This window comes from Pantoea sp. SoEX, assembly GCF_009829945.1.
Classification (GTDB): Bacteria; Pseudomonadota; Gammaproteobacteria; order Enterobacterales; family Enterobacteriaceae; genus Pantoea_C.
The window spans coordinates 1-57,671 of record NZ_SZZT01000004.1 but is presented as its reverse complement, the minus strand read 5'-3'; the positions used below and the strand labels follow the sequence as shown (position 1 = coordinate 57,671).

Sequence of the window (57,671 nt, the reverse complement as noted above, 5' to 3'; positions counted from 1 at the left end):
GATTATCATTTGCTGATATTTCAATAATTACATAAATATCTTCTGGTATTTGCAAACCTGATGGTACAAGATTAATGTTCATTATATACCTTTACTAAATCTAAATATATTAATATTATACTCATAATAACATAATTATTAAAAATATTTAACAAATATCATATCATCATAATTTATGATAAATTTTTATAAAATATCAATTAATTAATGTAATATTAAGGATAATATGTGTTATAATTATATCATAAAAGTCAACTAGACAGTCGCCGCTTTTTTGTCAAAAGTATAACAAGACAAATTAAGGGGAGGAAAGTCCGGGCTCTTAGGGTAGGGTGCCAGGTAACACCTGGGAAGTGAAAGCTTACGAACAGTGCAACAGAAAAAAACCGCTATCTATAAAGAATATTAGTTAGTAAGGGTGAAAAGGTACGGTAAGAGCGTACCGCTCAACTGGTAACAGTTGTTGGCAGTGTAAACTCCACCTAGAGTAAGGCCAAATAGGGGAATATCTTTAAAAAAAGAAAAGTACAACCCGTGCTAATAACCCCGGGTAGGCTGCTTGAATCAATAAGTAATTATTGATCTAGATGAATGACTGTCCATGACAGAACCCGGCTTATAGGTTGACTTTAAAAAAGTAAAAAACAAATATAGTTATTAAATAAACTTAATTAAGTTCACAAGGTATCTTATAACCTTTAAGCTATTTAAAAATCCTAAATATCCATATTTAATGCATTTTAATAGATAATTAAATCTACGAAATTTTCTAAAAAATAATGCTAAAATACCACTACTAATAAACAAGTATTTACTTACATTCATAATAATTAACCAATAATTATCATATTTTGTCATTCCCATAATCCAGTCATTTTTCAATGTTGATAAATTTATACGCTGGTTGTGTATTTCATTGCATATTAAACTTATTGATTCACTTTTTTTGTTTTTCATTCATTTTTATCCTCAAGTATGTTACAGTCAGTTTTTAATTCTTTACGAGTATATTGTAACAAAGTAGATTGACGGATTTTTTTAAAAGTATACAATCCAACCAAAAAAGATAATAAAAATAAGATAATACTTATAATAATCATAGTTAAAATTCGATATTTCGCGTTTACAGACCATACTATTATCATTAATAAACAAAGCATTCCTAAAAAAATAAACATAAACATTATTGTTATCATCAATAATATCTTTAAAATTTTAGATTTTTCTTCTTCTATTTCCAATGTTGCTAAACGTAATCTAGTTTCAATTATACTAATAACTTTAGCAATGATATTTTGAGTAATGTTTATGATATTTTTGCTGGGTTTCTGTTTATTTTTTGAAGTATCCATGATCATATCTTGAGTTAACATATAAATAACAGAAGACTATTTTTATTTTAATAGAATAAATGTGCAATCTCATATCAAATTATAATATCAGATTAATGATAGATATTTATATCTTATCGTAATACTTAATCATGTACATGTATTATTACTTTTTTAAATATATTAACAATATAATAACAAATTATAGACATTAACAATCAAAAATTCAAAATAAATTAATATGTATAATAATGCTACATAAAATTGATATTATATAAATTTATAGAATAACATATTATTTAATTTTATTTTTATTAGACTTATATTTTTTGTAAAACATTACAATTAAACTTATCATTCCAAATGATAACAAAATTAATGGTAATAACACCAATAAAAACATTAATTTGTCTTCATAATGAATAAAAATTTTTGTTTTACTTAATACAAATCCCATGGTAACAAGTATTATAACCCATAATAATCCACTAATCCAGCTGAAAAATTGAAAACGTATATTATTTAATCCTGACATTCCAGCAATTGTTGGCAGTAAAGTGCGTATAAAAGCTATAAATCTTCCTATTAATAATGCAGCAAGACCATGACGATAAAAAAGATTATGTGCTCTTTTATGATATTTATCAGGCAGTTGTGCTAGCCATTTTTGTACTACTATAGTATTTCCTAACCATTTTCCTTGTATATAACTTATCCAATAACCTAAACCAGCACTGATAGTAAGTATAATAACTATAAGTGGGAAACTAACTATTCCTTTTCCTACGAGAACTCCAACCAAAATCAGTAAACTATCTCCTGGTAAGAAAGCAGCTGGTAATAATCCATTTTCTAAAAATACAATGATGAATAAAATTCCATAAATTAACCACATTACTGTGGGATCTGATAAAGTATTATAATCTTTCTGCCATAAAGCATGTAATAAAGTTTGTAAAATATTCATTCATAATTCCCAAATTATTCATCAAATAATTTTCCATATAAAATGATTTTTCATATCCATAGGATTATTCTGTAATATAGTACATTATTGATAAAATAGCAGAAAGGTATATCAAAATAAAATTTTAAAGAACTAATATTTTTATTACTAAGTTTTTAAATAAAATATTTAGTAATAAATATTTTTATTATAGAAAAAAACTAATTGAATTACTAATATTTACAATGATTTTTAAAATATTATAAATTATATTTATCTATGATTTTTGATCACAAAAAATATTAATATAATTTATTACTGAATATTATTACCTTTAACTGCTTGTTGGTTTTTTAATGGCCCCTGCTGGATTCGAACCAGCGACCAAGCGATTATGAGTCGCCTGCTCTAACCACTGAGCTAAGAGGCCTTAGTCTAAATAGTCTATTAAATTCATAAAAGATATAAAGATATATAGTAGCTATGACGATCAAATTTTATTCTTATTTAGAATAAATTATGTTATCTTCTCAACAAGTAATGATAACATAAAAAGGAAAATATTACAGTTAATTTTCTAAAAATTTAATCATCTAAAAAACTTCGCAAAATTTCACATCTACTAGGATGACGTAATTTGCGCAGAGCTTTAGCTTCAATTTGTCTAATTCGCTCCCTAGTAACATCAAATTGTTTTCCAACTTCTTCTAATGTATGATCAGTATTCATATCTATACCAAAACGCATTCTTAATACTTTAGCCTCACGTGCAGTAAGACCTGCAAGTATATCATTAGTTGCTGATCTTAAATTTTCAGAAGTAGCAGATTCTAAAGGTAATTCTAAAGTAGTATCTTCAATAAAATCACCTAAATGTGAATCTTCATCATCTCCTATCGGAGTTTCCATAGAAATTGGCTCTTTAGCTATCTTTAAAACTTTTCTAATTTTATCTTCAGAGATAAACATACGTTCAGATAATTCTTCTGGTGTTGGTTCACGACCTATCTCCTGTAACATTTTACGTGAAATACGATTTAATTTATTGATAGTTTCTATCATGTGAACAGGAATTCTAATTGTGCGTGCTTGATCAGCAATAGATCTAGTAATTGCTTGTCTGATCCACCATGTAGCATAAGTGGAAAATTTATAACCTCTTCTATATTCAAATTTATCCACTGCTTTCATTAAACCTATATTACCTTCTTGAATTAAATCTAGAAATTGTAAACCTCGATTAGTATATTTTTTTGCAATTGAAATAACTAGACGAAGATTAGCTTCTATCATTTCTTTTTTAGCTCTTCTAGCTTTAGCTTCGCCAATAGACATACGCTTACTTATATTTTTTATTTGTTCTACAGTTAATCCAGTTTCTCCTTCTATTTCAATTAATTTTTGTATACAATTTAAAATATCATTTTCATATTTTAAAAATTTTTCAGACCATGGTTTATTCATCAATATAATATCTTTAATCCACATTTCATTTGTTTCATTACCAGAAAATAATCTAATAAAATTCTGCTTAGGCATTTTGCATAAATCAACACAAAATTTCATGATTATTCTTTCTTGAAAACGTATGCGTTCTATCATATTGCGCATATTATTTACTAGATGATCGAATTGTTTTGGTACTAAACGAAATTCTTTAAATATCTCTGATAGTTTTTTGATTTTATTAATAGCATCTATATGGTTACGGCTTTTAATTTTAATAGCAGTTTTAGTTATTTCATATTGTTCTCTAAGAGCTAAAAATTTTTCACGAGCTAATTCTGGATCTATATTTTCATCATGTTCGTCATCTTCATCACTATTATTGCAATCTTTTTCACATAATTCAGATTCAATATGATCAGGTATAGGCGTTAAATTTTCTTTTGCATTAGGATCAATAAAATTTATTATTAAATCAGATAATTTAGATTCTCCTAACTGAACTTTATCGTATTGATCTAATAAATAAGTAATTGCTTCTGGATATTCAGCTACTGAACACTGAACTTGATTAATTCCTTCTTCTATTCTTTTTGCGATATCAATTTCTCCCTCACGAGTAAGTAATCCTACTGTACCCATTTCACGCATGTACATGCGTACTGGGTCGTTAGTACGCCCAATTTCAGATTCAACACTTGATAATACTTGAGCAGCAACTTCTTCTAAAGTATCATCATAAGTACTAGAATTGCTTTCATTCAATATTAAATCGTCAGCATCTGGAGCTTTTTCTACCACCTGAATTCCCATATCATTTATTGTTTGAATAATATCTGCTATCTGATCAGAGTCAGTGATATCTTCTGGTAGATGATCATTAACTTCAGCATAGGTTAAATATCCTTGCTCCTTGCCTCGAGTAATAAGAAGTTTAAGCTGTGACTGTGAATTTTGTTCCATAAGACGGTATCTAAACTCCTGTGAATTAAATTGATATCTATTGGCTACGAGCTAATTTTTGCTCATAAATGAAGCAAGAGTACTGCCTCTAGCAGAACAATATTTTAAATAAGACATGGCTTAAACGTTAATAAATTGATTCTTAATCTTTTACCAGGTTAGTAAATTTATTAACATGAATTATTATTTTAAAAAATATAAATGCTTACTAAATAAGCTATTTTTTTGCGAATATCTTACTCAGAACCCAAAATTGGTTACGTTCTTCACTATTCAATTTTCTTATACGATCACGAGTAATTAAAAATTCAAGTTGTTGTTCACGTAAGTTATTACGGATTTTATTTAACGAATCTTGAAATACTGCTTTGATTTGTTCATCTACTATCATGTGGTTCCACAATGCTAATGTTTCAAGCTTAGTAATAAAATTTGTTCCTCGATATAACTCTAATAATTGTGCTGTATTTGATATGACATTTTTATTACATTGGTTTACTATTTCTATAAATATAGACAAACCAGATATTTTATATCCTGAAAAATCACTAAAAGATGGAACTAAAATTGCTAGTTTCGGATTTTGTATTAACAATGCTAATAAAATTCTCATAGTAGTAAATTTAAAAGATGGTAGTGCAGGAGTAGTTTTTTCGGTTTTTATTTTAGGTATTAATTGTTCAATACAGTGTTCATCAAGAATACCTAATTTAATTCCAAGTTGTTTACGCATGTAGATACGCAATGTTTTACCTGGAATTTGAGAAATTAATGGTAATGCTAATGCACTTAGTTTAGTTTTACTATCATATGAATGAAGATCCACTTTCATTAATAGTGTGTCGAATAGAAAATGAGAAAGTGGTATACTTTTTTTTATTCTATTTTCGAAATTAATTTTACCTTCCTTACGGATCAATGTATCTGGATCCTCATTTTCTGGTAAAAAAACGAAATTAATTTGATAACCATCATTCATGTAAGGTAATGCTATTTTTAATGTTTTCCAAGCAGTTTCACGTCCTATTTTATCTCCATCAAAACAAAAAATTATATTTGCTGTTAGGTAAAATAATTGTCTAATATGTTCAACAGTTATTGCAGTTCCTAATAAACCGACAGCGTAATTAATATTATATTGAGATAACATAATTACATCTATATATCCTTCAACTATTATTAAAGAATCCGGTTTTGGATTACACTGCAGTGCTTCATATAAACCATATAGTTGATTTCTTTTACGAAAAACATCTGTTTCAGGCGAATTTAGATACTTAGGTAGTCGATTATAGATTGAACGACCGCCGAAACCCACTACATGGCCTATTCTATTTCTAATTGGAAATATAATCCTTTCACGAAATCTATCATATAAATAGTCTTTTTCCTTATTAACTAACATACCAGCTTTAATTAATAATTCACGATCTTTATCATTTTTTCCAAATTTATTAAGAATATTTTTCCATCCTTTAGGGGCAAACCCAATCCCAAAACGATTTATAGTATTTATATTTAAACCTCTATGATTAAGATAATTTAGAGCATATTTTGCACTAACTTTATTAAGTTCTTTTCTATAAAAATTATAGATTTCATCAATTAGAACATATAATTTTTTTCTAAAAAATGTAATTTTTTTGTTTGAATACTGATGGTTTTCAAATATTACTTCAACATTATTTATATTAGCTAACTCTTCTATAGCTGTTATAAAATTAAGGTTTTCATATTTCATTAAAAAATCTATAGCATTACCATGAACACCACAACCAAAACAGTAATAAAATTGTTTTTCGCTATTAACTACAAAAGAAGGATTTGTTTCTTTATGAAAAGGACAATATGCATAGAAGTTATTTCCGTGTTTTTTTAAATTAATACGATTATTAATTAAATGGATAATATCTGTTTTATAAATTAGTTCAATGATGAATTTACGTGAAATTATTTCAGTCATAAGCCCAATTAAATATTAATATAAAATCATAAAAAGAAATGAGTAGTAAAAAATAATTAATTGCATTTCGATATTTAAACTATAAGTAAATTAAAGTATAGGTAATTTATTATAATAATATATTCAATATAAACGAACATGACGTGCGTTTTCACGTGCTATTTTTTTTGAATGACGTTTAATAGCTGATGCTTTAGCACGTTTACGTTCTGCTGTGGGTTTTTCGTAAAACTCACGACGACGAACTTCAGTTAATATTCCAGCCTTTTCACAAGATCGTTTAAAACGACGCAAAGCTACATCAAATGGTTCATTTTCACGAACATTAATTATTGGCATTACATTATTCCTTCATTTATATTATGGATAGTATCTTATTGCGCTGTTAATTTTAATATATTATAATTAAGTTCTTAACGTCCAAAATATTTTAGTATATTATAAATTGATTTGCAAAATATTAATTTTTTAATTAATAAAAATACAATAATTAATAATAATTATTTAGATATATCATATAAAGAATAATATTCTTTCATATTGAAGTTTACCGATAAAAATAAAAAGTATCTTTATGGAATAAAGGATTATATGCGCGTATTGGGGATTGAAACTTCTTGCGATGATACTGGCATTGCAATTTATGATAAAAAACTTGGAGTAGTAAGTAACAAGATATATAGTCAGGGAAAATTTCATGCTTGTTATGGGGGTATAGTCCCAGAATTGGCATCACGGAATCATATTCAAAAAGTTGCATCAATGATTTTGTCGGCTCTAAAACATGCTAATTTGAAATTAAACCAAATTAATGCTATAGCGTACACTGCAGGACCTGGGTTAGTTGGTTCTTTATTGGTTGGGGTATCAATTGGTCATGCTTTAGCATTTTCATGGAATATACCTGCTATACCAGTAAATCATATGGAAGGTCATATTATGGCTCCAATGTTAGAAAGTAATAATAAACCAAAATTTCCTTTTTTAGCATTATTAGTTTCAGGTGGTCATACACAATTAGTTAGTGTAATCGGAACTGGATTATATACAATATTAGGTGAATCAGTTGATGATGCTGCAGGTGAAGCTTTTGATAAAGTAGCTAGATTATTGGGTATTAGTTATCCAGGAGGAGCTATTTTGTCAAAAATAGCTAGAAACGGAAAATCAAAAAGGTTTATTTTCCCCAGACCTATGACTTGTAGTAATAATTTGAATTTTAGCTTTTCTGGATTAAAGACATTTGCTGCAAATACTATTAATGAAAATAATATTGATGATCAAACTCGTTCTGATATTGCATTAGCTTTTGAAGATGCAATTATAGAAACTTTATTAATCAAATGTAAAAATGCTTTAGAACAAACTGGATTTAAACGTTTAGTATTATCTGGAGGAGTTAGTGCTAATTTTATTTTACGTAAAAGAATGTCTGTAATGATTAAGAAATTTAATGCAGAATTATTTTGTGCTCGTCCAGAATTTTGTACAGATAATGGTGCTATGATTGCATATGTCGGTATGTTACGTATTAAAAGTGATATACGTAAGGATTTATCTATTAAGGTATATCCTCGTTGGTCATTAACAGAACTTTCAGATCCAAACTTATAATATACCATGAAAATCAAATATGTTTTTATTAAAATAATTTAATAAATAATCAGTTACTATAGTATTTACTCTAATATTTAGAATAATAATGATTTTTAGATAATGAATTCAACAAAAAATTGATATTTAAAATCACGATAATTAAGATTATGGATATTATATTTATAGAACAATTAGTTATATTTACTAAAATTGGTATTTATGACTGGGAAAGAAATATAAAACAAAAATTAATTTTAGATGTTGAAATAATGTGGGATAATAAATTGTTAGGAAAAAAAGAAGAAGGTTACGATAAATATTTAAATTACTCTGATGTATCTGAAACTATTTTAGTATATTTAGAAAAAAATCATTTTTTATTAATTGAAAAAGTTGCTGAAGAAATAGCAAATTTAATAATGAAACGTTTTAATTCACCTGGTGTATGTGTAAAAGTAAGCAAACCCAATGCAATAGCTCAAGCAAAACAAGTGGGAATTAAAATTAAACGCGGTATAATGACTTAATATAAAACTTTAATTAAAATAGATGAATAACAATTATAGTATCGTTATTTTAGGTAAATTAGGTTAAAAATACTAATAATATATTGTATGTATTTAAATTATCATTTAATAAGTTTTACCTAAACCATTTTTAATAGCTTCAATTCTTTGTTTAGTTAATTCTTCAAAGATTTTAATACCTGTAAATCCTTGTTGAATTATATTTTTAGTAGAAACAGTTTGAGCTAACTTAAAAGCTAAACGTAAATAATTGCTTTGATTATATGAATGACTTTTTCTGGTATGACCTCTCGCATTTGATTCGCTAACAATAGCTATTTGTTCTACTCGGAATGGTTTACGCCATGCATCAATGCGATTGAAAATGTCTACTATATATTCTGCAGTTTTAGTTTCAATATTATTTATCTGATCTTGTAGTTGAATTACTATAATAGCTAAATCACGAACGGAATTTGGTACAGACCAACGTTTACATAATGACTTAACTAATGGTAGTCCCAATTGACTATGATTTTGATGTTTAGGCAATTGATCTACTGGAGTTAATGATTTACCTATATCATGGAATAATGTAGCAAATCTAACATCTATAGAATCAGATAGAGCAGTAGATATTGCTAATGACATTAATGAATGTATGCCAGTATCTATTTTTTCATGCCACTTCAATAGAGAAGGAATTCCAAATAAATCATTTAATTCTGGGACTAATATATCTAGTGCACCACATTCTTTTAGAATATAAAAATATACTTGGGGATTTATTGATATAAGAGCTTTACTAGTTTCGCGCCATATACGTTCTGTTGTTAAATTAGATAATTCTCCACTTTTAACCATTTGATACATTAGTTTTTTTGTTTTTTTAGCTATTCGAAAATGCAAATGAGCGAATGTTGCTGCAAATCTTGCTACACGTAAAACGCGTAGAGGATCTTCATTAAATGCTGAAGATACATGACGTAATTTACGATTGATAATATCTTTTCGACCATTATAGGGATCAATTAATATACCTTGATCATCACATGCTATAGCATTTATGGTTAGATCTCTTCTTTTTAGATCTTGTTCTAATGTAACATTTGGAGCAGACCAGGTAGTAAATCCATTATAACCTTTTCCTGTTTTACGTTCAGTTCTAGCTAAAGAATATTCTTCTCCATTTTTTGGATTAATAAAAACAGGAAAATTATTACCTACTTGATTATAGCCATTTTCTAACATCATTGCAGGAGTAGCACCAACTACAACCCAATCTTTATCTTGAGTAGGTATATTAAGCAATGCATCACGTACTGCACCTCCAACAAGAAAGACCTTCATTAATTAATCTCCATAAATTAATAAAATAATCTAGAATAATTTTTATTTTCAGTAATTCTGATTTCAATATAACATGATGTTAAAAACAGATAAATTTACTTTTAAATTAACACTACTATTTATTAATTATTATATATTTACAGTTTTATTTTCATTTAACATTAAAAGTTAATTTTATAATTTATTGTATTTCATATTCATCAAATACAACATAATATAGAATTTTTATCTATACAGTGATTGTTTATCATTAATTAAAAAATAATAACAGATTAATACTTGATAAAATAAATCAATATTATAAATAATCCATTTATAATAGAATATTATTAATATTTATTTCATAATAAATAATACAAATCATATATTAAATTTTTTATTTTTTAATAAAATAAAATGTTATTCTTAATAATTAGAACACATAATCGATTTAAGGACCTTATCATAAGATAATTATTAACACTTTATTTTTTTAAGTACAACGAAATTTTAAAAATAAATTTTATGTTGAATATTAATAAATTGAATAATTAATTTTAGTTACTTGATTATTAATATTTAAATAGTAATATTGTTATCAAAACCATCAGTTGTTACTTAGAATATAAATTAAAATCATATCAGATATAATAATATATTTCAGATATAATAATATATTTTTATTTTAAAAATAAAAACTACTCTTTTTTTAGTAATTCAATATAATTATCAAAAGGCTTATCAATATGAATCAGAAGTCGCTTTCTGAATTTGGAACACTAGAAGAACGTGTGCAACGTTCTATTTCTGCTATACGTAGTGGAAATGGTGTGATAGTGGTTGACGATGAAAATCGTGAAAATGAAGGTGATATTGTTTTTGCTGCTGAAACCATGACAGTAGCGCAAATGGCATTAACAATTCGTTATGGTAGTGGAATTGTTTGTCTCTGTTTAACTGAAGCATTACGTAAACAATTAGATTTGCCAATGATGGTAGAAAATAATACAAGTTTTTACGGAACTAGATTTACTGTTACTATTGAAGCAGCTAAGGGAGTTACTACAGGAGTATCAGCTAAGGATAGAATTACTACTATTCGTGCTGCAATAGCAGAAAATGCAAAACCTGAAGATCTTAACCGACCTGGTCACATATTTCCTGTATGTGCTCGCACAGGAGGAGTTTTAGTTAGAGCAGGACATACTGAAGCAACAATAGATTTAGTTAAACTAGCTGGATTTAAACCAGCTGGAGTTATATGTGAACTAACTAATGATGATGGTTCAATGGCTCATATGCAAGAAGCTATTGCATTCGCAAATATTCATGGTATGCCTATAGTAACAGTGGAAGATTTGATATTATTCAGAAAAATAAAAAAAATATTTAAGATATAAAGATATATTTAATTTTTATGTAGTAAAGCGATAATGACAATTTTATAAAAAGTTAAAATATATTATAATATTTTTGAATAATTAAAAATTTATTTTCTTTGTTTATAATAATGCAAGCAACTTTAATATATTGATCACTATAAGATATTGATTTATTATAATTAGCACATTTTTATATGTTATATTATTATAAAAAATAAAATATATTAATTGAAAACATTTCCAAAATATAATAAGGAGATGTATATGTTGTTAATATTACGTATGATTTTTTTTATGATTTATTCTTTTACAATTTGTATTATCGGTGTTATTTGGTGTTCTTTTTCTCCTAGACGTCCAAATCATGTATCTATATTTGGACGCATGATAGGAATACTATCAACATTATTAGGCATAAAAATAGAATTAAGGAAATCACAATTTACTGAGAAGTATTTAGGTAATGCCATTTATATAGCAAATCATCAAAACAATTATGATATGATAATTTTATCCAAAATAATTCCAGCTAACACAGTTACTATTGGTAAAAAAAGTTTGTTTTGGATTCCTTTTTTTGGATTATTTTACTGGATTACTGGAAATATACTAATTGATCGTGATAATAAAATTAAAGCTTATGCTACTATTATGAAAATAGTTAATCAACTTAAACAAAAAAGTATTTCATTCTGGATTTTTCCAGAAGGTACTAGAAGTAATGGAAAAGGATTATTACCTTTTAAATCTGGAGCATTTCAAGCTGCAATATTAGCTGGAGTTCCAATTATTCCAGTTGTTTTTTCAAATACTCATGGTAAGATTAATCTTAATAGATTAAGAAATGGTTTAGTAATTATCGAAATGCTTTCTCCTATAGATTTAAAAACTTATAAATATTCATCTGTTCGTGAATTAGCAACACTATGTCATGAATTAATGCAAGAAAAATTGAAAAAGTTAAATGCTGAAGTAGAATTAAGGGAAAAACATGGAGACATTTAGAATATTATTATTTTTCTATAAAAAATGCTGAATGAAAATTTATTAGATGTTAAAACTTAAAACTACAAAATAACTTTTACTATTATTAATATAATAATATCCTAATGATATTGGCAATCTTGGAATTAATAGATATTAATTATATGCATTCTGTAAAAATTATAAATGTAAACTTAAAAATCTTAATAAAATTAATATTTAATAGCTAATAAAAAAGTTTTTAATTTAATTAAATAAATTTGTTCACAAGTAAGGGAAAACCGAACAGTGAGTATATTTACAAGCAACGATAAATGTAATCTTTACTATAAAGATTGGGGACAAGGAATACCTATTATATTTAGCCACGGTTGGCCATTAAATTCCGATATGTGGGATTACCAAATGTATTTCTTTGCAAATCAAGGTTATCGATCGATTGCTTTTGACCGTAGAGGTTTTGGTCGTTCGGAACAACCCTGGTTTGGTTACGATTATAATACTTTTTCTGATGACATTTATTGTTTGATAGAACATTTAAAATTATCTAAAGTCATGTTAGTAGGTTTTTCTATGGGTACAGGAGATGTATTGCGTTATATTAGTAGATACGGAACAAATAAAGTAGAAAAACTTGTACTATTGGGAACAATAACACCAATGGTTATTAAAAATAAAAATAATCCAAATGGTATTGATAAGTCAGTATTTGATATTATAAAATTAGAACTATTAAAGGATAGACCTCAATTTATCAAAGAATTTGCAAAAAATTTTTATGGTAATATAGTATCGGATGGTATAATTATTCAAACTTTAAATATTGCTTTATTAGCATCTTTAAAAGCAACTATTGATTGTGTTACTTCATTTTCTGAAACTAATTTTTACTATGATTTAAGTACAATCAATATTCCTACTTTAATTATTCACGGAAGTAATGATAAAATTTTGCCCTATGAATTTACGAGTAAATTAACTCATAAATTGATATATAATTCAAAATTAAAATTATATGAACATGGTCCTCATGGTTTTGTATTTACGCATCAAGATCAATTAAAAGAGGACATAATTTCTTTTTTAAGAGAATAAGGTTACATTACTAATAATTAAACTAATAACTAATTATTTACATATTACTAAAAATTTTAAATTTATATTTACTATTATATTTTATGACATTTATCCAAAATAATTTCAAAGAACTACTAAAAAAAATTGACGATATAGCATCATTATATAATCGCAACTCCAAAAATATTAAATTAATTGCAGTAAGTAAAAACAAATCTGTAAGTGATATTATGGAGATTGCATCTTTAGGACAAAAAAGTTTTGGAGAAAATTATGTACAAGAAGGTATAAAAAAAATTAAGTATATAAAATATTTTTATCCTAATTTAGAATGGCATTTTATAGGACCTTTACAGTCTAATAAGAGCCGTTTAGTAGCGGAATATTTTTCTTGGTGTCAAACAATTGACCGAATTCATATTGCACATAGATTAAATGATCAAAGGCCTACAGGTTTACTGCCTCTTAATGTACTAATTCAAGTTAATATTAGTAAGGAAGACAAAAAATCTGGAATAATAACAGATAATGTTTTTAAGATAGCGAAACAAGTCATATCTTTACCTAAATTAAGATTACGCGGATTGATGGCTATTCCAAAATTAGAAAATGATTACACTAAACAAGTAAATGAATACCAAAAAATGGTAATAATATTCAATAAACTTAAAAAAGAATTTGTAAATATTGATACTCTTTCATTAGGAATGAGTAATGATATGCAAGCAGCTATTGTTACAGGAAGCACAATGTTACGTATTGGCACCAAAATTTTTGGAATTAGAAACAATTATAAAAATGTATGATATTATTCTAGATAAATGATATATCTTTATAATTTTTTATAACTGCTACTATTAACTTTAACTTATATTTATTATATTTAATTGTAAATAATATGGTTTATCTACCTCCGTTAAGTCTATATATACATATTCCTTGGTGTGTAAAAAAATGTTACTATTGCGATTTTAATTCTCACGAATTAAAAAAAAAAGTATCATATATCGATTATATAAATCATTTATTACTAGATTTAAAAAACGATCTACATTTAATTAACGATAGAGAAATATGTACTATTTTTATAGGTGGTGGAACACCTAGTTTAATTGATATAGAATCTATGAAATTATTAATAGATGGCATAAAAGAAAATTTAAATTTTGTATCAGATATAGAAATTACTATAGAAATTAATCCTGGCACTATTGATATAGATTTATTATATTTTTATAAAAATCAAGGCATTAATCGTATTTCAGTTGGTGCACAGAGTTTTAGTGATAAACATCTCAATTATTTAGGACGTATTCATAATGTTAAAGAAATAAACAACGCAATTTATTTAGTTAAAGATGCTGGATTGAACAATATTAATGTTGATTTAATGCATGGATTACCTAAGCAATCTATCCAGGAAGCTGTCAACGATTTACAGAAAACTATTTCATTCAATATTCCACATATATCTTGGTATCAATTAACTATTGAGCCCAACACATTTTTTAGTGCAAAAAATATTATCTTACCTGATGATGATGTATTATCATATATATTTAAAGAAGGTCATAATCTACTAATTAAATCTGGTTATAAACAATATGAAATATCAAATTATGCGAAGCCAAATTATTATTGTAAACATAATCTTAATTACTGGTATTTTGGTGATTATATTGGTATTGGTTGTGGAGCACATGGAAAAATTACACAATCTGACGGCAGGATATTACGAACTATCAAAACACGTCATCCGCAAAAATTTATGCAAGGATTTTATGTTGATAGAAAATATATAATTTCTGATACAGATAAACCTTTTGAATATTTTATAAACAGATTTCGCTTAATAGAAATATTACCTCGAGAAGATTTTGAAATATCTACTGGATTAAAAGAAAAATTTATTCGTTCTAATATAGATAAAGCAATATCACATGGTTATATTATTGAATCAAAGAAATATTGGCAAATAAGTAAAAAAGGAAGATTGTTTCTAAATGATTTATTAGAATTATTTTTAATAGATAAATAAGTTTACATATTAACTAATTATTTATAATACATTTAATTTATTTTTTTAAAAATTAATTCATGTATTTTATTTCCTAAAAGATTTCCACGTTGTTCAAATTTAGTAACAGGACGGCTGAAGTTAGAGATAATGGTATTGCTTTGTCTTATAAATTGGCTTTTAGAATTACTAGTATTATTTACTATTTGCATTATATAAGATGCATAATTTTTACAATCTGTTAATATATGAAATAAAGAATCGTACTTATTAAGTTTTTGACCTACTAAATTAGTAAATGATGTATTTATAATTCTGCGCTTATGGTGGCAAATTTTTGGCCAGGGATCAGGAAAAAACAGTTGTATTTTATTCAGTGAATGATCAGGAATCATTTTTTCTAATACATCATGAACATCATAGTATACAAGACGTAAATTTTTTATTTGTACTTTTTTTGCTTCTATCAGACAATTTGCAATACCTGGTAAATATACTTCAACACCTAAGAAATTTTGATGTGAGTTATGCTGTGCCATACTAATTAGAGATTTTCCATTACCAAATCCAATATCCATAATAACTGGTTTATCTGATCTAAATAACTTAGAAAAATTTATTAATTTTGGTGTAAACTCAATAACCATTTCTGCCCAGTTATTTTTTATTGCATTTAATTGATGTTGAGTTAATTTTCTTTGTCGTGATACAAAACTACGAATCCTGTTATGAGATTTATTTATACTAATTTTAATGTTATTGTTATATTTTGAAGAAATAAAGTTACTAGTCATATGTATTATATAATTTATAATTTGATTTAAAAATCAGCAAAATTAATATTAATATTTTATATTATTAAGTTCAACTAATTATTTAAAATACTTTTAAAACGTAATTTTTTTATTAAAATTAATTATATGTTTCTTTGCTTCAATATTATAAGGATTTCATAATGAATCGTATTATTTTTTGTAATTTTCTAAGGCGCAAAGCTGAAGGCATGGATTTTCAAATTTATCCAGGTAAAATTGGTAAACGTATTTATAATGAAATTTCTCAAGAAGCTTGGGAACACTGGACTAAAAAACAAACAATATTAATAAATGAAAAGAAACTCAAATTAATTAATCTAGAAGATCGAAAAATATTAGAAAATGAAATGATTAAATTTTTATTTAAATAGAAAAATTTTGCTATTATTAAAAGTAAATTTAATAATTTAAATTAAATAACTGTTATTATACTAAATTTATTAAAAACATATTTTATTTAATTTATTACTGTAAGATAGGATCTTATCCAATCTTGTAAAATAATTGCAGCAGATTTTGAATCAATTGAATCTTTATTCAGTGATCTGAATCCACCAAATTCAAACAATTCAGATCTTGCCTCTTTAGTGCTTAATCGTTCATCTTGCATATAAATACTGATGCCGAATCTATTATGTAAATAATTGGCAAAATTTTTAGCACAGGAAGTAGTATGTTGCTCGCTACCATCCATATTTAGTGGAAGACCGACTATAATTATACTAGGATTCCATTGTTTTATTAATTTTTCAATTTGTACCCAGTTTGGTATGCCATTTTTAACTTTTAAAGAATTCATAGGACTTGCTATACCAGTAATCAATTGTCCTATTGCAACACCAATATTTTTATTACCAAAATCAAATGCTAATATAATTTTTATTGACATTTCTGTATATTTCCTTTAGTAATAATATTATTTGATTTTAATCTGAAATTTAAAATAATATTACTTAAATATTCTTATGCTAGATATTTGAAGCGTTGTGCTACTAATCGTTGTAATTAACAAATTAATTGATATTACTTAAAATAAATATCATAGCATAATCAGAAATGTAAATTAAATATATAAAATTTCATATAATTTTAATCAACAATGCTATAACAGTATTATATATTAAATATTATATATTAAATAATCATATATATATAAAATATTTAAAAAATGTTTTATGTGATGAAATCATAATAATTAAGAAATTATATTTTAAATAAGTTGATCTATAATAGATCAAAACAATAAATTATAATTTAAATATATTCATGTTTAACGCAAAATTTTTTCAATTGCATCCATTAACATAGAAGTGATAGAAATTGGAAATGCTGATTCTATTTGACAAACACCAGTAGGACTAGTTACATTAATTTCTGTAATTTTATTACCAATAATATCTAATCCCACAAAAATTAAACCTTTATTTTTTAGAATCGGACCAATCTTTTTAGCAATTTTTAAATCATTTGCATTTAAAGTTCTTACTTCTCCATGACCACCAGCACTAAGATTAGCTCTATGTTCACCTTCTTTAGGCATTCTAACTAAACAATAAGGAACAGGTTCTCCGTCTACTAACAAAACTCTTTTATCACCATATTTTATATCTGGAATATATTCTTGAGCTGTACAAAAAACATTACCGTTTTCAGTTATTGATTCTATAGTAACTGAAAAATTAGAATCTTTATTTTTTAAACGAAAAACAGATTTACCACCCATATTATCTAAAGGTTTTACTATTATATCATCATATTTAATCCAAAAATTTTCTAGTTTTTTTTTATCGCAAGTTACTAATGTATTGGGAGTAAATTCATTAAACCATGATATATATAATTTTTCATTACAATCTCTTAAGCTCTGTGGTTTATTTACAATAATAGTACCTAATTTTTCAGCATGTTCTAAAATATACGTTGTATAAATATACTGCATATCAAATGGTGGATCTTTCCGCATTAATATTATGTCAAGATCAGAAAGTTTTATATCTCTTCTTGTATCAAGCTGATACCAATTTTTATAGTTTTTTTGTACATTTAGTAAACTTGTATTTGCATAAGCCAAATTTTTATACATAAAAATATCTTTTATTTCCATGTAATGAATTTCATAACAACGTTTTTTTGCTTCCAATAACATAGCAAATGTCGTATCTTTTTCTATATTAATAGAAGAAATTGGATCCATTATTACACCTAACTTAACCATTATTATACCTTATTAGAATAATTTACGAATAATTGGTTTATTACAATAAGTTAATATTTAGTTTTATAAATTTTTAATTAATAAAATACCAATAATATTTTATTTATTGTCAATAGTAATACCATTTTATGTAAAATAATTCATATTTTATTTTTAGTAATATTAACTATATTGATTAAATAAAAACTAATAATTAATAAAAACATTGTAAACAGTGATATATTTATATGTAAACATTATTGATATTGAAAAATTAATTTTAAATAGCTAAAAATATTTATATTAAGATTGATTATGATACTGAACAAAAATTAAATAATTTTTTGTTCAGCTAGATCAAGAGTAAAATAACTAAAAATGATATCTGCACCAGCTCTTTTGATTGAACCTAAACTTTCTAAAATCATTTTATATTCATCTATTGCTCCAGCTTTTGCAGCAAATTTTATCATCGAGTACTCTCCACTTACTTGATATGCAGCTATAGGTATTTGTGTTTTTTCTCGTATATCACGTAATATATCTAGATACAAACCTGCCGGTTTTACCATTAACACATCTGCTCCTTCTGTTTCATCAATTAAAGATTCTCTAATAGCTTCTCTACGATTCAATGGATTTATTTGATAAGTATTACGACCTTCATTAACATTAATATTAGCAGCATGACGAAAAGGACCATATAATGAGGAAGCAAATTTAGTTGAATAAGAAATTATAGAAGTTTGAGTAAAACCAGACAAATCTAGTGCTTTTCTTATGTTACATACCTGGCCATCCATAGAAGCAGAAGGTGCAACAAAATCAGCACCAGATGCTGCTGCCACCACTGCTTGTTTACACATGTTACCTAAGGTTTTATCATTATCAACATCATTATTATATATTACACCACAATGCCCATGATTAGTGTATTGACAAAAACAAATATCAGATATTAATACAATTTCTGGTACTGTATTTTTACATATACGAATCATTCTAGATACTAAACCATTTTCATTCCATGTATCACTGCCTGTAGAATCATTGTGATGCGAAATTCCAAATACCAATACTGTATTGATACCTGCATTAGCTATGCGTTCTATTTCATATGGTAATTTTTTTTCAGGAATTCGCATTATACCTGGCATAGTTTCTATTTCTTTATAAGAATCTAAGTTTTCTTCAACAAATATTGGAAAAGCTAATTTATTTAAACTAATATTGCTTTCTTGGAATATTTGACGTATTAAAGTATTAACACGTAATCTTCTTGGACGTTGTGCCAAATTAATTATTTTCATGATTATTAACTATGTTATCAATATATTTTAATTAACCAAAGAAAATCATAACAAATAAATTTCATTTTACTTATTTTTAAATAAAAATAATTTTGGTTGATTTTCTTTTTTTGTTTTATTTAATTATATAATATTTTTGTAAACGATTTTTTGATTTGTGTTATATCTGTTATTTAAAATCATTTTGTTGTTAAAAAAATTAATTTTTTATATTTATAAAATAAGGTATCTAAAAAACAAATGTACTCGTATATTTAAACTTATCTTAATATTAATAATGATCTTATTTTCTTATTTTGTATAATGAATAACTTACTTTTCCAGCAATTTTATTATTGTGTAATATCCAATTATTTGGGATAGTAACTGGTTTAATATTTATGTGATTTTCAATATATACGAGTGAATCATTTTTTGTCCAACCATTATTATCTAACAAATATATAGTTTCACTTATAAGACCATTATTAAATGGAGGATCGATAAATACTATATCAAATGGTTTACCTTTTTGTTTTAGCCAACACAAAGTGTTTGTTTGTATAATTTCACTGTTAAAAACTTTGAATTTTTTTAAGTTTTTTTGCAATTGTTTTACCACAGAAATTCTTAATTCTAGCATTGTTACAAAATGTGCATATCTTGATAAAGCTTCAAATCCAAGAGCTCCACTACCTGTAAAGCAATCAAGACAATTAGATTTCTGAATTATAGGACTGAGCCAATTAAATAAAGTTTCTCTGACACGATCGGTAGTAGGATGTAATCCGTCAATATTTATTACTGGTAATCTATGTCTTTTCCATTGACCTCCTATTATGCGCACATATCCAGAAAGATAATTTTTAGATTTTTTTTTCATAATTTAATTTATATTGTAATATGTAAATAAGAATAATATTTAATAAATATCAAAGTTTTTAACTAATTTTGCGATAAAAATATGTTAACATCAATCCAGAAGGATCCAAAATAAAATGGTAAAAAAGGAAATTAATAATTTTTTTTCTTGGTTAAAATTTAAAAAACATAATAAAATAATAGAAAAGAAAAATAATATTAGCAATAGTACAGATAAATATTATTGTTGTAATCAAAATGATAACAAAAATAATGACAAGAGCAATATAAAACTTAAAGATTCTATATCAATTATAAATAATATAGACATAAAATTGAAAAATAATTCGGTTAATAATGATTTACAATCACAATATGATAATTTTGTTGATACAAACACACAAAGAAGTGATTTTAAGGAAAAACATAATTTTCTAACACGTTTAAAAAATAGTTTAATAAAAACACATCAAAACTTAACTATAAATTTAAATAAGATATTTCAGGTAACTTTAATAAGTGATGAAATATTTGAAAAATTAGAAGAACAATTAATACTATCTGATATAGGTATAGAAACTACTAAAAAAATAATTAAAAAACTTTCACAACAAGTAAGAAATAAAAATATCACAGAAGTAGAAGATCTATACAAATTATTAAAAATTGAATTAGCAAATATACTCATTAAAGTAGATATTCCAATTGAAATAAATCAAACTAAACCTTTTGTTATTTTAGTAGTAGGTGTTAATGGTGTTGGAAAGACAACCACTATTGGTAAATTAGCGCATTATTATAAGAAATTAGGAAAGTCAGTTATACTATCTGCAGGTGATACCTTTCGTGTAGCTGCAGTTGAACAATTACAATTTTGGGGAAAACAAAATCAAATTCCGGTAATTGCACAATTTACTGGATCAGATTCTGCTTCAGTTATCTTTGATTCAATACAAGCCGCTAAATCACGTAATATTGATATAGTAATTGCAGATACTGCAGGACGTCTGCATAATAAATCACAATTAATGGAAGAACTCAAAAAAACTATTCGCGTAGTAAAAAAAATAGATCATCATGCTCCCCATGAAATAATGTTAACTATAGATGCTAATACTGGACAAAATGCAGTTGTTCAAGCAAAATTATTCCATGAATGCATCAAATTAACAGGCATTACCATTACTAAGTTGGATGGAACAGCTAAGGGTGGAGTAATATTTTCCATAGCTAGTCAATTAGAAGTACCTATTAGATATATTTGTACAGGAGAAACCTTAAATGATATAAGATCTTTTAAATCTAAAGATTTTATTGATGCTATATTTCCAAAATATAAATAAAGAATTAAATATTTATATTTAATATTGTTTTTTAAAATGTTATAATTCTACAATATGTAAATATAATTACTTTTCTTAATAAGAATTTACGTTGAAATATAATATCTTATTTATTAAATCCACAGATTTTATGTTTATCGTAAAAATTAATATATCATGGTGAGTAATAGTCCTATTATCTACTATAATTTATTGTATATTATCATTATTATTATAAATATAAGTTAATTGTTTTCGTGATCTCATTGTAAAATAATCAAAAATATTACTAACAATAATTAATTATCGTATTTAAAAATTGTTTCTTTGTTTCTCATGAAAAGATTTACATTAACTAAAATGTATAATTATTTATATTAATTCCATGAAGGAGTCGTAATGATAAAACAGACACAAGATTTAACTATAGCTCCATTAGGTAATTTAGAATCTTATATTAGAGCTGCAAATATATTACCTATGTTGTCAGCAGAAGAAGAAAAACATTTAGCTACACAATTACATTATCATGGAGATCTAGAATCAGCTAAGGTATTAATCTTATCTCATTTACGTTTTGTAGTTCATATAGCTCGTAATTATTCTGGATACGGATTACCTCAAGCTGATTTAATTCAAGAAGGTAATATTGGATTAATGAAAGCAGTAAGAAGATTTAATCCAGAAGTTGGTGTAAGACTTGTTTCTTTTGCTGTTCATTGGATTAAAGCTGAAATTCATGAATATGTATTACGGAATTGGCGAATCGTAAAAGTAGCTACTACTAAAGCTCAACGTAAACTTTTTTTTAATTTAAGAAAAACAAAAAAACATCTGGGATGGTTTAACCAAGATGAAGTAGAAATGGTAGCTCGTGAATTAGGGGTAAGTAGTAGAGATGTACGTGAAATGGAATCTCGTATGGCTGCTCAAGATATGACTTTTGATCTATTTAATAATGATGAAAGCAGTGATGATAAATCTATGGCTCCAGTACTTTATCTACAAGATAAGACTTCTGATTTTGCAAATGGGATAGAAGAAAATAATTGGGGAATACATGCAGCTGATAAATTAAATTATGCCTTAAAAAGTTTAGATGAACGTAGTAGAAATATTATACGCACACGTTGGCTTGAAGAAGATAACAAAACCACTCTTCAAGAATTAGCTAATAAATATGGTGTTTCAGCAGAACGTGTGCGTCAACTAGAAAAAAATGCAATGAAAAAATTAAGAATAGCAATTGAATCTTAAAAATAATCATATCTATAATATATAGATTTATGTTTTTCTGGTTATCAGAAAAATTCAATACATTTTATATTATATTCATATAATAATTACATTAAGAAATTATATATTTTCCGAATTATTCCTTAAAAAATTTATTTAAAACAAAATATTATTAATATTTTTAAGATCATCATAAAAAATAACTTAAAATAATTTAAATACAAAGTTTTATATCTATATATGAAAAATAATTAAATTATAATTTTAGATAAACTCTAATACCATCTAAGAACATTTGTGTTGCTAACATAACTAGAACTAATCCCATAAGCCTTTCTAGTGCATTAACACCTCTTTCTCCTAGTATGTGTAGAAATAGTTCTGAAAGTAATAAAATAATTAACGTTAGCACCCATGCAATTAATATTGAAATTATAATAATGTGCATTTGATTAGAATATTGATGAGCTAACATCATTAAGGTTGCTAATAAAGATGGTCCGGCAACTAATGGAATTGCTAAAGGAACTAAAAATGGCTCTTCACCTGCCTGTAACACTGTATTATTATCTTCAGATGAAGGAAAAATCATTTTAATCGCTATTAAGAATAAAATAATACCTCCAGAAATTGATACTGATTCTGTACGTAAATTTAAAAAATTTAGTATTGGTTCTCCTGAAAACAAAAATATTAGCATTATGATTAAAGCAATAATCATTTCTCTGACTAAAATTATTTTCCTTCTTTTAGGTTCAATATATTTTAAAATTGACATAAAAATAGGTAAGTTACCTAATGGATCCATAATTAATAACAATAGTATCGTTCCAGAAATTATCTCGTTCATTTATTTAATACCTTGGTTATAATGTAAATACATTTTTATTAGTTAATTTGTAAATTATTTATCAATAATCCATATGCTTTTAAATAAAAGCTATGTGTATTTAATTATTACACATAGCTTAGTAAAATTAATACATCTAGTTTTTCCTTTAAAAAAAATTAAACATTTGAACAATTCAAAATGGACATAATATGAAAAATGTTGGTTTTATTGGTTGGCGTGGTATGGTTGGTTCAGTATTAATGTCTAGAATGGTAGAAGAAAATAATTTTGATGTCATTAATTCAGTTTTTTTTTCTACTTCACAACAAGGAGAGTTATCACCAAATTTTGGAGGTAATCAACATGATATCCTTTACGATGCTTTTGATATAAAACACTTAAAAAATTTAGACATAATTATTACTTGTCAAGGAAGCGAATATACTAAACATATATATCCTACACTAAGAGATTTAGGTTGGAAAGGATACTGGATAGATGCTGCTTCTATATTACGTATGCAAAAAGATACAATTATTGTTTTAGATCCAGTTAATTATAAAGTAATTTATAGAGGAATAAATAGCGGTATTAAAACTTTTGTAGGAGGTAATTGCACTGTAAGTTTAATGTTAATGGCATTAGGTGGCTTATTTTCCAATAATTTAATCGATTGGGTGTCAGTTGCTACTTACCAAGCAGCTTCTGGTAGCGGTTCTCGTCATATGAAAGAATTATTAATACAAATGGGCGCTATTTATAACCATGTAGCTAAAGATTTAAATAATCCTACATCTATTATTTTAGATATTGAACGTAATATTAGTAATTTTATTAACTCTGGGGCTTTACCTACAGATAACTTTGGCGTACCTCTAGCAAATAGTTTAATTCCTTGGATAGATAAAAAATTAATAAATGGTCAAAGTAAGGAAGAGTGGAAAGGTCAATCAGAAACCAACAAAATTCTGGATAGCAAAAAAATTATTCCAATTGACGGATTATGTGTACGTATCGGTACATTAAGATGTCACAGTCAAGCTTTTACTATAAAATTAAATAAAAATATACCATTAGAGCAAATTGAGGAAATAATAGATTCACATAATCAATGGGTAAAAATAATTCCTAACGATCCTGATGTAACTATGGTTGAATTATCTCCAGCTAAAGTTACTGGAACATTATTCACACCAATTGGTCGTTTAAGAAAACTTAATATTGGTCCTAAATATATTTCTGCTTTTACAGTTGGAGATCAACTATTATGGGGTGCAGCTGAACCTATAAGACGTATGTTATGTTTATTAGTTAATAATAATATTTAAAAAAAGATAACTATGATAACTGTTCTTAATTATATTTATGTATCAAATAATTATACTATTTAAAAAACAAAATAATCACAAAACATTACATATTAATTTTATAAGTAATATTGGCATGACAGATCATTGCTATAATATTGTAGAAAATCTTATTTCAAAATAATATTAACTAAATGTTGTTATTTAATTATTTTTAATAATTATATTAAAAATAAGAATGTTTTCCACGTAGGTGTTCAGTGTTATCAATCACTCCTTTTAAAATAGGAAAAGCTAACAATATCTCTTTTTCTACACTATCTTTTAAGGTAACATTGATCATCGAGCACCCGTTACATCCTCCCCCAAATTTTAGAATAACGTAATTTTCATCAGTAATTTCCACTAATGATACATATCCGCCATGTACTGCTAATCTAGGATTAATTTGTGTGTTTAATAAGGATTCTATTTGTGTATAAATTGAAGTATTTTTAGATGTTTTATAATTTTTAGTAGCATTAGGTGCTTTTAGTGTAAGTTGGGATCCAAATTCATCTACTACTAAATCAATTTCTGCTGAATTTAAATAGGGAAGACTTATAGGATCAATATAAACAGATAATTTTTTAAAGTTTAATTTAGTATCTGTATAATTAATATTATTTTTCTGACAATACGAGACAGTACAATCAGCATTGGGTGTACCTGGATTATTTACAAAAATTCTTATTTGTGTACCATCTTCTTGTTTATTTAGTAATTTTAAAAAATATTTTATAGCAGAATCACTAATTGTCATCATTGTAAATTACTCAATTATTATTTAATAGATTAAAAATATTTTATATTGTATGATTGATATTTAATAAATATACAATATATTGATATTTATTTTATAATGATTATTATATTTTATCTAAATCATAAAGCTATTTATTTAATATAGATAAAGTATAAAAATATTTTCAACTTAATGTAAACTTAATCAAATATCTTACATGTACTATAAAATTTATGGAAAAGGTAATATAAATCTTGTTTTCCTGCATGGTTGGGCAATTAACTCAGAAATTTGGAATTTTATCATTCCTTTTTTTGAAAAAGAGTTTCGCTTATATCTAATTGATTTACCCGGTTATGGACTAAATAAAGTATTTAATGATGTAACCTTGAATGAATTAGCAAAACAATTAATTAATTTTTTACCATATAAATCAGTAGTTATTGGTTGGTCATTAGGTGGATTAATAGCAATGAAACTAGCTTTAATGGAACCTAGAAACTTAAGTGGTATTATTACTATATCATCATCTCCAAAGTTTGTATCTACAGAATATTGGCCGGGTATCAAACCAAAAATATTATATAATTTTCAACATTATGTACAGAATAATTTACAACAAGCAATAGAACGGTTTTTAATATTACAAACACTAGGAGCAAAAGATGTTAATATTAACATTACAAAATTAAAAAAAATAATATTTTCTCAACATATTCCATCAATACATGTATTGAATCATGGTTTAAAAATTTTAGCTACCACAGATCTTAGAAAAGAATTGACTTCAATTAAAATTCCTTTTTTACGCATTTATGGTGCTTTAGATAATTTAGTTCCACGTCAAATTATTCCAATATTAGATAATATAGTTCCGCAATCATCTTCTATTACATTTGACAAAGCGGCTCATATTCCTTTTATTTCTCATGCTGATATTTTTTATAAACATATTGTTAATTTTTTAAATAAAATTAATTATCAATAGTATTTAAATTTGTTAATAAACGTAATAAGTTGTATCATAAAAATTTAAATATCATAAAATATCTATTTATTTTTAATCTAAAAATTACATGACAATTAATAATAATTTCTTCTTGACTAAGAAATACACAATATATAAAAGATCATATGGTTTAATTTTTGATTAATTAAATTATATAATTCAGTTCTACTAAATTAGAATGTATTTAATAAGATTAATAATACAACAATGGATATTTTCGCAGTATAAATAATTTTTTATTTAAAATAAAGTACTTATGAAAAAATATTTTAGGAAAATAAATCAGATATCCTTAAATACATATCAATTGTCTGTAAATAATATGATCTTTTTGCTAAAACAATCAAACTTTTAAATTATTTATATATTAATATTATCTTGTTTTCATATTAATAATAGTTCTTAAAACATAATCATTAAAAAATTAATATAAAATAAATATGCTTGAAAATTAAGAATAAAAATTTTATTGCATAAATAATGCTATGAATATAGTCTGTATTATGTGATAATAGTTGGTTATCGTTATATAAACAAAATTAAAAATTATTCGATAGATAATTTTAATTGATTATCAGCTTGGTATTATTCATAATAGAAAAACTAATCTTAACAATCATACATGATATGTCAATTATTTTATCTGGCCAGCTTAGTAAAATGCTGGATATCATTCACAAATCTTATAAATACCAACAAAAAAATGGCAGAAAAACGTAATATCTTTCTAGTTGGCCCTATGGGTGCTGGGAAAAGTACCATTGGCCGTCATTTAGCACAACAGCTAAAAATGGAATTTTTTGACTCAGATCAAGAAATTGAACGACGTACTGGAGCAGATATAAGCTGGGTTTTCGACGTTGAAGGAGAGAAAGGTTTTCGCGATCGTGAAGAAAAAATCATAAATGAAATAACTACAAAACAAGGTATTGTACTTGCTACTGGAGGAGGATCAGTAAAATCACAAAACACTCGTAACTGTCTTTCTGCTCGTGGAATTGTAGTTTACTTAGAAACAACTATAGAAAAACAATTATCACGTACAAAACGTGATAAAAAAAGACCTTTGTTACAAGTTAATTTATCACCTGTTAAAATACTCAAAAATCTAGCTAAAGAAAGAAATCCTTTATACAGAGAAATAGCTGATATTACAATTAGCACTGATGATAGAAATACAAAAATTGTCGCTAATCAGATTATATATATGTTAGAAAAGGAAATCCTTTAAAAATTTAGTAGTAAAATATTAAATACTAGAGGTAATAACGTCTATGGAAAAAGTTACTGTTTCATTAGGAAATAGAAGTTATAAAATCATTATATCTTCTGGATTATGTAATGATATTTCTTTTTGGTCTTTAATGTCTAGTGATAAAGTTATGATAGTAACTAATGAAACTTTATCACATATATATTTAAATAAAATATTGACATTAATGGAAAAATCAAAAATAAAAGTAGAATATGTAATTTTACCAGATGGTGAGCAATATAAGAATATGAAATCAGTTGATAAAATAATTAGTGCTTTACTGAAATCATCTTATGGTCGTGATACAAAATTAATCGCTCTTGGAGGAGGTGTAATAGGAGATATTACTGGGTTTGCTGCAGCTATCTATCAGCGCGGTATTAGTTTTATTCAGGTACCAACAACTTTACTTTCTCAGGTAGATTCCTCAGTAGGCGGTAAAACAGGTGTCAATCATATATTAGGTAAAAATATGATAGGTGCGTTTCATCAACCTTTATTAGTAATTATTGATACAGATTTTTTATCTTCTTTACCTGCAAGAGAATTCAGTTCAGGATTAGCAGAAGTAATTAAATATGGCATTATTTTAGATAATGATTTTTTTCAATGGGTTGAACAAAATATTGACTTATTAATGTCATTAGATAAAAATGCACTTACTTATTGTATCCGTAAATGTTGTGAATTAAAAGCTAATATCGTTTCTGATGATGAATGTGATACTGGATGTCGTGCATTATTAAATCTTGGTCATACTTTTGGCCATGCTATTGAAGCATGTATGGGTTATGGAAAATGGTTACATGGAGAAGCTGTTTCAGCTGGTATAGTAATGGCTATACGTACTGCAGAACGTTTAATACAATTTAATAAAAAAAATGCTAATAAAATAATTAATTTGTTACAAAGAGCTAATTTACCGATATATGGTCCAATAGAAATGATTGCACAAGATTATCTAAATTATATGATGCGTGATAAGAAGATAATATCAGGTAATCAATTGCGATTAGTAATACCTATATCTATTGGAATATCAGAATTGCGTAATGATATACCTGATAAATTAGTAATAGAATCAATTAATGACTGCTGTCAACTTCGTCATATTTAATATACAATTCAATAAATAATTATATTATGTATAAACATGTTTTATGTTTATATTCAAAATTATAAATTGTTATTATATACTAACAACTAGTAATAACAGGTATTAAAATAACCATAAAACATATTTTTTAAAATATAATATGAATACTATCTTAAATTAAATAATTATGTATGTATTTTATTAAATTTCATTTCTTGAAAAATAAAATTTTAATATTATTTATTTTCTATAAAATATAAATTTTAAACAAGTATATTGTAAGTAAAATTAATCATTAATATTGTGTTAAAAATTTAATTTTATTATCAACAAAGATAGAAAGATAAATTGAATTAATCAGGAAATGTAGATGAAAAAATATTTATTAGCTCCTTCAATACTTTCAGCTAATTTTGCTATGCTAGGTGAAGATATTAAAAATGTTTTGGATTCTGGGGGAGACGTAATTCATTTTGATGTTATGGATAACCATTACGTTCCTAATCTTACTATAGGACCGATGGTTTTAAAATCTTTACGCAGTTATGGTATTACTGCACCAATTGATGTACATCTTATGACTAAACCTGTAGATGCATTAATCAAATCCTTCTCTAAAGTTGGTTCTAATTATATTACTTTTCATCCAGAGGCTAGTGAACATATTGATCGTTCAATACAAATGATTAAAGAACATGGTTGTAAAGCTGGTTTGGTTTTCAATCCAACCACTTCTCTTAGTTATCTTGATTATTTAATGGATAAATTAGATATAATTGTTCTAATGGCAGTCAATCCAGGTTTTAGTAATCAAAACTTTATTCCTAATACATTAGAAAAACTGCGTAAAGTACGTAATATGATCGATGAAAATGGATATAATATTATTATCGAAGTTGATGGTGGAATTAAAATAGATAATATTGGGAAAATAGCCACATGCGGTGCTGATATGTTTGTTATAGGTTCTGCTATTTTTGATAGTAGTAATTATAAAAAAGTTATTGATTGTATGCGTCAGGAAATAGAAAAAAGTAGTTCATTATTAAAATAAACATATTAAAAATATGATTATTTAGCTAATATAATAGTTTTTCTAAATCTATGTTTCTTAATAAAATTTTGTTATCCTAAATAATTAGGATTTAATTATGAAAAAAATTGTGGTTTTTAGCGCTGCTCAACCATCTGGCGAATTAACTATAGGTAATTATTTAGGTGCAATTCAACAATGGGTTAGAATACAAGATGATTTTGAATGTATATACTGCATCGTAGATTTGCATACTTTAACAACACATCCAAATCATGAATTATTCAATAAGTCTATTCTAGATACTCTATCTCTTTATTTAGCATGTGGTATTGATCCTAATAAAAGTATTGTTTTTGTGCAATCTCACGTAGTTGAACACACTCAACTTAATTGGATTTTAAGTTGTTTTTGTTATTTTGGAGAACTCAGTCGGATGACGCAGTTTAAAAACAAATTAATGAACAAAAATAATACAAATGTAGGAATTTTTAATTATCCAGTATTAATGGCATCTGATATTCTATTATATCAAACCAATAAAGTACCTGTCGGAGAAGATCAAAAACAACATATAGAACTATGTCGTCATATTGCTAAACGTTTCAACGATAATTATGGAGATATTTTTAAAATTCCAGATACCATGATATCTCATACTGGTAAAAAAGTAATGTCTCTTATAGAAATTAACAAAAAAATGTCTAAATCAGATTATAATCGTAATAATGTTATAGGTCTATTAGAAGATGCTCAATCCGTTAAAAGCAAGATTAGACATGCAATCACTGATTCTGAAAATCCTCCTATAATACGCTATGATATTAAGGAAAAAGCAGGTGTGTCTAATCTCCTAGAGATATTATCAGGTTTGACTGGCAAAAAAATTTTTGAATTAGAAAGAGAATTTAAAGATAAAATGTACAGTCAATTGAAATATGAAGTTTCAAATGAAATTGTTTTAATTTTATCAAATATTCAAGAGCGTTACCATTACTATCGTAATAACATACCATTTCTAAAGCAAATAATGTACGAAGGGTCTTTTAAAGCAAAGATAAAAGCTAAAGAAACTATAGAGAAAGTTTACAAAGCATTAGGATTTTATTTTTAATATAGCCATGTTATATTTAATTATAGAAATAAAGAATTGAATAATAAATTTATAAATTAAATGGTAATAACGGCATACTAAACATAATTATGCCGTTATCTCTTTAATTTTAAAAAGCTATCTAGTTCCGTAAACAACTATCGTTTTGCCATGAGCATAAATTAATTTTTTATCTTCTAATATTTTTAAAATACGACCTACTGTTTCACGTGAACAACCAACTATTTGACCAATTTCTTGTCTAGTAATTTTAATTTGCATTCCTTCAGGATGTGTCATTGCATCTGGTTGTTTTGTTAAATGTAACAGAGTTTTGGAAATACGGGTTTTTACGTCTAAAAATGCAAGATTACTAACTTTTTCTGAAGTCATTTGTAAACGATATGCTATTTGTGATGATACTTTAACAAGAATATCTGAATTTAATTGAATTAATTGACGAAACTTTATATAAGAAATTTCTGCTAATTCGCATGCAATTTTTGAACGTACCCAAGCACTACGATCCTGATCTTTTTTAAATAATCCTAATTCACCAAAAAAATCTCCAGAATTCAAATAAGAAAGTATTATTTCTTTTCCTTCTATATCTTTAATTAGTACTGAAACGGATCCTCTTATAATATAATATAGAGTTTTGGCTTTTTCCCCTTGGTAAATTAGAGTACTTTTAGATGGATACTTATGAATGTGGCAATGAGAAAGGAACCATTCAAGTATAGGGTCTATTGGTGGTTTGCCGAAAACCATTCGATATTATCCTCTGTTTTAATCATGCCCAAAAAAATACGGGTAATAACATTTTGTTTGTATTAACTTAATAATGATTTGTTTTTTTACAATATTTAATTGATTTTTAATAAAAATTATTCTTTAGTATATTCATAAGTAATATTTTTAAAAATTACTTACTTTTGTAAAATAATTTGTTTAGTTTATTATAAATAATTTCATAATTTTAAATTTCTTTATAATATTACTATTATTTTCAATAATTTAATTATAAATAAAATATTACGATGTAGATATTATAGTAACTTTATAAATAAACAGCATAGAAATAAGTTCTAAATTTTTACCAGTATATTTATAATCTTACAAAAAATACAATTATATCATTGAATCTATTTTTTTAAAATTTGTACTATTAAGTGATTTTTTATATGACCCTTTATTCTAATAATAATGCAATTTTACTATATGTTATAAAATTAATTTTATTTTGTAATATACAATTATAATTACTTACTTATTTTTTGAAAAGTTTAGTATATTTAACTTAAGATAATTATCAATTTTGTATTTATAAACAAGTCATTAATATGTTTTACAAATACTATAGTATGATAAAAAATCAATTTTATATAAAATTAGAATAATAATTTATTTTTATTAATTCAACATTTAGAAATATCATATTAATGGAATAATTATTATATTATTGAAAAATAATAGTTTATTAAATTAGTAAAATATAAAAAAACTTCTACAGTATTATTTATAATAAAATATTTTTAATATTACATTAACTAAACTAACATAATTATTAACCAAAATAAATATATCTAAAATGTAGCAAATAATTATAAATAACTAGTTTGTTTATCCAAAATTTATTGCAAACATTTTGTATATTTAGTATCATCATTAATTAATTTATTATTATCTATAACTTTTCAATCTATACAATATATACATTAATAACGCCAACTTTTATCTTATTAAATCAAATTAATTGTTTCGTTTAATCTTAATTATATAATAGTGCGGTATTTTATATACTTAGATTGAGTTTTATTATATATAAAAAAGAACTAGATTTTTGTCTGAAATTGATAAAAAGTAATTTTATATACTTAACTATATAGTGTTTTATTTATAGTGTTTTATTTAAAATTGAAATAGTTAAATGTGTTTCAATATTTATCTTCATTTTGTTAATATTACTGTTTTAGTTATTGAAATATACTGAATTACAAAAATTATGGTAAATTGCGAATAAGTGACTTATTTTAAATATTTTTTTATAATATCAATTTAAATAAAATTTATCTGTTTTAAAATGTATATATTCAGATAAAATATTAATAAAAAATAATTTAATACACATTAAACCTGTAATTAGTCAATTATATGTTCTATATTATAGAATAATAATCTAAGTATTAATTTCAATATTATTAAAAAACAGTTTAACTGTAATTCATAATCAATTTTTAATAAATTCAAAATAATGGAATTTATTAAAGTGTTTAATTAGACTTAATACTGTAATATGCTATTAATTAGCAGTATTATTTAAATAATCTCCTTACTAACAGGTATTTATACATAATATGAATTATAGTTTATTAGTAACTGGACCTCCATTTGGTACTCAAAATGCAACTAGTGCTTTATTATTTTCTAATGAGCTCTTTAAAAAAGGTCATAAGTTAAGTAGTGTGTTTTTTTATAGAGAAGGTGTGTTAAATGCAAATCAATTTATTATAATTCCTAAAAATGAATTTAATTTAGTAAAAGCATGGCAAGATCTTAATGAAAAAAATGGTGTTCTACTAAACATATGTATTTCATCAGCTTTTTATCGAGGAATATTAAATTCACAAGAAGCCGAGAAGAGATATTGCTCTTTAGGTAATCTGCAACTGGGTTTTAATTTCAGTGGGTTAAGTGCGTTAACTGAAGCTGTTATAAAAAGTGATAGAGTGGTTCAATTTTAGTGAAGAGTGTAGCTTTTGTATTTTCCCATATGCCTTATGGAACTAGTTCAGGTTTAGAAGGATTAAATGCCGCTCTAGCAGTTGGCAGATTAAACAAAAATCTAGGAATTTTTTTTATAGGCGATGGTATATTGCAATTATATCCTGATCAACACCCTGAAATAATTTTAAATCGTCACTATTATTCTACTTTTTATGTTTTAAAATTATATGGTATAAAAAAATACTATCTATGTTTTGATTCATTAGTAGAACGTGGTTTATCAGTTAAAGAATTTCATTTATTAGATGTTAATATAGTTGATTCTAAAACAATAAAAAAACAATTAGTAAGTTACGATCATGTACTTACCTTTTAGACATAATATAACAATGTTGCATACTATTATTAATTCTCCTTCTTATAGCGATATTAATACTTTATTATTACTTATAGATATTAAAGATGATATTATTTTATTACAAGATGGTGTTATAGCTGGTTTAAAAGGTAATGCAACTCTAAAGAAAATATTACAAATTAATAAAGGTATTAGAATATATGTTTTGAGGGATGATCTAATAGCAAGAGGATTACTTAAACAAATTTCATCTAAAGTATATTTGATGAATTATAATGGTTTTGTTAAGTTAACAGAAAAACATAAACAACAAATGATTTGGTAAATTAACTATATTACTTAATTGATATCTACATTATTTTAATAATAATTATTAATTTATAAATTTAATTAAATAATTTAGTTTGAAACTAATAAATTAAATTTGGGAGCTATTTTAATGGCAACAATTAATCAGCTGGTTCGTAAACCACGTATTCGTAAAATTACTAAAAGTAATGTACCAGCATTGGAATCATGTCCACAGAAAAGAGGTGTATGTACTAGAGTGTATACAACTACTCCTAAAAAACCAAATTCTGCACTTCGTAAAGTTTGTAGAGTAAAATTAACTAATAACTTCGAAGTTACTTCTTATATAGGTGGGGAAGGACATAACCTTCAAGAACATTCAGTAGTTTTAATTCGTGGTGGTAGAGTTAAAGATTTACCAGGAGTAAGATACCATACTATCAGAGGAGCTTTAGATTGCGCAGGTGTTAAAGACCGTAAACAAAGCCGTTCTAAATATGGTATGAAAAAACCAAAATCTTAATATTTGATTTTTATTATTTATTAATATTACTATTTAATAGTAATAATTAAATTAAAAATCACTAATTATAATGGAGTGTTTTTATGCCACGTCGCCGTATTATAAGTCAGCGTAAAATTTTACCCGACCCAAGATTTAAATCTGAATTATTAGGTAAGTTCATAAATATTTTAATGATAGATGGTAAAAAATCTATTTCTGAATCAATAGTATATTCTGCTCTTGAAACATTATCAAAAAGACTGAATAAAAGTGAAGTAGAAACTTTTGAAATGGCAATTGAAAATGTACGTCCAATAATTGAAGTAAAATCTCGTCGTGTAGGAGGATCTACATATCAAGTTCCTGTAGAAGTGCGACCAATTAGAAGAAATGCATTAGCAATGCGTTGGATAGTTTTAGCTGCTCGTAAAAGATCAGAAAAATCTATGATTTTTAAGTTAACAAATGAACTTTCAGATGCTATAGAAAATAAAGGTAGTGCTGTTAAAAAACGTGAAGAAATACATCGTACAGCAGAAGCAAATAAAGCATTTGCTCATTATCGTTGGTAATTAAAATATATTTAGTTTGTTATTCATAGTAAATTTTAAACATTTGCTTGTCTTAAGTTACTTTGGAAGTCTTATAATCAGAGGAATTAAATGGCTCGAACAACACCTATTACACATTACCGTAATATCGGTATTAGTGCTCATATTGATGCTGGTAAAACAACTACCACCGAACGTATTCTATTTTATACAGGAGTAAATCATAAAATAGGAGAAGTACATGATGGTGCAGCTACTATGGACTGGATGGCCCAGGAACAAGAAAGAGGAATTACTATTACTTCTGCTGCTACCACCACATTTTGGTCTGGGATGGCTAGTCAATTTGATCCTCATCGTATTAATATTATCGACACTCCCGGACATGTTGATTTCACTATAGAAGTAGAACGTTCTATGCGTATTCTTGATGGTGTAGTGATGGTTTACTGTGCTGTTGGGGGTGTTCAACCGCAATCAGAAACTGTATGGCGGCAAGCAAATAAATATAAAGTTCCTCGCATTGCATTTGTTAATAAAATGGATCGTATGGGTGCTAATTTTTTAAATGTTGTAGAACAGATTAAAACACGTTTAGGAGCTAATCCTGTTCCTATACATTTAGCAATTGGTTCAGAGGAAAAATTTAAAGGTATTGTTGATTTAATTAAAATGAAAGCTATTTATTGGAATGACTATGATCAAGGTCTTACATTTGAGTATAAAGAAGTTCCAGTTAACATGTTAAATATAGTTAGCGAATGGCGGCAAAATTTAATTGATGCAGCAGTTGAATCATCTGATCAATTAATGGAAAAATATTTTAATGGTGATCTAATAACAGAAGAAGAAATTAAACATTCTTTACGTAATAGAGTATTAAATAATGAAATAGTTCTTGTAACTTGTGGTTCTGCATTTAAAAATAAAGGTATACAATCTATGTTAGATGCAGTAATAGAATATTTACCAGCACCAACAGATATTCCTGCAGTTAAGGGTTTATTAGATAATGATCATGATGATATAGTTTTAAGACAACCGAATGATAAAGAGCCATTTTCTGCATTAGCATTTAAAATTGCTAATGATCCATTTGTAGGTAATTTGACATTTTTTCGAGTTTATTCAGGAGTGGTTAGCTCAGGTGATGCAGTATTAAATTCTGCTAAATCTAATAGAGAACGTTTTGGTCGTATTGTGCAAATGCATGCTAACAAAAGAGAAGAAATTAAAGAAGTAAGAGCAGGAGATATAGCTGCAGCTATAGGTCTAAAAGATGTGATGACTGGTGATACTTTATGTGATCTAAATTCACCGATAATTCTTGAACGTATAAAATTTCCTGAACCAGTGATATCCATTGCATTAGAACCAAAAACCAAAGCGGACCAAGAAAAGATGAGTGTAGCTTTAAATAGATTAGCTAAAGAAGATCCTTCTTTTCGTGTATGGACTGATGAAGAGTCTAATCAAACTATCGTAGCGGGAATGGGTGAATTACATCTAGATATCATTGTAGATAGAATGAAACGTGAATTTAATGTTGAAGCTAATATAGGAAAACCCCAAGTAGCTTATAGAGAAACAATTCGTGAAAAAATTACAAATGTCGAAGGTAAATATATAAAACAATCTGGTGGTCGTGGTCAATATGGTCATGTGGTAATAGATTTGTACCCTATGAAAATAAAAAACAAAGAATACGAATTTATTAATGATATTAAGAGTGGTATCATTCCTAATGAGTATATACCAGCAGTTGATAAAGGTATTCAAGAACAATTAAAAGCAGGACCATTAGCGGGTTATCCAGTAGTTGACTTAGGCGTGCGGCTACACTTTGGTTCTTATCATGATGTAGATTCTTCAGAACTGGCTTTTAAATTAGCAGCCTCTTTAGCATTTAAAGATGGATTTAAAAGAGCTAAGCCTGTTTTACTGGAGCCAATCATGAAAGTTGAAGTTGAGGCGCCAGAAGAAAATACAGGAGATGTTATTGGAGACCTAAGCAGTCGTCGTGGTATTCTGAGGGGTCAAGAATCAAACGCAATGGGTGTAGTTATTTATTCTGAAGTACCTTTATCTGAAATGTTTGGTTATGCTACTCAGTTACGTTCGTTGACTAAAGGTCGTGCTTCTTATTCAATGGAATTTTTGAGATATGATGAAGCACCTAATAATATCGCTCAAAATATTATTGAAGCTCGTGGTAAATAAAAAGCTACTTTTAAATTTAAATAAAATATTTTTCATTTTTAACTGAAAAATATTATAGTTAGGGAATCCAGTCATGGCAAAAGAGCAGTTTCAACGAAATAAATTGCACATCAATGTAGGAACTATTGGTCATGTTGATCATGGAAAAACTACTTTAACTTCAGCAATTACAACTGTTTTATCAAAAAAATATGGTGGTCAAGCTTGTGCCTTTGATCAAATTGACAATGCACCAGAAGAAAAGGCTAGAGGTATTACTATTAATACTTCACATGTTGAATATGAAACTTTAAATCGTCACTATGCACATGTTGATTGTCCTGGTCATGCTGATTATGTAAAAAATATGATTACTGGCGCTGCACAGATGGATGGAGCTATTTTAGTTGTTGCAGCTACTGACGGGCCAATGCCCCAAACTCGTGAACATATTTTATTAGGTCGACAAGTAGGTGTTCCTTACATAATTGTATTTTTAAACAAATGCGATTTAGTTGATGATGAAGAATTATTAGAATTAGTAGAAATGGAAGTTCGCGACTTATTATCACAATATGATTTTCCAGGAGATAGCACTCCTATTATTCGTGGTTCTGCTTTAAAAGCATTAGAAGGAGAACCAGAATGGGAAGCAAAAATTATGGAATTAGCTAATTATTTAGATAGTTATATTCCAGAACCCGTACGTGCAATTGATCTTCCCTTCTTATTACCTATTGAAGATGTCTTTTCGATATCTGGTCGAGGTACAGTTGTAACAGGTCGTGTTGAACGAGGTAGCATAAAAGTTGGTGATGAAGTAGAGATTATAGGAATCAAACCAACTGTAAAATCAATATGTACTGGTGTTGAAATGTTTCGCAAACTATTAGATAAAGGACAAGCTGGTGAAAATTGTGGTATATTATTACGAGGTATAAAAAGAGAAGAAATTCAGCGTGGTCAAGTATTAGCTAAACCTAGTACAATAAAACCTCATACCAAATTTGAAGCAGAAGTTTACATTTTATCTAAAGAAGAAGGAGGACGTCATACTCCATTTTTTAAAGGTTATCGTCCTCAGTTTTATTTTCGGACTACCGATGTTACCGGTTCTATAGATCTTCCAGATGGAGTGGAAATGGTTATGCCCGGTGATAATATCAAAATGTCTGTTACCTTAATTCATCCGATTGCAATGGACGAGGGTTTACGTTTTGCTATTCGAGAAGGTGGTAAAACAGTAGGGGCAGGTGTTGTTGCTAAAGTTATTAACTAATTATTTTTAGGTGGCCGTACATACGGCCGCTAAAATATAAATAAATGTTTTGAATTTATCTTCATTGAAAAATGATATATAAAATTATTTTAATAAACAGTATTATATTGATAATATAAATAACACATATATCATAATATTAAAAGTAAAACATAATATGTATTGATTATTTAATAAATATATGTATAATATTATGGAAGTGATTTTGTATCTTTAAAAAGATATAATATAAAATCGATGTTACAGCAGTTAATAGTTTTGCAGCTCCATTAGTTGTTTTAAATGGACAGCATGCATTGGATGATTCCAATCTTAAAGATTGGTAATTGATTTTAGTTTTTTCATAGAAACTTGGGAGCTCTGGTCCATGCAGAACCAAAGAATCCGTATACGTCTTAAAGCATTTGATCATCGTCTAATTGATAGATCAACTGCAGAAATAGTTGAGACAGCTAAGCGCACGGGTGCGCAGGTTCGTGGTCCAATCCCATTACCGACCCGTAAAGAGCGTTTTACTGTTATGATTTCTCCACATGTTAATAAAGATGCACGTGATCAATATGAAATACGTACACATCAACGTTTAGTGGATATTGTTGAGCCAACTGAAAAAACTGTCGACGCTCTTATGCGCCTAGACTTAGCTGCAGGTGTTGATGTGCAGATCAGTTTAGGTTGATCTGTTATATTAAGATGAGGTTGAATGTAATGATTGGATTAGTTGGTAAAAAAATAGGAATGACCCGTGTTTTTACTAAAGAAAGCATTTCTATTCCCGTAACAGTAATAGAAATTGAAGACAATTACGTTATTCAAATTAAGAAACTTATTAGTGATGGTTACCAAGCAATTCAAGTGACTACTGGCAATAAAAAAATAAGTCATATCACTAAGGCTGAAGCTGGTCATTTTAAGAAAGCAGTGGTTGAAGTCGGTCGTGGTCTTTGGGAATTTAGAGTAAATGACAGTGAAATATATTCTTTAGGGCAGAAAATTAGTATTGATTCTTTTTGCGATATTAAAAAAGTTGATGTAACTGGTATATCTAAAGGTAAAGGTTTTGCTGGTACAGTTAAAAGGTGGAATTTTAGAACCCAAGACGCTTCTCATGGCAATTCGCTATCTCATCGTGTTCCTGGTTCTATTGGTCAAAACCAAACACCTGGTAAGGTATTTAAGGGTAAGAAAATGGCAGGTCAGTTGGGTAAAGAACGTGTAACTGTACAAAGTTTAGATATAGTGAGTATTGATATCAAGCGCAATTTATTATTGGTTAAGGGTGGTGTTCCAGGTGCTATAGGCAGCAATTTAATTATTAAACAAGCTGTTAAAAATTAGGAGAATAGCAAATGGAATTGGTATTACAGGACATGCAAAGTAATATAACTGTTTCTGAAGATACTTTTGGTATTTTTTTCAATGAAGCTCTAATTCATCAAGTAGTAGTTGCGTATGCATCAAGTGCTCGTCAAGGAACTAGTTCTCAAAAAAATAGATCTGAAGTGAGCGGTTCTGGTAAAAAACCTTGGCGCCAGAAAGGTACAGGACGGGCAAGAGCTGGTTCTTTGCGTAGTCCAATTTGGCGTTCTGGTGGTGTAACTTTTGCAGCAAAACCTCGAAGTTATAGTCAAAAAATAAACAAAAAAATGTATCGAGGTGCATTAAAAAGTATATTATCTGAACTAATACGCCAGAATAGATTACTAATTTTTGAAAGTTTTAGTCTAAAATTGCCAAAAACTAAACTATTGTTAGAAAAGTTAAAAGACTTGCCAAACAGAAATATTCTTATAATCACTAGTGAACTAGATAGAAACTTGCTTTTATCATCTCGCAACCTATATAAAGTTCGCGTAAAAACTGTCGTAAATATAGATCCAATTAGTTTAATTATTTCTGATAGAGTTATTGCAACAGTTGATGCGATAAAACAAATTGAGGGTATTTTACAATGATCTGTAAAGAAAGTTTTTTTAGAATAATCCGTAAACCCCATTCTTCTGAAAAAGCATCTTCTTTGGTTAACAAAAATAATACGATAGTACTTAAAGTGGCTAAGAATGCTAATAAAAAAGATATCTTTTTAGCTATTGAAAAAATATTTGAAGTAAAAATCAAACGTATTAATACTTTAATTGTCAAAGGCAAAATCAAAAAGAAAAACAAAAATCATGGAGAAAATTGGAAAAAGGCTTATATAACTTTACAAAAAGGCCAAAATGTGAATTTTATTAATGGTTCTGAATAAAGGAAAGGAAATAGAATAATAATGGCAGTTATAAAATGTAAGCCAACATCTCCGGGTCGTAGGCATATGGTAAAAGTAATTAATCCTAATCTTTATAAAGGAAAACCATATCCTAATTTATTAGAAAAAAATAACAAATCCGGAGGACGTAATAATAATGGTAGAATTACCACACGTCATATTGGCGGTGGTCATAAACAAAACTATCGATTAATAGATTTTAAACGTAATAAAGATAATATTACTGCGTCAATTGAACGGTTAGAATACGATCCAAACCGTTCTGCAAATATTGCTTTAATTTTGTATAAAGATGGTGAGCGTCGTTATATTTTAGCTGCTAAAGGTTTGAAAATTGGTGATGAAATTCAATCAGGTATTAATGTATCAATTAAGTTAGGAAATACAATTCCAATAAAAAATATTCCCATAGGTTCTATTGTTCATAATGTAGAAATGAAACCAGGAAAAGGTGGTCAAATTGCTCGCTCTGCTGGTGCATATGCACAAATAGTTTCAAGGGAAGGTTCTTATGTTACTTTGCGTTTGCGTTCAGGAGAAATACGTAAGATTGAATCTTGCTGTCGTGCAACTTTAGGAGAAGTTGGTAATAATGAACATATGCTACAAGCTTTAGGAAAAGCCGGAGCATCTCGTTGGAGAGGAATTCGTCCTACTGTTCGCGGGACTGCAATGAATCCAGTTGATCATCCACATGGTGGTGGTGAAGGTCGTAATTTTGGTAAACACCCTGTTACTCCCTGGGGAGTTCAAACAAAGGGTAAAAAAACCCGAAAAAATAAGCGTACTGATAAGTTTATCATACGTAGACGTAATAAATAATATTATTTAAAAAGGATACACTCATAATGCCACGTTCTCTCAAAAAAGGTCCATTTATAGACCTACATTTACTTAATAAAGTAGAGAAAGCAGTGGAAAATGGTGATAGAAAACCCCTACGTACTTGGTCACGTCGTTCAACTATTTTTCCTAAGATGATTGGTCTAACAATTGCCGTCCATAATGGTCGTCAACATATTCCTATTTTTATTTCTGATGAGATGGTAGGGCATAAGTTAGGTGAATTCGCTCCAACACGTACTTATCGTGGTCATACATCTGATAAAAAAGTTAAAAAAGTAAAGTAAGGGGAAAAAGTGGAAAGTATTGCCAGGTATCGCCGTGCTCATTCTTCTGCTCAAAAAGTAAGATTAGTAGTAGATTTGATTCGTGGAAAAAAAGTATCAGAAGCTTTAAATATTCTAGTATATAGCAATAAAAAAGCATCTTTATTAGTTAAAAAAGTATTAGAATCTGCTATTGCTAATGCCGAACATAACGATGGTTCTGATATTGACGAACTAAAAATTAAGAAAATTTCAGTTGATGAAGGTCCCACTATGAAAAGGATGCGGTTACGAGCTAAAGGTCGATCAGATCGAATTATGAAGCGTACTAGCCATATCACTATAGTTGTATCTAATCGCTGACATTATGGAGAAGATATTAGTATGGGCCAAAAAGTACATCCAAATGGAATGAGATTAGGTATTATAAAACCATGGAATTCTACTTGGTTTGCAAATACAAAAGAATTTGCAAACAATTTAGAAAATGATTATAAAGTACGTAAGTTTCTTAATAAAAAATTATCTAAAGCATCTATATCTCGTATAGTAATTGAACGACCGGCAAAAAGTATGCGTGTTACTATACACACAGCTCGTCCAGGTATAGTGATTGGCAAAAAAGGTGAAGATGTAGAAAAACTTAGAATGGTTATAGCAAATATATCTGGTGTTACAACTCAAGTAAATATTTCAGAAGTAAGTAAACCTGAATTAGATGCAAAATTAGTAGCAAATAGCATTACAACACAATTAGAACGTCGTGTCATGTTTAGACGGGTTATGAAAAGAGCTGTTCAAAACGCTATGCGTTTAGGTGCTAAAGGTATAAAAGTTGAAATTAGTGGTAGACTTGGAGGATCAGAAATAGCACGTACTGAATGGTATCGTGAAGGACGTGTTCCTTTACATACTTTACGTGCAGATATTGATTATAACATTTCTGAAGCATATACGACCTACGGTGTTATTGGAGTGAAAGTATGGATTTTTAAAGGTGAAATCCTAGATAACTTGATTCCTAATATTGAAAAACCTATAGAATTAGCTACTCAAACAAAAAAACATCAGCGTAAAAGCCGTAAGTAAAAGGAGAATCGCTGTGTTACAACCAAAACGCACAAAATTTCGTAAGGTACAAAAAGGTAAAAATCGTGGTTTAGCTGCAGGAAGAGAAGTTAGTTTCGGAATGTTTGGATTAAAAGCTATTGAACGAGGAAGGTTAACTTCCAGACAAATTGAAGCAGCTCGTCGAGCAATGACTCGAGCCGTTAAACGTCAAGGTAAAATATGGATTCGTATATTTCCAGATAAACCGATTACAGAAAAACCACTAGAAGTAAGAATGGGAAAAGGAAAAGGTAACGTAGAATATTGGGTTGCTATGATCCAACCGGGAAAAATTCTATATGAAATAGATAGTAATGTAAATGAAGAACTAGCACGTGGAGCATTTAAATTGGCAGCTGCAAAGCTACCTATCAAGACAACTTTTGTGACTAAAGCGGTAATGTAATGAAAGCAGCAAAGTTGCGTATAAAAAATATCGAAGAGCTAAACACTGAATTGCTTAGTTTATTACGTGAAGAATTTAATTTGCGTATGCAAACAGCATCTGGCCAACTACAGCAAACACATATGCTGAAAAAGGTACGTCGAGATATCGCTAGAATCAAGACTTTAATTACTGAAAAGGCTTAATTTGTGATGAATAGTAAAATTCGTACTATACAAGGACGTGTTATTAGTAATAAAATGCAAAAATCTGCAGTTATTGCTATAGAAAGAATTATAAAGCATAATATATACGGTAAATTTATTAAAAGAACGACAACTTTAAATATTCATGATGAAGATAATATATGTAATATTAACGACATAGTAGAAATTCGCGAATGTCGTCCGTTATCTAAAACTAAATCATGGATATTAGTTCGAATAATAGAAAAAGCTATACCGTAATAATATATTCTATATAAATATATAAATCTATAATATAGATGAACTGCCCATTTGGATCGTTCATCATTTTTTAATTTTAATTGAAGAAATATAATATTTAAAAATAATACTTAATTTATATTAAAAAATAATTTTAATATACATCAAGATATTTATGGAGCATTACATAATGATCCAAGAGCAGACTGTTTTAAGCGTTGCTGATAATTCTGGTGCACGCAGGGTAATGTGTATTAAAGTTTTAGGTGGTTCACAACGTCGCTATGCAAAAATTGGTGATATAATCAAAATCAGTATTAAAGAAGCTATTCCGCGTAGTAAAGTAAAAAAAGGTGAAGTATTAAAAGCAGTAGTGGTCCGTAGTAGAAAAGGTGTTCGCCGTTCTGATGGCTCAATTATTCGTTTTGATAGTAATGCTTGTGTTATTTTGAATAATAATGAACAACCAGTTGGTACTCGTATTTTTGGACCAGTAACTCATGAACTTCGTACTGAAAAATTTATGAAAATTATTTCTTTAGCACCTGAAGTGCTTTAACTGAGGTTAACTATGGCAGCTAAAATTCGTCGTAATGATGAAGTTATTGTCTTAACTGGTAGTGAAAGAGGTAAAAAAGGAAAGGTTAAAAATATTTTAATATCTGATAAAGTTATTAAAGTTGTTATAGAAGGTGTTAATTTAATTAAAAAACATCAAAAACCTGTTTCATCACTTAATAAAGCTGGTAGTATTATTGAAAAAGAAAGTGCAATTCAGATTTCAAATATTGCAATTTTTAATGCGAATACCGGTAAAGCAGATCGTGTGGGTTTTAGATTTCAAGATGGTAAAAAAGTACGCTTTTTTAAATCCAATAATGAGGTTGTTAAGTAAGATTGGAGTAAAACAGATGTCAAAACTGCATGATTATTATAAAAATAAAGTAGTCAATAAATTAATGTTACAATTTGGCTATAATTCTGTCATGCGCGTACCCCAAATAAAAAAAATTACTTTAAACATGGGTGTTGGGAAAGCAGTTGCGGACAAGAAGTTTTTAGATAGTGCTGTATCTGATTTAACAGTAATTTCTGGTCAAAAACCGTTAATTACTAAAGTTAGAAAATCGGTAGCAGGATTTAAAATTCGTCAAGGATATGCTATAGGTTGCAAAGTAACACTACGTGGAGCAAGAATGTGGGAATTTTTTGAACGGTTGATTGTTGTTGTTATCCCTCGTATTCGTGATTTTCGGGGTTTTTCTGTTAAGTCATTTGATGGTTTTGGAAACTATAATATAGGTATACGTGAACAAATTATATTTCCTGAAATTAGCTATGATAAGATGAATAATATTAACGGCTTAGATATTGCTATTACTACAACTGCAATATCTAATAAAGAAGGTATAGCTTTACTTTCTGCCTTTAATTTCCCGTTTCGTAAACAATAAAATGGGGTGTATCTAACTATAATGTCTAAACAATCTATGAAAGCACGTGAGATTAAACGAGTAAAATTAGCAAATAAATTATTTACAAAAAGAAATAAACTTAAATCTATTATTTCTGATGTCAAAGTTTCAGATAAAATTCGTTGGAATGCTGTTTTAAAGTTACAAGGATTCCCTAGGGATTCTAGTCCTTCACGTCAGCGTAATCGTTGTCGTCAAACAGGTCGTCCTCGGGGCTTTCTAAGAAAATTTGGTTTAAGCCGTATAAAGGTTAGAGAAGCGGCAATGCGTGGTGAAATACCAGGGCTTAAAAAAGCTAGTTGGTAATTATTATACCAAATTTATAAATTTAGAGGAGATCAGTAATTAATGAGTATGCAAGATCCTATAGCGGATATGTTAACTAGAATACGTAATGGTCAATCTTCTCGAAAAATTACTATTATTATGCCTTCTTCTAAGTTAAAATTAGCCATTGCTAAGGTTTTTAAAGAAGAAGGTTATATTAAAGATTTTAAAGTGATTGGTGACAAAAATTTTCTATTAGAAATCTCTTTGAAATATTTTAAAAATAAGCCAGTACTAGATAAAATTGATAGAGTAAGTAGGCCTGGACTACGTATTTATAAGAAAAAAAATGACCTACCAAAAGTAATAGACGGTATGGGCATAGCTGTCATTTCTACATCTAAAGGTGTTATGTCTGATAGCATGGCTCGTAACATGAAATTAGGTGGTGAAATTATCTGCTATATAGCATAATTGGAGGATTTTAATGTCTCGTATTGCTAAAAAACCGATTATTATTCCATCAGATGTAAAAATAACAATAGATAGTGGTTTCATTTCAATACAAGGTAAGAATGGAGTCTTAAGTCGTATTATAAATAGAGCTGTCAAAATACAACATATCGGTAATACTTTAATATTCAATCCTTATAAAAATTTTGTTGATGGATGGGCACAAGCTGGTACATCCCGCTCAATAATTAATGCAATGATCATTGGGATTAGTAAAGGTTTTATCAAAAAACTACAGTTAAATGGTGTAGGTTATCGAGCATCAGTTAAAAATAATATAATAAATTTATCGTTAGGTTTTTCCCATTCTGTAAATCATGTACTTCCTGTTGGAGTGATTGCAGAGTGTCCAATCCAAACTGAAATTGTTTTAAAAAGTGCTGATAAGCAATTAATAGGTCAAGTAGCAGCTGACTTGCGTTCTTATCGTCCTCCTGAACCTTATAAAGGTAAAGGTATTTGTTACCTTGATGAAAAAGTACGTATAAAAGAATCTAAAAAGAAGTAAGGTGAATGTTATGAATAATAAAAAATTTAATCGTATTCGTCGTGGTAATAATACAAGATATAAGATTAAAGAATTAGGTGCTATTCGTTTAATTGTACATCGTACTTCACGTCATATTTATGCGCAAGTAATAAGTTCAAAATGTTCTGAAGTTTTAGTTTCTGCTTCTACTTTAGAAAAAGTTATTAATAAACAGACAAAATATACTGGAAATAAAGAAGCTGCTGTTATTGTTGGAAAAATTATAGCAGAACGAGCAATTAAAAAAGGTATTACCAGTATTTCTTTCGATCGATCTGGATTTAAATATCATGGTCGTATCCAAGCATTAGCGAATTCTGCTCGTGAAGCAGGACTTCAGTTTTAGATAGGTATTTATTAATATGGCAAATATCGAAAAACAAATGGGTGAATTACAGGAGAAATTAGTAGCTGTAAATCGTGTGTCTAAAACTGTTAAAGGTGGACGCATCTTTTCTTTCACTGCGTTAACAGTAGTAGGTGATGGAAATGGTCGTGTAGGTTTTGGATATGGAAAAGCACGTGAAGTACCGGCTGCTATTCAAAAAGCAATGGAAAAAGCTCGTCGTAATATGATTAATATTGTGTTAAATAACGGAACTTTACAACATTCTGTCAAAGGTGTACATACTGGTTCTAAAGTATTTATGAAACCAGCTTCAAAAGGTACTGGAATTATAGCTGGTGGTGCAATGAGGGCTGTACTTGAAGTTGCAGGTGTATATGATGTTCTAGCTAAAACTTATGGTTCGACGAATCCAATTAATGTTGTTCGTGCTACTATAGAAGGTTTAAAACGAATGAGTTCCCCTGAAATGATTGCTGCTAAATTGGGTAAAATTCTATAAAAAATTAAATTTATAGAAAACAATGGAGTGATATATTAATGACCAAAATGATTAAAGTAACTCAAATAAAAAGTTCTATTGGTAGATTAGCGTGTCATAAAAATACTCTTATAGGCTTAGGATTACGTCATATAGGTCATACTGTTTCTCGTAAGGATAGTCCATCTATACGTGGTATGATTAATGCTGTTTCATATATGGTTGAAGTAAAAGATGAATAACAATTTACGGTTAAACACCATATCCTATGCTATAGGATCTAAATGTACTAAAAAACGTGTAGGTCGTGGCATAGGTTCTGGTTCGGGTAAAACTTGTGGAAGAGGACATAAAGGACAAAAATCCCGATCTGGAGGAAATATCAGTAGAGGATTTGAAGGCGGTCAAATGCCAATTTACCGTCGTTTACCAAAATTTGGTTTTGTTTCTAGAAAAAAACTGTTTCATAAAGAAATTAATCTTTTTGATTTAACAAAAGTCAAAGATAATATTATAAATTTAAATACGTTAAAAGTTTTTAATATTATTAATAATAATGTTAAATCTGTTAAAATCGTTTGTTCAGGAAATATTTCTGTACCAAAAAAAATTATTGGTTTAAATGTTACTAAAGGTGCACGAAAAGCTATTGAATCTGTGGGTGGTAAAATTGAGGATTAAGTATTAAATGACAAAACAATTGGGATTAGATTTTAAAAACACCAAAGATAATTTAGGTAAATTAAAATTTAGATTGTTGTTTTTATTGATTTGTTTATTGGTATTTCGTATTGGATCTTTTATTCCGATTCCCGGTATTGATCCTACTATACTTACAAAAATATTAGAACAACAAAGTGGAACAATTATCGAGATGTTCAATATGTTTTCTGGAGGATCTCTTAGTAGAGCTTCTATTTTTGCATTAGGCATCATGCCATATGTTTCAGCTTCAATTGTAATTCAATTATTAACTACACTACATCCTTCACTATCGGAAATAAAAAAAGAGGGAGAAGCTGGTCGTCGTAAAATTAATAAATATACGCGTTATTGTACTTTAATTTTAGCTATAGTCCAATCAGCAGGCATAGCTACTAATTTACCAAATATGTTAGGTATGCATAGTTTGTTTTTTCATCCTGGTTTATCTTTTTATTTGACAGCTATTATAAGTTTAGTAACTGGAACTATTTTCTTAATGTGGTTAGGCGAACAGATTACTGAAAGGGGAATAGGTAATGGCACGTCTATTATTATTTTTGCAGGTATAGTTGCAGGTCTACCACCAGCTATAGGTCATACTATAGAACAGGCTAGACAAGGTGAATTAAACATTTTCTTACTGATACTTGTTTTGTTGCTTATATTTATAGTAACATATTGTGTTATTTTTATCGAGCGAGGCCAACGTCGTATATTAGCAAATTATGCAAAACGTCAGCAAGGTCGTCGTGTTTATGCTGTACAATCTACACATTTACCACTAAAAATAAATATGGCCGGTGTTGTCCCAGCTATTTTTGCTTCTAGTATAATTCTTTTTCCTGCAACCATGATAGCATGGTTTGGAAATGATAACTGGAAATTATTAGAAACATTTTCCTTATATTTACAGCCAGGTCAAACGCTTTATATATTAATATATTCTTGCTCTATTATTTTCTTCTGTTTTTTTTATACAGCATTAGTTTTTAATCCCAGAGAAACAGCCGATAATCTAAAAAAATCCGGAGCGTTTATTCCAGGTATTAGACCAGGAGAGCAGACAGCAAAATATATTAGTAAAGTAATGACTCGTTTAACTTTAGTTGGTGCTTTTTATATAACTTTTGTTTGTCTTATTCCTGAATTTATGCGTAATTTTATGAAAGTACCATTTTATTTTGGTGGAACTTCGTTATTGATTGTAGTTGTAGTTATTATGGATTTTATGTCTCAAATACAGACATTAATGATGTCAAATCAATACGATCTAGCATTAAAAAAAGCTAATTTTAAAGGATATAGTAAATAATTTAAAAAATGTATTTATAAAAAGGATGAAACTTAATGAAAGTACGTGCTTCTGTTAAGAAACTATGTCGTGACTGCAAAATTATTCTGCGTCATGGTGTCGTGAGAGTAATTTGTAGATCTGATTATAAACATAAACAACGTCAAGGATAAATTTATAATTTTTAAAATTTGTATAAAACATTTCTTATTAAAAATTAATAATATGATAATTAGGAGAATATAGTGATTCGCATAGCAGGAATAAATATTCCTGATAAACAACATACTGTTATGGCATTAACTTCAATATTTGGTATAGGTAAAGTTCGTTCTAAAAAAATCTGCGCCGTTACTGGTATTAGTGAAAGTATTAAAATTAGTGAATTATCTGAAAAACAAATAGATCAATTACGTGATGAAGTAGCTAAATTTGTTGTAGAAGGTGATTTACGTCGTGAGATTAATATGAGTATTAAACGATTGATTGATTTGGGCTGTTATCGAGGTTTACGTCATCGTCGTAATCTTCCGGTTCGTGGTCAACGTACTAAAACTAATGCACGTACACGCAAAGGTCCTAGTAAACTAATAAAGAAATAACCGAGAAAAGTAAACAATGGCAAAGGCATTAGTTCGTGCACGTAAGCGCGTAAAAAAACAAATTGTAGATGGCGTGGCTTATATACATGCTTCATTTAACAATACTATTGTTACTATTACTGATCGGCAAGGTAATGCACTGGGATGGGCAACTGCTGGTGGTTCAGGGTTTCGTGGATCACGTAAATCTACCCCTTTTGCTGCTCAAGTTGCAGCAGAACGTTGTGCAGAATCAGTAAAAGATTATGGTATTAAGAATTTAGAAGTTATGGTTAAAGGTCCAGGTCCAGGGCGAGAATCAACTATCCGTGCCTTAAACTCTTTTGGTTTTCGGATCATAAATATTGTTGATATGACGCCTATTCCTCATAATGGTTGTCGTCCGCCAAAAAAACGTCGTGTATAAATAAGAATTTATTTTGTAGAGATAGCTGGAGAAAAGAATGGCAAGATATTTAGGGCCTAAGCTCAAGCTGAGCCGACGTGAAGGTACTGATTTATTTCTCAAATCTGGTGTTAGAGCAATTGATTCTAAATGTAAAATAGAACAAGCACCTGGTCAACATGGTATACGTAAACCTCGTTTATCTGACTATGGTAGTCAGTTACGTGAAAAACAAAAAGTTCGTCGTATTTACGGTATTTTAGAACGTCAGTTTCGAAATTATTATAAAAAAGCTGCACGTTTGAAAGGAAATACTGGTGAAAATTTATTATGTCTTTTAGAAAGTCGCTTAGATAATGTAGTTTATCGTATGGGATTTGGAGCCACTCGTGCAGAAGCTCGACAGTTAATAAACCATAAATCTATTTTAGTAAATAATCGGTTTGTTAATATAGCCTCTTATCAGGTGTGTTCAGATGATATCATTAGAGTATCTGATAAAGCTATAAAACAATCTCGTATTAAAGCAGCTATAGAACTTTCTGAAAACAATGAAAAACCAACTTGGTTAGAAGTTGATTTCAAAAAAATGGAGGGTCGTTTCAAACGCATTCCTGAAAGAAATGATTTATCCACAGATATTAATGAACACCTGATAGTAGAGCTTTATTCTAAGTAAAGCTGAGTAGCAAAAGAGAGGACATAATGCATGGTTCTGTGACAGAATTTCTAAAACCACGACTGGTAGATATTGAACAACTTAGCTCAACACAAGCTAAAGTAACTCTTGAACCATTGGAGCGTGGCTTTGGCCATACTCTTGGTAATGCACTCCGACGTATTTTGCTTTCGTCGATGCCAGGTTATGCAGTAACAGAAGTTGAAATTGATGGTGTATTACATGAATATAGTACTAAAGAAGGAGTACGGGAAGACATCTTAGAAATTTTACTTAATCTAAAAGGTTTAGTTGTAAAAGTTCATGGTAATAGAGATGAAGCAATACTTACTTTAAATAAGTCTGGTATTGGTCCTGTAACTGCAGCTGATATTACATATGATAATAATGTAGAAATCATTCAACCTAACCACATAATTTGTCATTTAACTGATAAGAACGCTATTATTAGTATGCGGATAAAAATTCAACGGGGACGTGGATATATACCAGCTTCTAACCGAACTCGAAGAGATGATGAACGACCTATTGGTAGACTTTTAGTTGATGCTTGCTATAGCCCTATCGATCGTATAGCATATAATGTAGAAGCAGCTCGTGTAGAACAACGTACTGACTTAGATAAACTAATTATTGATATGGAAACAAATGGAACAATAGATCCTGAAGAAGCTATTAGGCGAGCAGCAACTATTTTGGTAGAACAATTGGAAGCATTTGTTGACTTAAGAGATTTACGTCAACCTGAAATAAAGGAAGAAAAACCAGAATTTGATCCTCTTTTATTACGTCCAGTTGATGATTTAGAACTCACTGTTCGTTCTGCTAATTGCCTTAAAGCAGAAACTATTCACTATATTGGCGATTTAGTACAACGTACTGAGGTAGAATTACTTAAAACACCAAATTTAGGTAAAAAATCTCTTACTGAAATTAAAGATATTTTAGCTTCACGAGGTCTTTCTCTAGGTATGAGACTTGATAATTGGCCACCAGAAAGTATTATCGAAGAATAATAAAAGAAGAATTAATTAAAAAAGGATAACATTATGCGCCATCGTAAAAGTGGGCGTAAATTGAATCGAGATGAAAGTCATCGTAAAGCTATGTTTCGTAATATTACGGTTTCTTTAGTGCGTCACGAAATTATTAAGACCACTTTAGTAAAGGCTAAAGAATTACGTTGTATCATTGAACCATTGATTACTACTGCAAAAGTCGACAGCGTTTATAATCGACGGTTAGCATTTAATTGTATTCGTGATGACGAAACGGTATCGAAATTGTTTAAACAAATAGGTCCACGTTTTATAAATCGTTTTGGCGGTTACACTAGAATTCTTAAATGCGGTTTTCGTCCTGGTGATAAATCTCCAATGGCATATATAGAATTAGTTGATCGTACAAAAAAAACTAAAAAACAATAATATATCAAAATTTAGTTATGTAGTTTGTTTTATAAGTATTATTTTATAAGTATTATTAAGTATACAGAGTAAAAACTCATTATCAATGGGTTTTTTACTCTATTTCATTTGTTTTTTACCTTAATTCTGTACCAGGTTTAAACCATTCATACCTAGAATTAATTAAATCTCTTGCTGACATTTGTTTTTTACCAGAAGGTTGTAATGTAATCAAATTAATTATACCTCTAGTAGTATTAACTTGTATTCCATTATGTGTAATTCTAATTATTGTTCCCGGTTTTAATGGTTTTAAATTAATCAATTGATTATTTAATAAACTAACTTTCCATACTTTAATTAACTGATTATTAACATAAAAAAAACTAATTGGCCAAGGATTAAACGCTCTAACACAACGCTCTAATTGTTTTGCTGAAAAATTCCAATTAATTTTAGCTTCTTCTTTGTTTATTTTTTTAGCATAATTTGCTAGTGTTTCATTCTGTTTTTTAGGATACATAGTTCCATTAGAAAGTTTTAATAAAGTATTAATTAATCCATGTGAACCCAACTTTGCTAACTTTTCATGTATTGTTAAAGAAGTATCATGCAATGAAATATCACATTTGATTTGATATAGCACATCTCCGCTATCTAATTTTTCATTCATTTGTATAATAGTTATTCCAGTTTCTGTATCTCCTGCTAAAATAGCTCTTTGTATAGGAGCAGCTCCACGCCATCTAGGTAAAAGAGATGCATGGACATTTATACATCCCAACCGAGGGATTGCTAGAATATTACTTGGAATTATTAATCCATAAGCTACTACAATAATTATATCTGGAGATAAAGTGGAAATTTTTATTTTAATATCTTCACAATCAAGTATTTCTGGTTGAAAAATAGGAATATTTTCGTTTTTAGCTAAAATTTTAACTGGACTAGCAGTTAATTTTTGTCCTCTGCCAGCAGGACGGTCAGGTTGAGTAAATACTGCTATAATCTGGTGTTTTGATGTTAAAATATTCTTAAGGTGAATTGCAGCAAATTCAGATGTTCCAGCAAATATAATTCTCAACATAAATCTTTTAATTTTTACCTTTGTTGAAACTTTACTATTTTTTTTAATCTAGACTTAATTCTATCACGTTTTAATGGCGATAAATAGTCAATAAATAGCTTTCCATTTAGATGATCTATTTCATGTTGTATACAAATTGCAAGTAGATCCCCAGTTTCTATTTCTATACTATTACCATTAATATCAAGTGATCGTATTTTTACACTTTCAGCTCTTGATACAAATGCGTGTTGTTGCGGAAGAGAAAGACATCCTTCTTCTATTCCACCTTTACCCGTACAACTTAATAATTCTGGATTAATTAATACTAAACGATCTTTATGATTTTTAGAAATATCAATAACTATAATACGTTTATGAATATTTACCTGTGTAGCTGCTAAACCAATACCCTCATTAGCATACATAGTTTCAAACATATCATCAATAATATGTTTAATTTCTTCTTCATTGATATCTTTAACTGGTAATGCTTTTTTTCTTAGACGATTATCTGGAAAATATAATAGTGGTAATACTGACATAAATTATAAATTCTATTTAATTTGTTTATTATTGAAATTAGTTTTTATTAATTCTATTGATTAGAATAAATACATCAATTATAAAGTAGACCATAATTATTGCTTTTGCAATTTAAAATAACTAATAGAAACATAAAGAACAAAATAAATTTTATAAATTTCTATATCAAAGTAACAATATTTATCACTAATATTGTACAGGATAAACTAATTATATATTATTACTTATATAAAATAATTGCAATGATAGTTATTATTAAATATTATCATTTTTTATTTTTTTATAATACAATCTAGTATTATATAGTTGCTGGCTTGATCATAACTATGACTATCAGTATTAACTATATACTATTTTATTATTTATAAAGACAAAATTATAAAAGCTGGTAAATATCTCTATTTTAAGGAGACATGATATGTTTGATGTAATAATTTACTTGTTTGAAACATATATTTATAGTAGAATGAACGGGTATATAGATGAAAGTAAATTAAAAGATCATCTCAAAGATGCTGGTTTTTATAGCGAAGATGTATATAATGCTTTAAGATGGTTGAAACAATTATCGTTATATCAAAAAAAAATCATATCTCCAAAGTTAACCAATAATCATTCTTTTTTAACATCTATACGAGTATACATAGAAGAAGAAAAAATAAGATTAGATACGGAAAGCAGAGGTTTCTTACTTTTTTTAGAACAAATCAAGATTTTGAATTTAGAAACTAGAGAAATAATTATAGATCGTGTAATGGCGCTTGATACCAAAGATTTTAAACTAGAAGATTTAAAATGGTTAGTATTAATGGTATTATATAATATCCCTGGATGTGAAAGTGCTTGTCAGCAGGTAGAACAATTATTTTTTGACTCTAAAAGCAGAGTAATACATTAATTACCATTTACAAATTATTATAGAAAAATTATGCATATAAATCATTAAATTAATATTTTTACTCATAATTTTAAGAAAAATAGTGTATTTATTTTACAAATATATAAATAAAAAAATGTTCATTTATAACATGTAATTTTTTAATTTTATGGTTATATCCATTTTTACAATACTAACAATAAATCTAAATAGTATGTATACAAAAATTTTTTTTAGTTCGGTTAGAAAATGTGTAAAAGAACTTAAAAAAGGTGGTATAATAATTTATCCAACTGAATCAGTTTTTGGTTTTGGATGTGATCCTGATAATCAAACTGCAGTAATTAATTTAATTATTATTAAAAAACGTTCAATAAAAAAAGGTTTTATTTTAGTTGCTGAAAATTATAATCGTATAAAATCATATATTGCAGATAATGAAATTTCATCAATTCAACGTGATTACATGTTTTCTTGTTGGCCCGGACCAGTAACTTTTATTGTACCTACTTCACCTAAAACACCAAGTTGGTTAACTGGACAATTTAATTCTTTAGCAGTACGAATTACTGATCACCCTAGTGTAAAAAAACTTTGTAAACATTTTGGCAAACCAATTATATCGACAAGTGCTAATATTTCAAATCAAAATCCTTGTCGCACATTTAATGATATTAAAAAACAATTCGGGCAAACATTTCCTATTTTATTTGGAAAAACTTATGGTCGTGAACGTCCTTCTGAAATTAGAAATATTATAACAGGGGATTTAATACGTCAGGGATAAGTTATGTTTAAGTTTGCAGTTTTTGGAAATCCAATACACCATAGTAAATCTCCAATAATTCACCATAAATTCTTCAGACAAACTGGAATCAAACATAATTATGGACGTGTTTGTCCTCCTATAGATGGTTTCTCAGAGGCTATTTCAAAATTTTTTTCTAAAGGAGGAATTGGAGCTAATATTACTTTACCTTTTAAAAAGCAAGCATATCAATTTGCTGATGAACTAAGCGAAAGAGCATATCTTGCAGGAGCCGTAAACACTTTAAAAAAACAGAATAATAAAATTTTTGGAGATAATACCGATGGTATCGGATTATTAAGTGACCTTCAAAGACTAAAAATGATTAGTAAAGAAAATAAAGTTCTTATAATAGGTGCTGGTGGTGCAGCTAGAGGTATAATTGCTCCGCTTTTAATTTTAGGTTCTATGGTAACTATAACTAATCGTACTAAAAATCATGCTTTGGAATTAGCCAATAATTTTAAACAAAACGGAATTATTGATGTTTGTAATATAGAAGATTTAGAAAACAAAAAATTTAATCTAATAATCAATGCTACTTCTAGTAGTTCTAAAGGTCAAATACCTCAAATACCTAGTTCTTTAATTAATAACAATTTATGTTGTTATGATTTGTTTTATCAAAAAACATTAACTCCTTTTTTATATTGGTGTAAACAGCAAGGGTGTAATTGCTTATCTGATGGTCTAGGAATGTTAATTTATCAAGCTGCATATTCATTTAAATTATGGCATGGAATTCTTCCTAAAACAAAATATATAATTGCAAATATGCGATAATGTAAAAGAATCAGATA

Annotated in this window: 71 protein-coding genes, 1 tRNA gene, 1 other RNA gene and 1 pseudogene (1 of these 74 running past the window's edge); 55 read left to right on the top strand and 19 right to left on the bottom strand. The window is 27.6% G+C overall.

What is annotated here, in order from left to right:
• A protein-coding gene (gene ppa, locus FD726_RS02820; protein ID WP_159990080.1) for an inorganic diphosphatase crosses the window boundary here: on the bottom strand, positions 1-82 show its beginning. The gene continues 455 nt to the left of window position 1, outside the view; the window shows 82 of its 537 coding nt (coding positions 1-82); it begins with the start codon at positions 80-82; its stop codon lies beyond the left edge, outside the window.
• A 165-nt stretch (positions 83-247) separates the two neighbouring features.
• Between ppa and rnpB the strand changes: the two genes are divergently transcribed.
• Positions 248-635, top strand: an RNA gene (rnpB, locus tag FD726_RS02815) — RNase P RNA component class A.
• A gap of 22 nt (positions 636-657) precedes the next feature.
• Here rnpB and FD726_RS02810 read toward each other — a convergent pair.
• From FD726_RS02810 to rpsU, 7 genes and pseudogenes are all read right to left on the bottom strand, one after another.
• Positions 658-957, bottom strand: a complete 300-nt coding sequence (locus tag FD726_RS02810; protein ID WP_159990079.1) for a hypothetical protein — start codon at positions 955-957, stop codon at positions 658-660.
• Positions 954-1,352 (bottom strand): phage holin family protein, encoded by a 399-nt coding sequence (locus FD726_RS02805; protein WP_159990078.1) that lies wholly within the window; start codon positions 1,350-1,352, stop codon positions 954-956. Before FD726_RS02805 ends, FD726_RS02810 begins: the two co-directional genes overlap by 4 nt.
• Positions 1,353-1,626: 274 nt before the next feature.
• On the bottom strand, positions 1,627-2,298 hold the full coding sequence (locus FD726_RS02800) for a DedA family protein (protein WP_159990077.1): 672 nt from the start codon (positions 2,296-2,298) through the stop codon (positions 1,627-1,629).
• A gap of 336 nt (positions 2,299-2,634) precedes the next feature.
• A tRNA-Ile gene (locus tag FD726_RS02795) sits at positions 2,635-2,707 on the bottom strand.
• A 155-nt stretch (positions 2,708-2,862) separates the two neighbouring features.
• A pseudogene (rpoD, locus tag FD726_RS02790) lies at positions 2,863-4,698 on the bottom strand (RNA polymerase sigma factor RpoD); the annotation flags it as partial.
• Between the two features lie 205 nt (positions 4,699-4,903).
• Positions 4,904-6,649, bottom strand: coding sequence for a DNA primase (gene dnaG, locus FD726_RS02785; protein ID WP_159990075.1), 1,746 nt, complete (start codon positions 6,647-6,649; stop codon positions 4,904-4,906).
• A 123-nt stretch (positions 6,650-6,772) separates the two neighbouring features.
• Positions 6,773-6,988: a 30S ribosomal protein S21 gene (gene rpsU, locus FD726_RS02780; protein WP_159990074.1), complete on the bottom strand. Its 216-nt coding sequence runs from the start codon at positions 6,986-6,988 to the stop codon at positions 6,773-6,775.
• Between the two features lie 252 nt (positions 6,989-7,240).
• Here rpsU and tsaD point away from each other — a divergent pair, with 252 nt between their 5' ends.
• Positions 7,241-8,263, top strand: coding sequence for a tRNA (adenosine(37)-N6)-threonylcarbamoyltransferase complex transferase subunit TsaD (gene tsaD, locus FD726_RS02775; RefSeq protein WP_159990073.1), 1,023 nt, complete (start codon positions 7,241-7,243; stop codon positions 8,261-8,263).
• 149 nt (positions 8,264-8,412) lie between these two features.
• Positions 8,413-8,772 carry a dihydroneopterin aldolase gene (gene folB, locus FD726_RS02770; protein ID WP_159990072.1) on the top strand — a complete coding sequence of 120 codons (360 nt, stop codon included), beginning with the start codon at positions 8,413-8,415 and terminating at the stop codon, positions 8,770-8,772.
• Between the two features lie 105 nt (positions 8,773-8,877).
• Here folB and FD726_RS02765 read toward each other — a convergent pair whose 3' ends face one another.
• On the bottom strand, positions 8,878-10,101 hold the full coding sequence (locus FD726_RS02765) for a multifunctional CCA addition/repair protein (protein ID WP_159990071.1): 1,224 nt from the start codon (positions 10,099-10,101) through the stop codon (positions 8,878-8,880).
• Between the two features lie 725 nt (positions 10,102-10,826).
• Here FD726_RS02765 and ribB point away from each other — a divergent pair.
• From ribB to hemW, 5 genes are all read left to right on the top strand, one after another.
• Positions 10,827-11,480, top strand: a complete 654-nt coding sequence (gene ribB / locus FD726_RS02760; RefSeq protein WP_159990070.1) for a 3,4-dihydroxy-2-butanone-4-phosphate synthase — start codon at positions 10,827-10,829, stop codon at positions 11,478-11,480.
• Between the two features lie 246 nt (positions 11,481-11,726).
• The gene (locus tag FD726_RS02755; protein WP_159990069.1) at positions 11,727-12,467 is read left to right on the top strand and encodes a 1-acylglycerol-3-phosphate O-acyltransferase; all 741 of its coding nucleotides are present in this window, start codon (positions 11,727-11,729) and stop codon (positions 12,465-12,467) included.
• A gap of 267 nt (positions 12,468-12,734) precedes the next feature.
• Positions 12,735-13,541: an alpha/beta fold hydrolase gene (locus FD726_RS02750; RefSeq protein WP_159990068.1), complete on the top strand. Its 807-nt coding sequence runs from the start codon at positions 12,735-12,737 to the stop codon at positions 13,539-13,541.
• A gap of 83 nt (positions 13,542-13,624) precedes the next feature.
• On the top strand, positions 13,625-14,329 hold the full coding sequence (locus FD726_RS02745; protein WP_159990067.1) for a YggS family pyridoxal phosphate-dependent enzyme: 705 nt from the start codon (positions 13,625-13,627) through the stop codon (positions 14,327-14,329).
• Between the two features lie 92 nt (positions 14,330-14,421).
• Positions 14,422-15,561, top strand: coding sequence for a radical SAM family heme chaperone HemW (gene hemW, locus FD726_RS02740; protein ID WP_159990066.1), 1,140 nt, complete (start codon positions 14,422-14,424; stop codon positions 15,559-15,561).
• 32 nt (positions 15,562-15,593) lie between these two features.
• Here the strand turns inward: hemW and trmB are convergent, their stop codons facing one another.
• A complete protein-coding gene (trmB, locus tag FD726_RS02735; protein ID WP_159990065.1) occupies positions 15,594-16,334 on the bottom strand; it encodes a tRNA (guanosine(46)-N7)-methyltransferase TrmB in 741 nt (246 codons plus the stop codon).
• Positions 16,335-16,495: 161 nt separating this feature from the next.
• Between trmB and FD726_RS02730 the strand changes: the two genes are divergently transcribed.
• A complete protein-coding gene (locus FD726_RS02730) occupies positions 16,496-16,726 on the top strand; it encodes an oxidative damage protection protein (RefSeq protein WP_159990064.1) in 231 nt (76 codons plus the stop codon).
• Between the two features lie 86 nt (positions 16,727-16,812).
• On the opposite strand, the gene ruvX is transcribed toward FD726_RS02730, so the two are convergent.
• The 4 genes from ruvX to rsmD form a co-directional block, all read right to left on the bottom strand.
• The gene (ruvX, locus tag FD726_RS02725; RefSeq protein ID WP_159990063.1) at positions 16,813-17,244 is read right to left on the bottom strand and encodes a Holliday junction resolvase RuvX; all 432 of its coding nucleotides are present in this window, start codon (positions 17,242-17,244) and stop codon (positions 16,813-16,815) included.
• A gap of 381 nt (positions 17,245-17,625) precedes the next feature.
• Positions 17,626-18,570 (bottom strand): glutathione synthase, encoded by a 945-nt coding sequence (gene gshB / locus FD726_RS02720; RefSeq protein ID WP_159990062.1) that lies wholly within the window; start codon positions 18,568-18,570, stop codon positions 17,626-17,628.
• 311 nt (positions 18,571-18,881) lie between these two features.
• On the bottom strand, positions 18,882-19,853 hold the full coding sequence (gene hemB, locus FD726_RS02715) for a porphobilinogen synthase (protein ID WP_159990100.1): 972 nt from the start codon (positions 19,851-19,853) through the stop codon (positions 18,882-18,884).
• A 289-nt stretch (positions 19,854-20,142) separates the two neighbouring features.
• Complete coding sequence (gene rsmD / locus FD726_RS02710) at positions 20,143-20,721, bottom strand: 16S rRNA (guanine(966)-N(2))-methyltransferase RsmD (RefSeq protein WP_159990061.1); 579 nt, start codon at positions 20,719-20,721, stop codon at positions 20,143-20,145.
• A 115-nt stretch (positions 20,722-20,836) separates the two neighbouring features.
• On the opposite strand from rsmD, the gene ftsY reads away from it, so the two are divergent.
• Together ftsY and rpoH are read left to right on the top strand one after the other, a co-directional pair.
• Entirely contained in the window at positions 20,837-22,042 is a 1,206-nt protein-coding gene (ftsY, locus tag FD726_RS02705; RefSeq protein ID WP_159990060.1) for a signal recognition particle-docking protein FtsY, read from the top strand.
• A gap of 378 nt (positions 22,043-22,420) precedes the next feature.
• Positions 22,421-23,278, top strand: coding sequence for an RNA polymerase sigma factor RpoH (gene rpoH, locus FD726_RS02700; protein ID WP_159990059.1), 858 nt, complete (start codon positions 22,421-22,423; stop codon positions 23,276-23,278).
• 235 nt (positions 23,279-23,513) lie between these two features.
• On the opposite strand, the gene FD726_RS02695 is transcribed toward rpoH, so the two are convergent.
• Positions 23,514-24,107, bottom strand: a complete 594-nt coding sequence (locus FD726_RS02695) for a YhgN family NAAT transporter (RefSeq protein WP_159990058.1) — start codon at positions 24,105-24,107, stop codon at positions 23,514-23,516.
• 191 nt (positions 24,108-24,298) lie between these two features.
• On the opposite strand from FD726_RS02695, the gene asd reads away from it, so the two are divergent.
• Positions 24,299-25,417 carry an aspartate-semialdehyde dehydrogenase gene (gene asd, locus FD726_RS02690; protein WP_159990057.1) on the top strand — a complete coding sequence of 373 codons (1,119 nt, stop codon included), beginning with the start codon at positions 24,299-24,301 and terminating at the stop codon, positions 25,415-25,417.
• Between the two features lie 205 nt (positions 25,418-25,622).
• Here asd and FD726_RS02685 read toward each other — a convergent pair whose 3' ends face one another.
• Entirely contained in the window at positions 25,623-26,201 is a 579-nt protein-coding gene (locus FD726_RS02685; RefSeq protein WP_159990056.1) for a NifU family protein, read from the bottom strand.
• Between the two features lie 196 nt (positions 26,202-26,397).
• Here FD726_RS02685 and bioH point away from each other — a divergent pair, with 196 nt between their 5' ends.
• The 5 genes from bioH to trpS all read left to right on the top strand — a co-directional run bounded on the left by bioH (position 26,398) and on the right by trpS (position 31,687).
• Complete coding sequence (gene bioH / locus FD726_RS02680) at positions 26,398-27,168, top strand: pimeloyl-ACP methyl ester esterase BioH (RefSeq protein ID WP_159990055.1); 771 nt, start codon at positions 26,398-26,400, stop codon at positions 27,166-27,168.
• Between the two features lie 724 nt (positions 27,169-27,892).
• Entirely contained in the window at positions 27,893-28,420 is a 528-nt protein-coding gene (aroK, locus tag FD726_RS02675; RefSeq protein WP_159990054.1) for a shikimate kinase AroK, read from the top strand.
• A gap of 43 nt (positions 28,421-28,463) precedes the next feature.
• The gene (aroB, locus tag FD726_RS02670; RefSeq protein WP_159990053.1) at positions 28,464-29,561 is read left to right on the top strand and encodes a 3-dehydroquinate synthase; all 1,098 of its coding nucleotides are present in this window, start codon (positions 28,464-28,466) and stop codon (positions 29,559-29,561) included.
• Positions 29,562-29,910: 349 nt separating this feature from the next.
• The gene (gene rpe / locus FD726_RS02665) at positions 29,911-30,594 is read left to right on the top strand and encodes a ribulose-phosphate 3-epimerase (RefSeq protein ID WP_159990052.1); all 684 of its coding nucleotides are present in this window, start codon (positions 29,911-29,913) and stop codon (positions 30,592-30,594) included.
• Between the two features lie 97 nt (positions 30,595-30,691).
• A complete protein-coding gene (gene trpS / locus FD726_RS02660) occupies positions 30,692-31,687 on the top strand; it encodes a tryptophan--tRNA ligase (RefSeq protein ID WP_159990051.1) in 996 nt (331 codons plus the stop codon).
• A gap of 117 nt (positions 31,688-31,804) precedes the next feature.
• Here the strand turns inward: trpS and crp are convergent, their stop codons facing one another.
• A complete protein-coding gene (gene crp, locus FD726_RS02655; protein WP_159990050.1) occupies positions 31,805-32,437 on the bottom strand; it encodes a cAMP-activated global transcriptional regulator CRP in 633 nt (210 codons plus the stop codon).
• 1,586 nt (positions 32,438-34,023) lie between these two features.
• Between crp and tusD the strand changes: the two genes are divergently transcribed.
• The 35 genes from tusD to rplQ all read left to right on the top strand — a co-directional run bounded on the left by tusD (position 34,024) and on the right by rplQ (position 53,595).
• Positions 34,024-34,410: a sulfurtransferase complex subunit TusD gene (gene tusD / locus FD726_RS02650; RefSeq protein ID WP_159990049.1), complete on the top strand. Its 387-nt coding sequence runs from the start codon at positions 34,024-34,026 to the stop codon at positions 34,408-34,410.
• A complete protein-coding gene (gene tusC / locus FD726_RS02645; protein WP_159990048.1) occupies positions 34,410-34,769 on the top strand; it encodes a sulfurtransferase complex subunit TusC in 360 nt (119 codons plus the stop codon). Before tusD ends, tusC begins: the two co-directional genes overlap by 1 nt.
• Before the next feature lie 13 nt (positions 34,770-34,782).
• Positions 34,783-35,076, top strand: coding sequence for a sulfurtransferase complex subunit TusB (gene tusB / locus FD726_RS02640; RefSeq protein ID WP_159990047.1), 294 nt, complete (start codon positions 34,783-34,785; stop codon positions 35,074-35,076).
• A gap of 114 nt (positions 35,077-35,190) precedes the next feature.
• The gene (rpsL, locus tag FD726_RS02635) at positions 35,191-35,565 is read left to right on the top strand and encodes a 30S ribosomal protein S12 (RefSeq protein WP_159990046.1); all 375 of its coding nucleotides are present in this window, start codon (positions 35,191-35,193) and stop codon (positions 35,563-35,565) included.
• Between the two features lie 83 nt (positions 35,566-35,648).
• Positions 35,649-36,119 carry a 30S ribosomal protein S7 gene (gene rpsG, locus FD726_RS02630; RefSeq protein WP_159990045.1) on the top strand — a complete coding sequence of 157 codons (471 nt, stop codon included), beginning with the start codon at positions 35,649-35,651 and terminating at the stop codon, positions 36,117-36,119.
• Positions 36,120-36,209: 90 nt separating this feature from the next.
• Positions 36,210-38,318, top strand: a complete 2,109-nt coding sequence (fusA, locus tag FD726_RS02625) for an elongation factor G (RefSeq protein ID WP_159990044.1) — start codon at positions 36,210-36,212, stop codon at positions 38,316-38,318.
• Positions 38,319-38,391: 73 nt separating this feature from the next.
• Complete coding sequence (gene tuf / locus FD726_RS02620) at positions 38,392-39,576, top strand: elongation factor Tu (protein ID WP_159990043.1); 1,185 nt, start codon at positions 38,392-38,394, stop codon at positions 39,574-39,576.
• Between the two features lie 367 nt (positions 39,577-39,943).
• Entirely contained in the window at positions 39,944-40,255 is a 312-nt protein-coding gene (gene rpsJ, locus FD726_RS02615; RefSeq protein ID WP_136131790.1) for a 30S ribosomal protein S10, read from the top strand.
• A gap of 29 nt (positions 40,256-40,284) precedes the next feature.
• Positions 40,285-40,914: a 50S ribosomal protein L3 gene (gene rplC / locus FD726_RS02610; protein WP_159990042.1), complete on the top strand. Its 630-nt coding sequence runs from the start codon at positions 40,285-40,287 to the stop codon at positions 40,912-40,914.
• 11 nt (positions 40,915-40,925) lie between these two features.
• Complete coding sequence (gene rplD / locus FD726_RS02605; protein ID WP_159990041.1) at positions 40,926-41,531, top strand: 50S ribosomal protein L4; 606 nt, start codon at positions 40,926-40,928, stop codon at positions 41,529-41,531.
• A complete protein-coding gene (locus FD726_RS02600) occupies positions 41,528-41,824 on the top strand; it encodes a 50S ribosomal protein L23 (RefSeq protein WP_159990040.1) in 297 nt (98 codons plus the stop codon). Before rplD ends, FD726_RS02600 begins: the two co-directional genes overlap by 4 nt.
• 21 nt (positions 41,825-41,845) lie before the next feature.
• On the top strand, positions 41,846-42,667 hold the full coding sequence (rplB, locus tag FD726_RS02595) for a 50S ribosomal protein L2 (protein ID WP_159990039.1): 822 nt from the start codon (positions 41,846-41,848) through the stop codon (positions 42,665-42,667).
• Positions 42,668-42,693: 26 nt separating this feature from the next.
• Positions 42,694-42,975, top strand: coding sequence for a 30S ribosomal protein S19 (rpsS, locus tag FD726_RS02590; protein ID WP_159990038.1), 282 nt, complete (start codon positions 42,694-42,696; stop codon positions 42,973-42,975).
• Positions 42,976-42,984: 9 nt separating this feature from the next.
• Complete coding sequence (gene rplV / locus FD726_RS02585) at positions 42,985-43,317, top strand: 50S ribosomal protein L22 (protein WP_159990037.1); 333 nt, start codon at positions 42,985-42,987, stop codon at positions 43,315-43,317.
• Positions 43,318-43,338: 21 nt separating this feature from the next.
• Positions 43,339-44,043 (top strand): 30S ribosomal protein S3, encoded by a 705-nt coding sequence (rpsC, locus tag FD726_RS02580; protein WP_159990036.1) that lies wholly within the window; start codon positions 43,339-43,341, stop codon positions 44,041-44,043.
• 13 nt (positions 44,044-44,056) lie between these two features.
• A complete protein-coding gene (gene rplP / locus FD726_RS02575; RefSeq protein WP_159990035.1) occupies positions 44,057-44,470 on the top strand; it encodes a 50S ribosomal protein L16 in 414 nt (137 codons plus the stop codon).
• A complete protein-coding gene (rpmC, locus tag FD726_RS02570; protein ID WP_159990034.1) occupies positions 44,470-44,655 on the top strand; it encodes a 50S ribosomal protein L29 in 186 nt (61 codons plus the stop codon). The genes rplP and rpmC overlap by 1 nt, the downstream gene beginning before the upstream one ends.
• A gap of 6 nt (positions 44,656-44,661) precedes the next feature.
• Entirely contained in the window at positions 44,662-44,916 is a 255-nt protein-coding gene (rpsQ, locus tag FD726_RS02565; protein ID WP_159990033.1) for a 30S ribosomal protein S17, read from the top strand.
• A gap of 169 nt (positions 44,917-45,085) precedes the next feature.
• On the top strand, positions 45,086-45,454 hold the full coding sequence (rplN, locus tag FD726_RS02560) for a 50S ribosomal protein L14 (protein WP_159990032.1): 369 nt from the start codon (positions 45,086-45,088) through the stop codon (positions 45,452-45,454).
• 12 nt (positions 45,455-45,466) lie between these two features.
• Positions 45,467-45,790, top strand: a complete 324-nt coding sequence (gene rplX, locus FD726_RS02555) for a 50S ribosomal protein L24 (protein WP_159990031.1) — start codon at positions 45,467-45,469, stop codon at positions 45,788-45,790.
• A gap of 16 nt (positions 45,791-45,806) precedes the next feature.
• A complete protein-coding gene (gene rplE / locus FD726_RS02550; protein ID WP_159990030.1) occupies positions 45,807-46,349 on the top strand; it encodes a 50S ribosomal protein L5 in 543 nt (180 codons plus the stop codon).
• A 21-nt stretch (positions 46,350-46,370) separates the two neighbouring features.
• A complete protein-coding gene (gene rpsN / locus FD726_RS02545; protein WP_159990029.1) occupies positions 46,371-46,676 on the top strand; it encodes a 30S ribosomal protein S14 in 306 nt (101 codons plus the stop codon).
• A gap of 42 nt (positions 46,677-46,718) precedes the next feature.
• A complete protein-coding gene (gene rpsH, locus FD726_RS02540; RefSeq protein WP_159990028.1) occupies positions 46,719-47,111 on the top strand; it encodes a 30S ribosomal protein S8 in 393 nt (130 codons plus the stop codon).
• A gap of 13 nt (positions 47,112-47,124) precedes the next feature.
• Positions 47,125-47,658 (top strand): 50S ribosomal protein L6, encoded by a 534-nt coding sequence (gene rplF / locus FD726_RS02535; RefSeq protein WP_159990027.1) that lies wholly within the window; start codon positions 47,125-47,127, stop codon positions 47,656-47,658.
• A 10-nt stretch (positions 47,659-47,668) separates the two neighbouring features.
• Positions 47,669-48,025, top strand: coding sequence for a 50S ribosomal protein L18 (rplR, locus tag FD726_RS02530; RefSeq protein ID WP_159990026.1), 357 nt, complete (start codon positions 47,669-47,671; stop codon positions 48,023-48,025).
• 16 nt (positions 48,026-48,041) lie between these two features.
• Positions 48,042-48,527, top strand: coding sequence for a 30S ribosomal protein S5 (gene rpsE / locus FD726_RS02525; protein WP_159990025.1), 486 nt, complete (start codon positions 48,042-48,044; stop codon positions 48,525-48,527).
• A gap of 38 nt (positions 48,528-48,565) precedes the next feature.
• Positions 48,566-48,748: a 50S ribosomal protein L30 gene (gene rpmD, locus FD726_RS02520; RefSeq protein ID WP_159990024.1), complete on the top strand. Its 183-nt coding sequence runs from the start codon at positions 48,566-48,568 to the stop codon at positions 48,746-48,748.
• Complete coding sequence (gene rplO / locus FD726_RS02515; protein WP_159990023.1) at positions 48,741-49,187, top strand: 50S ribosomal protein L15; 447 nt, start codon at positions 48,741-48,743, stop codon at positions 49,185-49,187. Before rpmD ends, rplO begins: the two co-directional genes overlap by 8 nt.
• A 7-nt stretch (positions 49,188-49,194) precedes the next feature.
• The gene (secY, locus tag FD726_RS02510; RefSeq protein WP_159990022.1) at positions 49,195-50,523 is read left to right on the top strand and encodes a preprotein translocase subunit SecY; all 1,329 of its coding nucleotides are present in this window, start codon (positions 49,195-49,197) and stop codon (positions 50,521-50,523) included.
• 35 nt (positions 50,524-50,558) lie between these two features.
• On the top strand, positions 50,559-50,675 hold the full coding sequence (gene rpmJ, locus FD726_RS02505) for a 50S ribosomal protein L36 (protein ID WP_159990021.1): 117 nt from the start codon (positions 50,559-50,561) through the stop codon (positions 50,673-50,675).
• Positions 50,676-50,747: 72 nt separating this feature from the next.
• Positions 50,748-51,104 carry a 30S ribosomal protein S13 gene (gene rpsM, locus FD726_RS02500; RefSeq protein ID WP_159990020.1) on the top strand — a complete coding sequence of 119 codons (357 nt, stop codon included), beginning with the start codon at positions 50,748-50,750 and terminating at the stop codon, positions 51,102-51,104.
• 16 nt (positions 51,105-51,120) lie between these two features.
• The gene (rpsK, locus tag FD726_RS02495) at positions 51,121-51,510 is read left to right on the top strand and encodes a 30S ribosomal protein S11 (RefSeq protein WP_159990019.1); all 390 of its coding nucleotides are present in this window, start codon (positions 51,121-51,123) and stop codon (positions 51,508-51,510) included.
• A 37-nt stretch (positions 51,511-51,547) separates the two neighbouring features.
• Complete coding sequence (gene rpsD / locus FD726_RS02490; protein ID WP_159990018.1) at positions 51,548-52,168, top strand: 30S ribosomal protein S4; 621 nt, start codon at positions 51,548-51,550, stop codon at positions 52,166-52,168.
• A 26-nt stretch (positions 52,169-52,194) separates the two neighbouring features.
• Complete coding sequence (locus FD726_RS02485; protein WP_159990017.1) at positions 52,195-53,184, top strand: DNA-directed RNA polymerase subunit alpha; 990 nt, start codon at positions 52,195-52,197, stop codon at positions 53,182-53,184.
• 33 nt (positions 53,185-53,217) lie between these two features.
• Positions 53,218-53,595: a 50S ribosomal protein L17 gene (rplQ, locus tag FD726_RS02480; protein WP_159990016.1), complete on the top strand. Its 378-nt coding sequence runs from the start codon at positions 53,218-53,220 to the stop codon at positions 53,593-53,595.
• Positions 53,596-53,710: 115 nt separating this feature from the next.
• Here the strand turns inward: rplQ and fmt are convergent, their stop codons facing one another.
• A complete protein-coding gene (gene fmt / locus FD726_RS02475) occupies positions 53,711-54,661 on the bottom strand; it encodes a methionyl-tRNA formyltransferase (protein ID WP_204162673.1) in 951 nt (316 codons plus the stop codon).
• 14 nt (positions 54,662-54,675) lie between these two features.
• Positions 54,676-55,185: a peptide deformylase gene (def, locus tag FD726_RS02470; protein ID WP_159990015.1), complete on the bottom strand. Its 510-nt coding sequence runs from the start codon at positions 55,183-55,185 to the stop codon at positions 54,676-54,678.
• A gap of 419 nt (positions 55,186-55,604) precedes the next feature.
• Between def and FD726_RS02465 the strand changes: the two genes are divergently transcribed.
• The 3 genes from FD726_RS02465 to aroE all read left to right on the top strand — a co-directional run bounded on the left by FD726_RS02465 (position 55,605) and on the right by aroE (position 57,654).
• Entirely contained in the window at positions 55,605-56,084 is a 480-nt protein-coding gene (locus FD726_RS02465) for a DUF494 family protein (RefSeq protein WP_159990014.1), read from the top strand.
• A 193-nt stretch (positions 56,085-56,277) separates the two neighbouring features.
• On the top strand, positions 56,278-56,850 hold the full coding sequence (locus FD726_RS02460) for a Sua5/YciO/YrdC/YwlC family protein (RefSeq protein WP_159990013.1): 573 nt from the start codon (positions 56,278-56,280) through the stop codon (positions 56,848-56,850).
• 3 nt (positions 56,851-56,853) lie between these two features.
• Positions 56,854-57,654, top strand: coding sequence for a shikimate dehydrogenase (gene aroE / locus FD726_RS02455; protein ID WP_159990012.1), 801 nt, complete (start codon positions 56,854-56,856; stop codon positions 57,652-57,654).
• Positions 57,655-57,671: the final 17 nt, after the last annotated feature.

Excerpts from the sequence above, each read along its gene's own strand:
- FD726_RS02810 (WP_159990079.1), bottom strand. The coding sequence starts at position 957 with ATGAAAAACAAAAAAAGTGAATCAATAAGTTTAATATGCAATGAAATA.
- FD726_RS02805 (WP_159990078.1), bottom strand. The coding sequence starts at position 1,352 with ATGGATACTTCAAAAAATAAACAGAAACCCAGCAAAAATATCATAAAC.
- FD726_RS02800 (WP_159990077.1), bottom strand. The coding sequence starts at position 2,298 with ATGAATATTTTACAAACTTTATTACATGCTTTATGGCAGAAAGATTAT.
- dnaG (WP_159990075.1), bottom strand. The coding sequence starts at position 6,649 with ATGACTGAAATAATTTCACGTAAATTCATCATTGAACTAATTTATAAA.
- rpsU (WP_159990074.1), bottom strand. The coding sequence starts at position 6,988 with ATGCCAATAATTAATGTTCGTGAAAATGAACCATTTGATGTAGCTTTG.
- tsaD (WP_159990073.1), top strand. The coding sequence starts at position 7,241 with ATGCGCGTATTGGGGATTGAAACTTCTTGCGATGATACTGGCATTGCA.
- folB (WP_159990072.1), top strand. The coding sequence starts at position 8,413 with ATGGATATTATATTTATAGAACAATTAGTTATATTTACTAAAATTGGT.
- FD726_RS02765 (WP_159990071.1), bottom strand. The coding sequence starts at position 10,101 with ATGAAGGTCTTTCTTGTTGGAGGTGCAGTACGTGATGCATTGCTTAAT.
- ribB (WP_159990070.1), top strand. The coding sequence starts at position 10,827 with ATGAATCAGAAGTCGCTTTCTGAATTTGGAACACTAGAAGAACGTGTG.
- FD726_RS02755 (WP_159990069.1), top strand. The coding sequence starts at position 11,727 with ATGTTGTTAATATTACGTATGATTTTTTTTATGATTTATTCTTTTACA.
- FD726_RS02745 (WP_159990067.1), top strand. The coding sequence starts at position 13,625 with ATGACATTTATCCAAAATAATTTCAAAGAACTACTAAAAAAAATTGAC.
- hemW (WP_159990066.1), top strand. The coding sequence starts at position 14,422 with ATGGTTTATCTACCTCCGTTAAGTCTATATATACATATTCCTTGGTGT.
- trmB (WP_159990065.1), bottom strand. The coding sequence starts at position 16,334 with ATGACTAGTAACTTTATTTCTTCAAAATATAACAATAACATTAAAATT.
- FD726_RS02730 (WP_159990064.1), top strand. The coding sequence starts at position 16,496 with ATGAATCGTATTATTTTTTGTAATTTTCTAAGGCGCAAAGCTGAAGGC.
- ruvX (WP_159990063.1), bottom strand. The coding sequence starts at position 17,244 with ATGTCAATAAAAATTATATTAGCATTTGATTTTGGTAATAAAAATATT.
- gshB (WP_159990062.1), bottom strand. The coding sequence starts at position 18,570 with ATGGTTAAGTTAGGTGTAATAATGGATCCAATTTCTTCTATTAATATA.
- rsmD (WP_159990061.1), bottom strand. The coding sequence starts at position 20,721 with ATGAAAAAAAAATCTAAAAATTATCTTTCTGGATATGTGCGCATAATA.
- ftsY (WP_159990060.1), top strand. The coding sequence starts at position 20,837 with ATGGTAAAAAAGGAAATTAATAATTTTTTTTCTTGGTTAAAATTTAAA.
- rpoH (WP_159990059.1), top strand. The coding sequence starts at position 22,421 with ATGATAAAACAGACACAAGATTTAACTATAGCTCCATTAGGTAATTTA.
- FD726_RS02695 (WP_159990058.1), bottom strand. The coding sequence starts at position 24,107 with ATGAACGAGATAATTTCTGGAACGATACTATTGTTATTAATTATGGAT.
- asd (WP_159990057.1), top strand. The coding sequence starts at position 24,299 with ATGAAAAATGTTGGTTTTATTGGTTGGCGTGGTATGGTTGGTTCAGTA.
- FD726_RS02685 (WP_159990056.1), bottom strand. The coding sequence starts at position 26,201 with ATGATGACAATTAGTGATTCTGCTATAAAATATTTTTTAAAATTACTA.
- bioH (WP_159990055.1), top strand. The coding sequence starts at position 26,398 with ATGTACTATAAAATTTATGGAAAAGGTAATATAAATCTTGTTTTCCTG.
- aroK (WP_159990054.1), top strand. The coding sequence starts at position 27,893 with ATGGCAGAAAAACGTAATATCTTTCTAGTTGGCCCTATGGGTGCTGGG.
- aroB (WP_159990053.1), top strand. The coding sequence starts at position 28,464 with ATGGAAAAAGTTACTGTTTCATTAGGAAATAGAAGTTATAAAATCATT.
- rpe (WP_159990052.1), top strand. The coding sequence starts at position 29,911 with ATGAAAAAATATTTATTAGCTCCTTCAATACTTTCAGCTAATTTTGCT.
- trpS (WP_159990051.1), top strand. The coding sequence starts at position 30,692 with ATGAAAAAAATTGTGGTTTTTAGCGCTGCTCAACCATCTGGCGAATTA.
- crp (WP_159990050.1), bottom strand. The coding sequence starts at position 32,437 with ATGGTTTTCGGCAAACCACCAATAGACCCTATACTTGAATGGTTCCTT.
- tusD (WP_159990049.1), top strand. The coding sequence starts at position 34,024 with ATGAATTATAGTTTATTAGTAACTGGACCTCCATTTGGTACTCAAAAT.
- tusB (WP_159990047.1), top strand. The coding sequence starts at position 34,783 with ATGTTGCATACTATTATTAATTCTCCTTCTTATAGCGATATTAATACT.
- rpsL (WP_159990046.1), top strand. The coding sequence starts at position 35,191 with ATGGCAACAATTAATCAGCTGGTTCGTAAACCACGTATTCGTAAAATT.
- rpsG (WP_159990045.1), top strand. The coding sequence starts at position 35,649 with ATGCCACGTCGCCGTATTATAAGTCAGCGTAAAATTTTACCCGACCCA.
- fusA (WP_159990044.1), top strand. The coding sequence starts at position 36,210 with ATGGCTCGAACAACACCTATTACACATTACCGTAATATCGGTATTAGT.
- tuf (WP_159990043.1), top strand. The coding sequence starts at position 38,392 with ATGGCAAAAGAGCAGTTTCAACGAAATAAATTGCACATCAATGTAGGA.
- rpsJ (WP_136131790.1), top strand. The coding sequence starts at position 39,944 with ATGCAGAACCAAAGAATCCGTATACGTCTTAAAGCATTTGATCATCGT.
- rplC (WP_159990042.1), top strand. The coding sequence starts at position 40,285 with ATGATTGGATTAGTTGGTAAAAAAATAGGAATGACCCGTGTTTTTACT.
- rplD (WP_159990041.1), top strand. The coding sequence starts at position 40,926 with ATGGAATTGGTATTACAGGACATGCAAAGTAATATAACTGTTTCTGAA.
- FD726_RS02600 (WP_159990040.1), top strand. The coding sequence starts at position 41,528 with ATGATCTGTAAAGAAAGTTTTTTTAGAATAATCCGTAAACCCCATTCT.
- rplB (WP_159990039.1), top strand. The coding sequence starts at position 41,846 with ATGGCAGTTATAAAATGTAAGCCAACATCTCCGGGTCGTAGGCATATG.
- rpsS (WP_159990038.1), top strand. The coding sequence starts at position 42,694 with ATGCCACGTTCTCTCAAAAAAGGTCCATTTATAGACCTACATTTACTT.
- rpsC (WP_159990036.1), top strand. The coding sequence starts at position 43,339 with ATGGGCCAAAAAGTACATCCAAATGGAATGAGATTAGGTATTATAAAA.
- rpmC (WP_159990034.1), top strand. The coding sequence starts at position 44,470 with ATGAAAGCAGCAAAGTTGCGTATAAAAAATATCGAAGAGCTAAACACT.
- rpsQ (WP_159990033.1), top strand. The coding sequence starts at position 44,662 with ATGAATAGTAAAATTCGTACTATACAAGGACGTGTTATTAGTAATAAA.
- rplN (WP_159990032.1), top strand. The coding sequence starts at position 45,086 with ATGATCCAAGAGCAGACTGTTTTAAGCGTTGCTGATAATTCTGGTGCA.
- rplX (WP_159990031.1), top strand. The coding sequence starts at position 45,467 with ATGGCAGCTAAAATTCGTCGTAATGATGAAGTTATTGTCTTAACTGGT.
- rplE (WP_159990030.1), top strand. The coding sequence starts at position 45,807 with ATGTCAAAACTGCATGATTATTATAAAAATAAAGTAGTCAATAAATTA.
- rpsN (WP_159990029.1), top strand. The coding sequence starts at position 46,371 with ATGTCTAAACAATCTATGAAAGCACGTGAGATTAAACGAGTAAAATTA.
- rpsH (WP_159990028.1), top strand. The coding sequence starts at position 46,719 with ATGAGTATGCAAGATCCTATAGCGGATATGTTAACTAGAATACGTAAT.
- rplF (WP_159990027.1), top strand. The coding sequence starts at position 47,125 with ATGTCTCGTATTGCTAAAAAACCGATTATTATTCCATCAGATGTAAAA.
- rplR (WP_159990026.1), top strand. The coding sequence starts at position 47,669 with ATGAATAATAAAAAATTTAATCGTATTCGTCGTGGTAATAATACAAGA.
- rpsE (WP_159990025.1), top strand. The coding sequence starts at position 48,042 with ATGGCAAATATCGAAAAACAAATGGGTGAATTACAGGAGAAATTAGTA.
- rpmD (WP_159990024.1), top strand. The coding sequence starts at position 48,566 with ATGACCAAAATGATTAAAGTAACTCAAATAAAAAGTTCTATTGGTAGA.
- rplO (WP_159990023.1), top strand. The coding sequence starts at position 48,741 with ATGAATAACAATTTACGGTTAAACACCATATCCTATGCTATAGGATCT.
- secY (WP_159990022.1), top strand. The coding sequence starts at position 49,195 with ATGACAAAACAATTGGGATTAGATTTTAAAAACACCAAAGATAATTTA.
- rpmJ (WP_159990021.1), top strand. The coding sequence starts at position 50,559 with ATGAAAGTACGTGCTTCTGTTAAGAAACTATGTCGTGACTGCAAAATT.
- rpsK (WP_159990019.1), top strand. The coding sequence starts at position 51,121 with ATGGCAAAGGCATTAGTTCGTGCACGTAAGCGCGTAAAAAAACAAATT.
- rpsD (WP_159990018.1), top strand. The coding sequence starts at position 51,548 with ATGGCAAGATATTTAGGGCCTAAGCTCAAGCTGAGCCGACGTGAAGGT.
- FD726_RS02485 (WP_159990017.1), top strand. The coding sequence starts at position 52,195 with ATGCATGGTTCTGTGACAGAATTTCTAAAACCACGACTGGTAGATATT.
- rplQ (WP_159990016.1), top strand. The coding sequence starts at position 53,218 with ATGCGCCATCGTAAAAGTGGGCGTAAATTGAATCGAGATGAAAGTCAT.
- fmt (WP_204162673.1), bottom strand. The coding sequence starts at position 54,661 with ATGTTGAGAATTATATTTGCTGGAACATCTGAATTTGCTGCAATTCAC.
- def (WP_159990015.1), bottom strand. The coding sequence starts at position 55,185 with ATGTCAGTATTACCACTATTATATTTTCCAGATAATCGTCTAAGAAAA.
- FD726_RS02465 (WP_159990014.1), top strand. The coding sequence starts at position 55,605 with ATGTTTGATGTAATAATTTACTTGTTTGAAACATATATTTATAGTAGA.
- FD726_RS02460 (WP_159990013.1), top strand. The coding sequence starts at position 56,278 with ATGTATACAAAAATTTTTTTTAGTTCGGTTAGAAAATGTGTAAAAGAA.
- aroE (WP_159990012.1), top strand. The coding sequence starts at position 56,854 with ATGTTTAAGTTTGCAGTTTTTGGAAATCCAATACACCATAGTAAATCT.